At 70.1% G+C, this 53,102-nt stretch carries 49 protein-coding genes and 1 pseudogene; 32 read left to right on the top strand and 18 right to left on the bottom strand.

The features are described from left to right. Positions 1 to 50 precede the first annotated feature (50 nt). The 4 genes and pseudogenes from OOK31_RS39500 to OOK31_RS38620 all read left to right on the top strand — a co-directional run. Positions 51 to 416 (top strand): annotated as a pseudogene (locus OOK31_RS39500) (ParA family protein); the annotation flags it as partial. A gap of 479 nt (positions 417 to 895) precedes the next feature. Continuing rightward, positions 896 to 1,159, top strand: coding sequence for a hypothetical protein (locus OOK31_RS38630; protein ID WP_267092133.1), 264 nt, complete (start codon positions 896 to 898; stop codon positions 1,157 to 1,159). Positions 1,160 to 1,400: 241 nt separating this feature from the next. Continuing rightward, the gene (locus OOK31_RS38625) at positions 1,401 to 2,858 is read left to right on the top strand and encodes a hypothetical protein (RefSeq protein WP_267092132.1); all 1,458 of its coding nucleotides are present in this window, start codon (positions 1,401 to 1,403) and stop codon (positions 2,856 to 2,858) included. An 89-nt stretch (positions 2,859 to 2,947) separates the two neighbouring features. Then, positions 2,948 to 4,048 (top strand): hypothetical protein, encoded by a 1,101-nt coding sequence (locus OOK31_RS38620; protein ID WP_267092131.1) that lies wholly within the window; start codon positions 2,948 to 2,950, stop codon positions 4,046 to 4,048. A gap of 93 nt (positions 4,049 to 4,141) precedes the next feature. On the opposite strand, the gene OOK31_RS38615 is transcribed toward OOK31_RS38620, so the two are convergent. Further along, positions 4,142 to 4,357, bottom strand: a complete 216-nt coding sequence (locus OOK31_RS38615; protein ID WP_267092130.1) for a DUF397 domain-containing protein — start codon at positions 4,355 to 4,357, stop codon at positions 4,142 to 4,144. Further along, positions 4,354 to 5,199, bottom strand: a complete 846-nt coding sequence (locus tag OOK31_RS38610; protein WP_267092129.1) for a helix-turn-helix transcriptional regulator — start codon at positions 5,197 to 5,199, stop codon at positions 4,354 to 4,356. Before OOK31_RS38610 ends, OOK31_RS38615 begins: the two co-directional genes overlap by 4 nt. Before the next feature lie 502 nt (positions 5,200 to 5,701). Between OOK31_RS38610 and OOK31_RS38605 the strand changes: the two genes are divergently transcribed. The 8 genes from OOK31_RS38605 (at position 5,702) to OOK31_RS38570 (ending at position 13,127) form a co-directional block, all read left to right on the top strand. Beyond that, a complete protein-coding gene (locus OOK31_RS38605) occupies positions 5,702 to 6,184 on the top strand; it encodes a hypothetical protein (RefSeq protein ID WP_267092128.1) in 483 nt (160 codons plus the stop codon). Next, positions 6,181 to 6,672 (top strand): hypothetical protein, encoded by a 492-nt coding sequence (locus OOK31_RS38600; RefSeq protein WP_267092127.1) that lies wholly within the window; start codon positions 6,181 to 6,183, stop codon positions 6,670 to 6,672. The genes OOK31_RS38605 and OOK31_RS38600 overlap by 4 nt, the downstream gene beginning before the upstream one ends. Positions 6,673 to 6,743: 71 nt before the next feature. Beyond that, positions 6,744 to 7,961: a TfuA domain-containing protein gene (locus OOK31_RS38595; protein ID WP_267092126.1), complete on the top strand. Its 1,218-nt coding sequence runs from the start codon at positions 6,744 to 6,746 to the stop codon at positions 7,959 to 7,961. Further along, positions 7,961 to 9,103, top strand: a complete 1,143-nt coding sequence (locus OOK31_RS38590) for a YcaO-like family protein (RefSeq protein ID WP_267092125.1) — start codon at positions 7,961 to 7,963, stop codon at positions 9,101 to 9,103. Before OOK31_RS38595 ends, OOK31_RS38590 begins: the two co-directional genes overlap by 1 nt. A 247-nt stretch (positions 9,104 to 9,350) precedes the next feature. Beyond that, on the top strand, positions 9,351 to 10,367 hold the full coding sequence (locus tag OOK31_RS38585; RefSeq protein ID WP_267092124.1) for a hypothetical protein: 1,017 nt from the start codon (positions 9,351 to 9,353) through the stop codon (positions 10,365 to 10,367). Then, on the top strand, positions 10,360 to 10,935 hold the full coding sequence (locus OOK31_RS38580) for an O-methyltransferase (RefSeq protein WP_267092123.1): 576 nt from the start codon (positions 10,360 to 10,362) through the stop codon (positions 10,933 to 10,935). The genes OOK31_RS38585 and OOK31_RS38580 overlap by 8 nt, the downstream gene beginning before the upstream one ends. A gap of 18 nt (positions 10,936 to 10,953) precedes the next feature. Continuing rightward, positions 10,954 to 11,889, top strand: coding sequence for a hydroxymethylbilane synthase (gene hemC, locus OOK31_RS38575; RefSeq protein ID WP_267092122.1), 936 nt, complete (start codon positions 10,954 to 10,956; stop codon positions 11,887 to 11,889). A 722-nt stretch (positions 11,890 to 12,611) separates the two neighbouring features. Continuing rightward, positions 12,612 to 13,127, top strand: a complete 516-nt coding sequence (locus tag OOK31_RS38570) for a DUF6233 domain-containing protein (RefSeq protein ID WP_267092121.1) — start codon at positions 12,612 to 12,614, stop codon at positions 13,125 to 13,127. A 63-nt stretch (positions 13,128 to 13,190) separates the two neighbouring features. Here OOK31_RS38570 and OOK31_RS38565 read toward each other — a convergent pair whose 3' ends face one another. After that, positions 13,191 to 13,373: a hypothetical protein gene (locus tag OOK31_RS38565; RefSeq protein WP_267092120.1), complete on the bottom strand. Its 183-nt coding sequence runs from the start codon at positions 13,371 to 13,373 to the stop codon at positions 13,191 to 13,193. Between the two features lie 1,130 nt (positions 13,374 to 14,503). Here OOK31_RS38565 and OOK31_RS38560 point away from each other — a divergent pair. The 5 genes from OOK31_RS38560 (at position 14,504) to OOK31_RS38540 (ending at position 17,429) form a co-directional block, all read left to right on the top strand. Next, positions 14,504 to 15,004, top strand: a complete 501-nt coding sequence (locus tag OOK31_RS38560; RefSeq protein WP_267092119.1) for a hypothetical protein — start codon at positions 14,504 to 14,506, stop codon at positions 15,002 to 15,004. Positions 15,005 to 15,079: 75 nt separating this feature from the next. Continuing rightward, positions 15,080 to 15,568: a hypothetical protein gene (locus OOK31_RS38555; protein ID WP_267092118.1), complete on the top strand. Its 489-nt coding sequence runs from the start codon at positions 15,080 to 15,082 to the stop codon at positions 15,566 to 15,568. Between the two features lie 74 nt (positions 15,569 to 15,642). Further along, positions 15,643 to 16,194 carry a hypothetical protein gene (locus OOK31_RS38550; RefSeq protein ID WP_267092117.1) on the top strand — a complete coding sequence of 184 codons (552 nt, stop codon included), beginning with the start codon at positions 15,643 to 15,645 and terminating at the stop codon, positions 16,192 to 16,194. Between the two features lie 134 nt (positions 16,195 to 16,328). Then, complete coding sequence (locus OOK31_RS38545) at positions 16,329 to 16,481, top strand: hypothetical protein (protein ID WP_267092116.1); 153 nt, start codon at positions 16,329 to 16,331, stop codon at positions 16,479 to 16,481. Positions 16,482 to 16,892: 411 nt separating this feature from the next. Continuing rightward, the gene (locus tag OOK31_RS38540; protein WP_267092115.1) at positions 16,893 to 17,429 is read left to right on the top strand and encodes a DNA-binding protein; all 537 of its coding nucleotides are present in this window, start codon (positions 16,893 to 16,895) and stop codon (positions 17,427 to 17,429) included. On the opposite strand, the gene OOK31_RS38535 is transcribed toward OOK31_RS38540, so the two are convergent. Next, positions 17,426 to 17,977: a hypothetical protein gene (locus tag OOK31_RS38535; RefSeq protein WP_267092114.1), complete on the bottom strand. Its 552-nt coding sequence runs from the start codon at positions 17,975 to 17,977 to the stop codon at positions 17,426 to 17,428. The two genes, OOK31_RS38540 and OOK31_RS38535, sit on opposite strands and share 4 nt — an antisense overlap. 718 nt (positions 17,978 to 18,695) lie before the next feature. Here OOK31_RS38535 and OOK31_RS38530 point away from each other — a divergent pair. From OOK31_RS38530 to OOK31_RS38505, 6 genes are all read left to right on the top strand, one after another. After that, complete coding sequence (locus OOK31_RS38530) at positions 18,696 to 19,019, top strand: hypothetical protein (RefSeq protein ID WP_267092113.1); 324 nt, start codon at positions 18,696 to 18,698, stop codon at positions 19,017 to 19,019. Positions 19,020 to 19,505: 486 nt separating this feature from the next. After that, complete coding sequence (locus tag OOK31_RS38525; RefSeq protein WP_267092112.1) at positions 19,506 to 20,360, top strand: hypothetical protein; 855 nt, start codon at positions 19,506 to 19,508, stop codon at positions 20,358 to 20,360. Positions 20,361 to 20,629: 269 nt separating this feature from the next. Next, positions 20,630 to 20,893, top strand: a complete 264-nt coding sequence (locus OOK31_RS38520) for a hypothetical protein (protein ID WP_267092111.1) — start codon at positions 20,630 to 20,632, stop codon at positions 20,891 to 20,893. A gap of 360 nt (positions 20,894 to 21,253) precedes the next feature. Further along, positions 21,254 to 23,551 carry a hypothetical protein gene (locus OOK31_RS38515; protein ID WP_267092110.1) on the top strand — a complete coding sequence of 766 codons (2,298 nt, stop codon included), beginning with the start codon at positions 21,254 to 21,256 and terminating at the stop codon, positions 23,549 to 23,551. 367 nt (positions 23,552 to 23,918) lie between these two features. After that, positions 23,919 to 25,469, top strand: a complete 1,551-nt coding sequence (locus tag OOK31_RS38510) for a hypothetical protein (protein WP_267092109.1) — start codon at positions 23,919 to 23,921, stop codon at positions 25,467 to 25,469. Positions 25,470 to 25,667: 198 nt separating this feature from the next. Then, positions 25,668 to 27,113, top strand: a complete 1,446-nt coding sequence (locus tag OOK31_RS38505; RefSeq protein ID WP_267092108.1) for a hypothetical protein — start codon at positions 25,668 to 25,670, stop codon at positions 27,111 to 27,113. Between the two features lie 23 nt (positions 27,114 to 27,136). On the opposite strand, the gene OOK31_RS38500 is transcribed toward OOK31_RS38505, so the two are convergent. The 5 genes from OOK31_RS38500 to OOK31_RS38480 form a co-directional block, all read right to left on the bottom strand. Further along, complete coding sequence (locus tag OOK31_RS38500; protein ID WP_267092107.1) at positions 27,137 to 27,817, bottom strand: 3'-5' exonuclease; 681 nt, start codon at positions 27,815 to 27,817, stop codon at positions 27,137 to 27,139. 838 nt (positions 27,818 to 28,655) lie between these two features. After that, positions 28,656 to 29,201, bottom strand: a complete 546-nt coding sequence (locus tag OOK31_RS38495; protein ID WP_267092106.1) for a hypothetical protein — start codon at positions 29,199 to 29,201, stop codon at positions 28,656 to 28,658. A gap of 63 nt (positions 29,202 to 29,264) precedes the next feature. Next, positions 29,265 to 30,539 (bottom strand): hypothetical protein, encoded by a 1,275-nt coding sequence (locus OOK31_RS38490; RefSeq protein WP_267092105.1) that lies wholly within the window; start codon positions 30,537 to 30,539, stop codon positions 29,265 to 29,267. 58 nt (positions 30,540 to 30,597) lie between these two features. Beyond that, positions 30,598 to 30,816 carry a hypothetical protein gene (locus OOK31_RS38485; protein ID WP_267092104.1) on the bottom strand — a complete coding sequence of 73 codons (219 nt, stop codon included), beginning with the start codon at positions 30,814 to 30,816 and terminating at the stop codon, positions 30,598 to 30,600. Then, positions 30,816 to 31,046: a hypothetical protein gene (locus OOK31_RS38480; protein WP_267092103.1), complete on the bottom strand. Its 231-nt coding sequence runs from the start codon at positions 31,044 to 31,046 to the stop codon at positions 30,816 to 30,818. The genes OOK31_RS38485 and OOK31_RS38480 overlap by 1 nt, the downstream gene beginning before the upstream one ends. Before the next feature lie 298 nt (positions 31,047 to 31,344). On the opposite strand from OOK31_RS38480, the gene OOK31_RS38475 reads away from it, so the two are divergent. The 4 genes from OOK31_RS38475 to OOK31_RS38460 all read left to right on the top strand — a co-directional run bounded on the left by OOK31_RS38475 (position 31,345) and on the right by OOK31_RS38460 (position 35,644). Beyond that, entirely contained in the window at positions 31,345 to 32,463 is a 1,119-nt protein-coding gene (locus OOK31_RS38475) for a hypothetical protein (protein ID WP_267092102.1), read from the top strand. 317 nt (positions 32,464 to 32,780) lie between these two features. Then, positions 32,781 to 33,311, top strand: a complete 531-nt coding sequence (locus OOK31_RS38470) for a hypothetical protein (RefSeq protein ID WP_267092101.1) — start codon at positions 32,781 to 32,783, stop codon at positions 33,309 to 33,311. A gap of 462 nt (positions 33,312 to 33,773) precedes the next feature. Then, on the top strand, positions 33,774 to 34,580 hold the full coding sequence (locus OOK31_RS38465) for a hypothetical protein (protein WP_267092100.1): 807 nt from the start codon (positions 33,774 to 33,776) through the stop codon (positions 34,578 to 34,580). A 272-nt stretch (positions 34,581 to 34,852) separates the two neighbouring features. After that, positions 34,853 to 35,644 (top strand): hypothetical protein, encoded by a 792-nt coding sequence (locus tag OOK31_RS38460; protein ID WP_267092099.1) that lies wholly within the window; start codon positions 34,853 to 34,855, stop codon positions 35,642 to 35,644. A 739-nt stretch (positions 35,645 to 36,383) separates the two neighbouring features. Here the strand turns inward: OOK31_RS38460 and OOK31_RS38455 are convergent. Then, the gene (locus OOK31_RS38455; protein WP_267092098.1) at positions 36,384 to 36,758 is read right to left on the bottom strand and encodes a hypothetical protein; all 375 of its coding nucleotides are present in this window, start codon (positions 36,756 to 36,758) and stop codon (positions 36,384 to 36,386) included. Positions 36,759 to 37,051: 293 nt separating this feature from the next. Here OOK31_RS38455 and mobC point away from each other — a divergent pair, with 293 nt between their 5' ends. The 3 genes from mobC (at position 37,052) to OOK31_RS38440 (ending at position 41,452) form a co-directional block, all read left to right on the top strand. Then, positions 37,052 to 37,453, top strand: coding sequence for a plasmid mobilization relaxosome protein MobC (mobC, locus tag OOK31_RS38450; RefSeq protein WP_267092097.1), 402 nt, complete (start codon positions 37,052 to 37,054; stop codon positions 37,451 to 37,453). Then, positions 37,450 to 39,921, top strand: coding sequence for a hypothetical protein (locus OOK31_RS38445; RefSeq protein WP_267092096.1), 2,472 nt, complete (start codon positions 37,450 to 37,452; stop codon positions 39,919 to 39,921). The genes mobC and OOK31_RS38445 overlap by 4 nt, the downstream gene beginning before the upstream one ends. Before the next feature lie 127 nt (positions 39,922 to 40,048). After that, positions 40,049 to 41,452, top strand: a complete 1,404-nt coding sequence (locus OOK31_RS38440; RefSeq protein WP_267092095.1) for a hypothetical protein — start codon at positions 40,049 to 40,051, stop codon at positions 41,450 to 41,452. Between the two features lie 547 nt (positions 41,453 to 41,999). On the opposite strand, the gene OOK31_RS38435 is transcribed toward OOK31_RS38440, so the two are convergent. The 8 genes from OOK31_RS38435 to OOK31_RS38400 are packed head-to-tail and all read right to left on the bottom strand — an operon-like array spanning position 42,000 to position 50,204. Continuing rightward, entirely contained in the window at positions 42,000 to 42,602 is a 603-nt protein-coding gene (locus tag OOK31_RS38435; RefSeq protein WP_267092094.1) for a DUF4913 domain-containing protein, read from the bottom strand. Continuing rightward, the gene (locus OOK31_RS38430; protein ID WP_267092093.1) at positions 42,599 to 44,350 is read right to left on the bottom strand and encodes a type IV secretory system conjugative DNA transfer family protein; all 1,752 of its coding nucleotides are present in this window, start codon (positions 44,348 to 44,350) and stop codon (positions 42,599 to 42,601) included. Before OOK31_RS38430 ends, OOK31_RS38435 begins: the two co-directional genes overlap by 4 nt. Further along, positions 44,347 to 45,861 carry an ATP-binding protein gene (locus OOK31_RS38425; protein ID WP_267092092.1) on the bottom strand — a complete coding sequence of 505 codons (1,515 nt, stop codon included), beginning with the start codon at positions 45,859 to 45,861 and terminating at the stop codon, positions 44,347 to 44,349. The genes OOK31_RS38430 and OOK31_RS38425 overlap by 4 nt, the downstream gene beginning before the upstream one ends. Positions 45,862 to 45,869: 8 nt before the next feature. Beyond that, the gene (locus OOK31_RS38420) at positions 45,870 to 47,315 is read right to left on the bottom strand and encodes an SCO6880 family protein (protein WP_323188310.1); all 1,446 of its coding nucleotides are present in this window, start codon (positions 47,313 to 47,315) and stop codon (positions 45,870 to 45,872) included. A gap of 2 nt (positions 47,316 to 47,317) precedes the next feature. Then, positions 47,318 to 48,826 (bottom strand): hypothetical protein, encoded by a 1,509-nt coding sequence (locus tag OOK31_RS38415; protein ID WP_267092090.1) that lies wholly within the window; start codon positions 48,824 to 48,826, stop codon positions 47,318 to 47,320. After that, a complete protein-coding gene (locus OOK31_RS38410) occupies positions 48,823 to 49,584 on the bottom strand; it encodes a hypothetical protein (protein WP_267092089.1) in 762 nt (253 codons plus the stop codon). The genes OOK31_RS38415 and OOK31_RS38410 overlap by 4 nt, the downstream gene beginning before the upstream one ends. 10 nt (positions 49,585 to 49,594) lie before the next feature. Further along, a complete protein-coding gene (locus OOK31_RS38405) occupies positions 49,595 to 49,894 on the bottom strand; it encodes a hypothetical protein (protein ID WP_267092088.1) in 300 nt (99 codons plus the stop codon). A 19-nt stretch (positions 49,895 to 49,913) separates the two neighbouring features. Continuing rightward, the gene (locus tag OOK31_RS38400; protein WP_267092087.1) at positions 49,914 to 50,204 is read right to left on the bottom strand and encodes a hypothetical protein; all 291 of its coding nucleotides are present in this window, start codon (positions 50,202 to 50,204) and stop codon (positions 49,914 to 49,916) included. Positions 50,205 to 50,441: 237 nt separating this feature from the next. On the opposite strand from OOK31_RS38400, the gene OOK31_RS38395 reads away from it, so the two are divergent. Next, positions 50,442 to 50,945, top strand: a complete 504-nt coding sequence (locus tag OOK31_RS38395) for a helix-turn-helix transcriptional regulator (RefSeq protein ID WP_323188309.1) — start codon at positions 50,442 to 50,444, stop codon at positions 50,943 to 50,945. Beyond that, on the top strand, positions 50,942 to 52,033 hold the full coding sequence (locus tag OOK31_RS38390) for a bifunctional lytic transglycosylase/C40 family peptidase (RefSeq protein ID WP_267092086.1): 1,092 nt from the start codon (positions 50,942 to 50,944) through the stop codon (positions 52,031 to 52,033). Before OOK31_RS38395 ends, OOK31_RS38390 begins: the two co-directional genes overlap by 4 nt. Positions 52,034 to 53,102: the final 1,069 nt, after the last annotated feature.

The raw sequence follows: 53,102 nt of genomic DNA, 5'->3' as shown, positions 1-53,102 counted from the left end.
AGTCGGAGGAGGTGGCACAGGTGGAACAGTCAATCGAGCCCAAAGAGGAATTGACGGACACGCAGGTGCCTAGGCAGGAACGACAGCAGCACAAGACGGAAGCCCGGATCGTGGCCGTCTGCAACCAGAAGGGTGGAGTGGGGAAGACGACGACCACCATCAACCTGGGGGCGACCCTCGCCCAGCACGGCCGCCGCGTACTGGTGGTTGACTCCGACCCGCAGAAGAGCGCGAGTTCGGCATGGGCCCGCCAAGCCATTGCGCGAGGTGTCGATCTTCCCTTCGATTACACGTACGAGGTGGAGCCCGACAAGCTGAACCGTCTTCGGGGCGCGGGCTACCAGGACGTCCTGATCGACACCCCGGGCTCGCTGGAGAACGAGGAGCTGCAGGGCTGGATCATCGAGAAGTTGGCCGATGAGTTCATCATCCCGCTTGAGGCCGCCTACCTCTCCCAGGATCCCACGCTGGCGTTCATGACCCGGTACATCCTGCCCACGGAACGCCCTGCCCGCCTGTTGCTGAGCCGGACCGACCCCCGCAGCCCCAAGGTGCCCGGCTCGGACGACCTGAAGGACGTGGCGGCGATGAAGGCCTGGGCTGACCGCCAGGGATTCAACTACTTTCGGTCCTATGTCCGGACGTATGACGCACACAAGGACGCGCCCGCACTCGGGCTGACGGTCACCCAGTTCACCCGTGCCAACGCCGGGCCTCGCTTCGCTCTTGCCAAGGGGGATTTTGCGGGTGTCGCGCTGGAGTACATGGTGAGTGCGTCGAGCCGGGCGGGAGCGTAGCAGTGGCCCGGGTAAATCTCGGCGACACCGAAGGTCCTAGCGATCAGGACGTTCCGGAGTCCAGCAGTCGGACCAGCGCACCACCGGAGAAGCCGTCTGTGAAGGCGGAACGGGTTCCCCGGGGGCAGGTCGCAGGCAAGGAGAAGTTGCAGCCCTACATCACCACCGAGGTCGCCGAGGCCGCCCGGAATGCTGTGGTAGCCACAACCCCCTATGAGGGCGGTTACCAGTCCCTCTCAGACCTGATCGAAGACGCCATCAGGGAGAAGCTGACGAGACTGGAACGGAAGTTCAACGAGGGTGAGCCGTTCGCCCAGCGACCCAGGAAGAAGATCCGGACCGGGCGTCCGCCGGCTCGGTAGACAACACCTCTGCCAGAGGGGTGTACCTGGCACCTGTAACACATCTAACACCTACGCCAGGCATCTCGCCGCGCGAGCAAAGAAAGCCCTGAGGACGCCCGACTACCACGAAGCGCGTCCCCAGGGCCCACAGAAATGAGGAACAGGTCCCCATGTACCAGCACCACGTTAAGGCCCGCCGGCGTCAGTCGATGACCACACCGGCCAGCCTGGCCGGAAGCGCGCGGACGGAGTCCGCACGATGACCCTCCGCCCGCTCACCGAGTGGACCAGCGCCCACCCCATCGTGATGATCCTCGGCGCCACGGCCCTGGCCCTGGCAGCCGGAGCCATCGGCATGCGGCTTTGGAAGGCGCGGGATGGAGACCGCCGCAAGCTGAGCGCCGGCACCGTCGCCGCCATCCTGGCGTTCGTCATCTGCACCTCAGTGTCCCTGAACACCGGTTTCCGGTTCACCGGGGACACGGTCAGAGGATTGGGCATGACGAGCATGCCCGAGAGGATCTTGGCTTGTGCCGCCTTTGAAAGCTTGATCGCCATGTGTGTGCTGGGCGCCCGCGAGCGCATGGCCCGCCCCGAGGGCGACCACAGCCCGGGGTGGTACGGGTCAGCGGTGTGGATCTTCGCTGGTCTGTCTGCCGTCCCCGCATGGGCCGAAGGCGGAGGCCTTGGGCCCGGCACGCTCGTACGGATCATCGTCGGTTCTTTCGGCAGCGCGCTGGCCGCTCACTCCGCCCTCGGGCTGGAGCTGCGGCACCGCACCGGCGACGAGTCGCAGACGGCCGGGGCCCAGATCATTCGAGAGCTGCGCGAGCGCCTCATGGCCCGCATGGGACTCGCCCACCGCGCCCTCTCGGCACAGGAGATCGCCCAGGAACGCGCCATGTTCAAGGCCGTCGACCTGGCCGACCGCTACGAGCGTCTCGGCGACAGCAAGACGAAGCGGCGGGGACGGCGGATCGCACGCCGCATGGGCGTGTGGCAAGCCCGAGCCGGCGTTGGCACGGACGATGCAAAGCGCGATCTCTACCGTCAGCTGGTGGCACACCGCCAGTTCGCGACGGCCCTGCACGTTGGAGAAGACGAATCCCCGTGGGCCCAGCCGAGCGCGGCCCGACGGCGCGCGCGTGGCCTGGAGGACCTGGAGGAGCACGCCGGGCACATCGAGAACCTGGCCGACGAGGCCGAGGCGGCACTACTGGCACACATCGGTACACCTGGCACAACCCTGGTGGCACACGGTGGCACAGCGCTGCCCGCGCCGCGTGCCGAGGCCGTGCCCCCGCTCGACATCGACCCGGCCGACGAGGAGGAAGCCGACTGCATCGACAGTGGCGAGGAGCCCCCCAGCGAGCCGGCTACCGCAGCGGCGGCACACGGTGGCACACCGGGCATCATCACGGCACGGGTGCCGCAGGACACCGACGAGGACAAGCCGCAGCAGACAGAGCGGCCCCCCTTGAGGGACCTGAGGAGCTACCCGACGAAGCGGGCCGCCATCGAGGCGCTGTACCTCCACCGCATCACGGAGGACGACAGTAGGCCCACCAACGCGATCGTGGAGGAGTTGCGGGCGGAGCTCCAGGAGGCCGGCATCACGTACGACCGGGGACCGGCCAACCGCTACATCGGCCTGTTGCGGGGCCAGGCAGACGAGAGCGGAGCCGAGGCCGAAGACCGCGAAATGGTCGACGCGTGATCCAGCCGACCACAGGGGGCGTGGCCGACCAGTCGCGCCCCCGGCACGCCGTCGGCACACGTGTGCCGGACCGGACCCCAGGGGGACTCATGAGCAAGAGGACAGATACCGAGCTGGTGGCACAAGGCACCCGCGGACCGGCCACCTCGCGAGCACTCGCCAGCGTGCCCGGCCCGCGCGCGGCCGAGGTGGGCGAGCGGCTGGACGCCGCCAGCGGCCGCGTGCGCCTGGCCATCGAAGCCACCACCGCCATCCACACGGCACGCCAGGAAGCAGGACAGGCCCACCGGGACGCCGCCCAGGCACGGACGGAGGCACAACGAGCCGAGGCGGCGGCCGAGGCGGCACAGAGCGAAGCCGAACACGCCCGCGCGGCCGCCGACGCGGCCCGCGAGCAACTCACGGCACAGCGGCAGCAGCTTGCCGAGGAGACGACGGCACACCAGGCCGAGGTACTGGCACGGGGGCAGGCTGAGGGTGCCCGTGCCGTTGCGGTGCAGCTCGCCGAGCAGGCACAGCACACCGCCGAGGAGGCACACACCACGGCCGGCATCCTGCGCGGGCAGCTTGCCGAGGTGCGCCGAGAGCTCGCCGAGGCACACCAGGCCCAGCAGCGTGCCGAGGCCCGGGTGGAGGCATCGGAGTTGGCACGGGGGCAGGCTGAGGGTGCCCGTGCCGTTGCGGTGCAGCTCGCCGAGCAGGCACAGCACACCGCCGAGGAGGCACACACCACGGCCGGCATCCTGCGCGGGCAGCTTGCCGAGGTGCGCCGAGAGCTCGCCGAGGCACACCAGGCCCAGCAGCGTGCCGAGGCCCGGGTGGAGGCATCGGAGTTGGCACGGGGGCAGGCTGAGGGTGCCCGTGCCGTTGCGGTGCAGCTCGCCGAGCAGGCACAGCACACCGTGGAGGAGGCACACACCACGGCCCGCGAACTGCGGGGGCAGCTCACCGAGGCACACCAAGAGGTGGACGAGGCACGCCAGGCCCAGCAGCGTGCCGAGGCCGGGGCGAAGTCGGCACGGGCGGAGGCGGAGGAGCTGCGCGGTCGGCTCGCCGAGGTCGAGCAGTCGGCACAGACCCGGGTGGAGTCGGCACAGGCCGGGGCGAAGTCGGCACAGGCGGAGCCGGTCCAGATCGGCAGCAGGCCGAGGCGCCAGCCGCTCAAGAAGCAGCGGGGCGGACGGAAGTAGCTGCACCATTGATTGGCGTGCACACGCTAAAACGAGGGAGGGCCGCACCCCATGACAGGGGTGCGGCCCTCCCTCGCGTCAGCGTTCAGTGACTCAGAGCGTCCCGTTCCGAAGCGCGTCGACCACCGCGGCGAAGGCGTCTACCGGCACGGCCACCACGTCGCCGTGGGGTTGCTTGGAGTCTCGAAGGCCTACCCACACGCCCACGGGGGCGACTTCGACGCACTCGTTGTTGGCGGCGCTGTAGCTGCTGGTCCTCCACGGGGCGGCCGCGAGCTCAGCGGCGGTAGGGGGGCTCTGGGGGGTCATCGGATGTGCTCCTGTCGTGCCTGTTGCATCAGGGCGATGCTGTGTGCGGGGTCCGCCGCATCACGGTGGAGGTAGTCAAACATGATCTTGTAATCGGCGATGTCGGAGGGGGCGTCGAGATAGAGCCCCTTCCGGTGGAGTTCGAGGTACACCACTGACATGGAAGCCATGGGGTTGCTCTCGTCATCCCTGCCGAGGACAACGAAATGCCCGCCGCTGCCCGCCGCGTGGGCTCCGATCGAGGCCGGCAGAACCTGGATATCCACGTTGGGCCGCTCGGCCATCGTGCACAGGTGGTCGATTTGCTCGACCATCACATCCGGATCACCCACGGACCGGCGAAAGACCGCCTGATCGAGGACTACCCAGAGGTGAAGGGCCGGAGCGCGGTCCAATACCTCTGCCTGTCGCCTCATGCGAGCGTCCACCCGACTCGCGATCGTGTCGGAGTCGAGGCGCACGTCACTGGCCCGATGGAGCGCCAGGGCGTATCGACGCGTCTGGAGGAGGCCCGGGAAGAGCGAGTTCGCCCATACGTTTTCGTACTGGGCGTACGCCTCAAACGAGACCAAGGGGTCCAGGATTTCAGGCACCGCGGGGTGATCCATCCACCAGCCGGACTCCTGGTCCGTGACGAGCCTCACCAGGCCGGCCCGCTCGCTTGCTGTCGCGCCGCAGGCCTCCGCGATTGCCCGCATTGTCGGCACGCGGAGCCGTGCCCGATCCTGCCAGCCCAGGTATCGGTTGACGGTGCCTACGGACACTCCCGCGAGCTTCGCTACCTCGTTCTGCTTCCGTCCGGACCGCGTGAGGAGGGCTTGGAGGCCGCGGGCGATCAGCATGCGGCTCGCCGCCCCCGTGGTCCCTCGTTCGGTCACGTCGCCCCCTCGTAGGTGCCCGCCGCGAGGCCGCGCGGCGGAGCCGTCAACGGGGAGAGCGTACGCGGGAGTCGACACCTCGTAATCCCCTCATGGGGCCTCACCCGGTCGGGGGGGAGTTCAGTCGTTTGGGTACCGCTCATTGAAATTCAATGGCAGTGTATTCCATGGCTACACGCGGTGCCGAGGCGTGCGCTTTCAGTGATCAACTCGGCCGGGTGTGTGGCCTCCCACGAGCGCGGACGACAGGGATCGAGCCGATGCCAACAGGCGCCGCAGGTACACCGTCATCACGAGCAGACATTCGCAGCATGGTCCTGGACCCACTCAAGGTCACCCACGCGCAGACCTCCCGCTTACGCGGTGAGGCATGCGCCCGCTGCGGCTCCAGGGACGGGCTTCGGCCCGCCGGGTACGCGTACACCGCTTCCGAAGGCGCCGGACGGCTCGGCTGGCCGGTCAAGGTGTGCCCGGCCTGCCCAGCCAACTGGCGGCCGTGATGGTCCCCGAACCCGCGAACATCGCGGCCCACTGGGCCGCCAGCTGCCACGCCCGCCCGCCCGAGGTCTGGAGGGAGTGGGAGGCGGGGCTAGCCGTCGCCCTCCTGCCGGCCGGACGTTCCTGGGACGCGGTGGCCATGTCCTACACGGCCATGCAGGCCGTCGCCCAGGACCAGCAGGACCCCCAACTGTTGGACCACGCCGCGATTCTCGCGGACATGAAGCTCGACCTCTGCTACCTCTTCGTCCCGGTCGGCGCCGCCAGCTCGTGGGACGTGCCCGGCACCACCCCCCTCGGTGAGTCCTGCTGGCTGGTCGCCTCCCAGCCGGGCCGCCGACGGCAGCAGAGCGCCGGGACATGGGTCCAGGAAGCCACCCTGCACGACCCCCTCGTGGACGCCGACCGGCTGAGGGCTGCCCTGCTACGAACCGCGGAGGTACACCCGTGAGCACCGAGACCACCACGACCGCCCCGGAGCTGTCCGGCATCACGGTCCGGCCCCAGCTCTACCCCGTGCCCGCCCAGGGCCTGACCCTCGCGCAGAGATCCACGGCCCGCCGCGAGGCCGAAGGCCGCCACCAGACCTGGGAATACCCCGGGTACGACGAGGCCACCCCGCACCGGGCGGCTTTCACCGCAGGCCTGGCGTACGGGATTTGGGGAGTCCGCCCCGAAGAGGCCGAGGCCCTGGGCCAGCTCACCAGGCACCTCACCACCCACGCCATGCGCGTACTGCCCGCCCCCCGCTACATCGTGACCGCACGGTGGACCGGCGACACCGCCACCGTCAGCGTGCTCGCCCGCCACAGCCGCGCCGACGGCCCGAGCGACCCCGGCGACGACACCGGCGTACGCAAACTCGCCGACTCCTGGGGCACCAGCGATCTCGCAGCCGGGCCCTGCATGTACGCCGCCGCCCGGCTCTCGCTGACCTGAGGCAAGGCAAGGGGGCGCGGGCGTCTCGCCCCGCGCCCCCTTGCCGCCGTCCCCCTTACCCGGAGGCACCCGTGATCCACGTCTACGTAGGCCCCACCCTGCCGCCCAAAGACCCTCCGCTCAGAGGGTGGGCGATCCGCAGCCTCCCGCCCGCCCGGCACGGCGACCTCGAAGACCCGGCGATCCAGAGCGGCCATACCGTCGTTCTCCTCGACGGCGTCGACCACCAGGCCCCCGCCCTGCGGCACAAAGAGATCCTGGCCGCGATCTCGCGCGGGGTCCGCGTCATCGGCGCCGCCGGCATCGGAGCCCTCAGGGCCGCCGAGCTGCACGATCACGGCGTGATCGGCTCGGGCCGGATCTACAAGGCGTACGCGCGCGGTGAGCTGACCGGCGACGACGAAGTGGCCGTATGGCAAGCGCCCGACGGCGACCGGCGGGCCCAGACGTGGCCCCTCGTGAGCCTGCGTCACATTCTGCGGATCGCCGAGCGTGAGCGCGTCCTCAGCACCCGGTCCGCGACCTTGTTGCTGTCCGCGCTCGCCGAAGTCCCCTACCAGCAGCGCACCAAGTCCGCCATTCGCTCCCTGAGTCTGCGAATCGCCGGCGCCGAACTGCTCGCCTGGGTACGGGCGCAGCGCACCCATGACCCGCACTGGGGCGACCTGAAGCGGAGGGACGCCTTCGGCGCCCTGGCCCTCGCCCGGTCGCTTTTCCCCCCGCGCCCTCGCGGCAGCCTTCCCGTTCCGCCATCCACCGACTACACCCGCGCATGGACCAACCGCCTGGCCACCGAAAAGGTCGACGGCCAGACGCTCCCCACCAGCGCACGCCTGGCCTACCAGCAGATTTTCGACCCCCTGTTTCCGCAGGTGTGGAGCCAGTGGCTGGAGCACCTGGCCCGGCAGCCCGATCCGGTCGAGGTCAGTCGGCGCCTGGCCTACGTGCTGGACGACAGCACCGACCCCGCCCCGGCCCCGCATCTCGTGTTCCGGCCCGTGCCCGACCTGCGCGACCCGGACACCATGGCCCGACTCCTGGTCCGCGAGACGGCCGCCGACCGCGACGCGGTGGCCCGCTACGCCTCGGACCAGGTGCGCGAATCCATTCCCGAGGCCACCGACGACGCCGTCGCCCTCAGGGCCCTGGCGAAGTTGTGGCGGACCGACGCGGCCGGCATCGAGACTGCGGCGGCCGCCCGCGGATTCCACAGCGCGCAGGACACCATCGACCACCAGAAGCGCTTTGTGCTCGGCTTCCTGGCGGACGCACCCGAGAGGACCTCGTGATGCTCAGCGACCGCATCCAGCTCGACGGCACCATCCGCTCCCGGGCCCCTGAGCAGACCTGGCAGGCCCTGGCCCCCGAGCTTCAGCCCCGCTACGGCATCAGCCGCGTCGCACGCCTCACCGGACTGGACTCCCTCCGGCTCCCCGTCCACACGGCGATCCGTCCCGCCTCCCAGACACTGACCGTGACCCAGGGCACGGGAGCCACAGATCTCCTGGCCCAGGTGTCCGCCGTCATGGAGGCGATCGAGCTGTGGCACACCGAGCAGCCGCTCTCCACCCACGATTTCGGGTCCTACCGGGAGATCGCCCCGGCTTACCCCTTCTCGGCGCTGCCGCTCAAGGCCGACGCCCCCGGGCTGGAGCGGGTCCGGCTGGAGTGGACGACCGCCACCGGCCTGATCCGGGGCACGGGAACCCTCGTGCCGAGCGACATGATCCGCCGCACCGCCCAGCGCGACACCTGGCAGCCGGACATCCTCCGCACCACCAGTACCGGACTCGCCGCCGGCAACAGCCCGGAGGAAGCCGCGTTGCACGGCATGTTCGAGGTCATCGAGCGGGACGCCCTGCACGCCGACGACCTCAGCGGCGGCAGCCACCGCACCCTCATCGACCCACTCACCGTCGAAGACCCCTACTGCGCAGGCCTGATCGGCCGGCTCGCCATGGCCGGGGCCGCCCTGGAGCTCGTGCACGTCGAGAACGCCTACGCCATCCCCGTGTGCACGGCCTACCTGTGGTCGGAGGACTACCCGGTATGGGCAGCTGGAGGCGGATGCCACACCGACCCCGACATCGCACTGTCCCGGGCCATCACCGAGGCCGCCCAGAGCCGCCTGACCCGCATCGCAGGCACCCGCGACGACCTGCCCGCCGACGACCTGTTCAGCCGCCCCGCACCAAGCCCCCTGCCCGCACACTCCGCCACACTGACGCCCTGGGGCCAGCTGACTGCCGACGCGCCGCCCTGGCACGGCAGATTCGCCGACCACGCCCGCACCGTGGCCCGCCGCATCGAGGCCGTCACCGGCTACGAGCCTCTGTGCGTGGACCTGACCCAGCCCGACGAGCAGATCAGCGCCGTCAAGGTCATCTGCCCCGGCGCCCGCTCCCTGACCAGGAGGGCGATCCCCCGATGACAGGTACTCCCGAGTCGCTGTGAGCGGTGCGACCCCTGCCCCCATGCCCCGGGCCGCCTGAGGCTTCAGGGGGAGTCCGGGTGAGTGGCGGTGATACCCCCTTCCCCGTACGCCGCCGCTCTGCATGCCACGGTTCCGCTCGCGTAGCCCCGGCTCCGCGCCGCCAGGTGGGTGGCCGTCGAAATTCGTCGGCCACCCACCGGGAGGCACGGCCCTCCCGGCCAGGCACCCACGATGAGGAGATCCAGTGACTGAACAGTCACCAGCAGATTCGCGTGTACACGCCATCCCGGGACAGCAGGCCTTACGGCCGGCGGGCCCGGACGGCATCGACCCGTCCAGGGCCCGGGAGTCCGTACGCCGCCTGTACGCAGGTCCGCCGCTGACCCCGGCGGACCTGAGCGCCCCCCTCCTGGTCCTGCCCGACGGCCACCCCGGCGCCGGCACCCTGCCCGGCGCCGTGGCCCTGACCGAAGTCCCGGCCACCGTCACACGGTGGGCAGGCATGGGTATCCGGGGCGTGAAGCTCTTCGCGCACGGCCACGACCGGGACCCGTACGGCACCGGAGCCCTGACCCCCGGCAACCTGATGGTCCGCGCGATCCAGGCCGTCAAGGGCGTCACCGCCAACACGGTGGCCGTGACCACAGAGGTGTGCGGCTGTTCCTGGACCAGCACCGGCGAATGCGTGCTCCGGACCGACACCGGAGCCATCGACGCGGAGGGCACCTACGCGCTCATGCGCGGCATGGCCACCCAGCACGCCGAGGCCGGCGCCGACGCCGTTTCACCCACCGCGATGCTCGCCGGGTCCGTCCGCACCGTCCGCAGCGTCCTGGACCGCAAGGGACACCCCGACGTCGGGGTGAACCCCAACCTCGCGATCCGTACCGGGCTCTACGGCCCGTTCAAGCAGCTCATGGACACCGAACCTGCCCGGGGCGACCGCCGAGGGCTCCAGCTGGAGCCCGGCCGGGCCGAGCGTGACACCCTCGTGCAGGCCCGCGCATGGATGATCGAGGGCGCCGACTCCCTGACCCTCCAGCCCGTCATGACGGCCACAGACGTGCTCGTACGTCTGCGGGACATCACGGACGCGCCGATCGTCGCCTACTCGACCTCCGGGGAGTGGGCCGCACTCCAGACCCTCGGCATCGAGGGCATGGCCGAGTACCTGGCCATGCTCAAGCGGGCGGGCGCCGACACCGTCCTGACCTTCGCAGCCGAGCCGGTCGCCACCTACCTGGGGGGCCACCGTGGATGACACCCCCTGGACCCGTCCGGCAAGGCTGGACGCCATCCTGGCCGACGCCGCCGCGCAGGGCTTCGAGATGTCGTGCGAGGACCGCACCGGGGCCCTCCTGGCCACACTCGCGGCCAGCAAGCCCGGCGGACATATGGCCGAAGTGGGGACTGGAGTGGGAGCCGGAGCGGCCTGGCTGCTGCACGGTATGACCGCCACCGCCCGCCTGACCAGCGTCGAGATGGACCCCGAGCGCCAGATGGTTGCCATCCAGTACCTGGGCGAAGACCCGCGAGTGAAGTTCAGCAGCTCGACCGCAGACACCTGGCTCGACACCTACAGGGGCCCGCTCCTCGATCTCGTCTACGTGGACTGCCGGCCGGGCAAGTTCCGCCGCATGGGCGAGCTCCTGGACCTGATGGCGCCCGGGGGGATCTACATCGTGGACGACCTCATGCCCCAAGCCACCTGGCCCGACGACCATCAGCCGCGCGTGAACACCTTCCTCGAACAACTGCCCGAGGTCCCCAACTTCCTTTCCACGCCGATGAGATGGGCGTCGGGGCTGGTCGTCGGAGTCCGGATCTGAGGGTCTATCGTGGGCGGCATGTCCGCCTCTGACCTGATCCGTATCGTCTCCCGCGACTCCCCGATGGCACTGGCCCAGGTAGAGCGCGTCCGCAGCGAGCTGGCCGCGCTCTACCCGCACATCACCACCGAAGTCATCCCCGTGAAGACCACCGGGGACCGGTGGATGGGCGACCTGGCCGCCGTCGAGGGAAAGGGCGCCTTCACCAAGGAAGTCGACGCCGCCCTACTGGACGGGACCGCAGACCTGGCCGTGCACTGCGTGAAGGACGTCCCCGCGGACCGGCCCCTGCCGGCCGGAACAACCTTCGCGGCCTTCCTCAGGCGCGACGACATCAGGGACGCCCTCGTACACCCCGGTGGGCTCACCCTGGCCGACCTTCCGGCCGGAACTCGCATCGGCACCTCCTCGGTACGGCGTATCGCCCAGCTCGCCGCCTCTCACCCACAGCTCGAATGCGTCCCGATCAGGGGCAACGCGAACCGCCGGCTCGACAAGCTCGCCGCAGGCGAGGCGGACGCCCTGTTGCTGGCCGTCTCAGGGCTGGACCGGATCGGCCGCATGGACGCGATCACCGAAATCCTTCCCGTCGAGACGATGTGCCCGCCCATCGGCGCGGGCATCCTGGCCCTGCAATGCCGCGAGGGCGACACAGGCCTGATCGAGACGGTGAGCGCGCTCGGCGACCCGGCCACCCACCGCGAGGCCACCGCCGAGCGAATGTTCCTTCACGTCCTCCAAGGGCACTGCAACTCGCCGATTGCCGGGTACGCCTCCACCGAAGCGGACGGCGGGCTCAGCATGTACGCGAAGGTGTTCACGCCCGACGGGAAGCGCGTCCTGCGGGCGCACGAGTGGGCGGGCCCACTGGACCCTGCCACCCTCGGCACCTCTGTGGCGGTCGCACTCCTCCGGCAGGGGGCCCGCGACCTTATCGACGGCATCCCGCACTGACCGCCGCCAAGAGCTGTGCCGGGAGGACTCCCGGCACACGGCGCCCACCCCGTACGGTGGTACGACGTGCCATCGGATTCGTCATGCCGTACAGCTAACGCGGGCCGGAGCCCCAGCGAACGGGCAGGGCACCCGAGTCCTGATAGGGCTCGTTGAAATTCCCCACCCCCTGCTCAGGTGTGGGACAGACCTGCTCACCCCGGTTCCCCACCCCTGCCGCGCCGGCCTGCGACGAGTTGCCACGGCGGAGGGGCCGCCCGATAGCCAGCAAGGTCCAGGGGCGGGGCGAGTTGTCCAGGGTGAGCGGAGCTCAGCGCGCAGCGCCGCCGTAGGCGCCCTTGACCACTCGGCACGGCCCGCACACTCCACGAGCGGGCGGCCCCGGCCCTCAGTTGAGTGCGCAACCAAGTGGGGAACGCGAGCGTGCGTGGGGAAAATCGCGGATCCCCATCAGTCCCCCGAACATGCGACCCCGGCGGCGCAGACCGCACAGGCACGGGAATGCCTCATGGCTGAAACGGTTCACTAGGGTGCCCCTGTAGCCCCGGAAGGACACCCATGAGCACACCCCCGCCCCGCCCCGCCCTGGCCAGCTGGACGCCGAGCCAGGCCGGTCCGTGCGTGAAATGCCGCACCCAGACTTGCCGCTACGGGCTAGGAGGGAACCCTCTCTGCGCTGCATGCAGAGAGGCCCTACAGACACAAAACCCTGCCTGACCTGTATGAACGAGCCCGCCAGCCCGCCGCCCGTATGGCTCACCCTGCCAGACGGTCAGACCGTCCGGGCCCGGCTTCATGCCAGACGCTGGACCCCCAGCGGATGGCGCTACCGCGTAGGCCTGCCCGTCTGGTCCGTTACCCCCGAACGAGACGTCGAGCCCGTCGAGTACACCGTGTGGGTCCCCGCCGACGAAGACGACGACTACGTACGCCCCGTGGAAGGCGCGGACTACAGCACCGTCCCCGTGGAAGAGCGGCCGCCGCCCCGCCCGTCCCACCCCTACCTCGCCCCGCCACCGCCGGGCGTAGACATGTCGTGGGCATGGACCGTCGAGCACACCCGGGCCGCCGGCCCCGGCAGCCCCGCCACCGGAACCGTCGTCCACGAATACGGATGCGCACTCGCCCCACCCGGCAGCCCCGAACTCGACCTCGACGAGGCACTGACCGCGCTCGCCCGCCCGCGAGCCCGGGCCTGCCAGCAGTGCGCCGCCGCCGAAGTCCTCACCAGGCTGTAGCACCCCCCCGGTCGGTCGGCGGCCCGCAGCCCTCGTGCGGGGCCGCCAGGCGCCCCGTTAACCCTACGAAACCGGGGCCGTGGCGAGGTAGTCCAACACCATCATCTCGACCGTGGTCACAGCGACAAACGCGGTACCACCAACGCCCAAGGCGGCAAGAGGCCCAGCCCCGAGCAGGTACGCCACAACGACGCACACGACACCCACCAGGGCAGCCACCAGCAGCACAATCACAACGTTCTTCACTCAAGTCCCCTAACCCGATCGGGCGGGGTGGCCAGTCCGATGCCGTGGAGGCGGCAGCCGAGCCCGACCACCCCTGTTGGCAAACGGCAACAGACGTGATCAACACGAGCGCGGCCGACTCGCACCCGAAAGGCGCTGGCTGCCTGCTGTCGTCGCTCCAACACGGACTTGTGCGGTGCCTCAGATCCACAGGAAAACTCTGCCCAAAAATCCCCAGACGTCGGCGGGGAACAAGTGCACGATATCATACGGTCCGTTGCTAACCAGACAAATAGGGTTCGGCGCCCGGGTGTTGACGCCACAGGGGAGCAGTCCGGTCCTGATCCGGGCGGGTCTCGTCGGGCTGCCTGTGGAGAAGCGGCCGGCTGGCGTGAGGGCGGAAGTAGCCATTGGGTACGTCCAGCGCGTGGCCTGCGGAGCCATGGGGTGATCCCGCAGGTCCGCCGTGATCCCGCCTGCCCGACCGGCGCCCGCGGGTTGATTGTGGGGCGGCATCTGTTACATGGCATGCGTGGCCGGCGGCGTTGCCGTCTGCGGCGGTTCGGGGCGTGGAAAAGACGGCAGCGGCGGGAGGGGGGCGCCCGGGTGGGGCGAGGTTGGGCGTCTGCCGGGCATGTACGGGGTGCAGGCGCGTTCCCCCGCCGTCGCGGATGCGGGCGCGTGAGGCGACCGCGCCGCCCGGCCGTGGCTGGCGGGGATCTGGCAGCTGCCGCGCTCAAATGGCGGCCGGTGAGGTCGCTCCGCGTCGGTGCGGGTCTCGCTGTGGTCGCTCTGCGCGTCGTGATCAGCGTCCCCCACGCCCGTGGGCACCCACGGGCCTAAGCGCCGTGGGTGGGACGGCGCAGGCCGCCGGACAGCCGACCATGACGAGCGCCAGGAGCGTGAGCACGGCCAGGCGGGCGCCGACGAGCCGGGGCCAGGCGCCGCCGCCTCAACTTCGCGTGTACACGCGAAAAGAAACTCGGAAAGATCTTTTAGCAGGTCCCTGACCTGCGGTTTTGTGGTCCCGCGACACGCCGGAAACTTGGACGTGAGGCTCTATTGCTGTAATCTAGTGCTTGTCAGGGAGGGCAGGGAACGGCACCCAGCCCCCACCAGACAAGCCACCAACACCACCGAAAGGAACAGACATGATGAACCTTGGGACCGGCACCAACGCGGAGCGGGCCGACAACGGCAGCCAGCTCGCCGCGCTCTTCATCGAGCGGGCCGCCGCAGCCGGAGAGACCCTCGCCCACGGCGACCGGGCCGAGATCGGCCGGGTCATGGCCGAGGCCTACTACGAGAGCGAAGAGGTCCCCCCGGGCTGCGAATGGGAGTCGCTCGCGCCCATGCTCAGTGACCTGTTCCACCACGCGGACGGCCTGATCAGCCCCGTCGGACTCATGCGCGTTGCAGCGTCGGAACTCCGCGCCACGGTCAACGTGGTCCCGTTCCTCTGCGCGATTGGCGAGGAAGGGCAGCCGGGACTCATCGCGGGTGCGGTGACGGCCGTACTCGCGCACGCCGAGACGGGTGAGATCCCGATCGAGCACCTGACTGTCATGGCGTTCGCCGGATGGTCCGACGAGGTGGAGCAGGAGCGGTTCGTTCAGGCAAAGGCCGCCCGCGCCGCCCGCTTCACCAGGTAGACCCCCAGACGCCGGGGGCGGGAACGGCACCCGCCCCCGGCACCACCACCAGCACCCCGAAGAGAAGGAAGATCAATGAAGTTCACATTTCTGGCACCTGCGGACGTACTCGTGACGGTCGAGGCCGCCGACGAGATGGACGCGTGCGAAGCGTTCACCGCGATGCAAGGCGAGTTCGTCACCGTTGCGCACACCATGCCCCACGGGTGCCAGCTCACGGCCGTGGACGTCCACCAGGACGGATGGGAGCTCTACAAGGCCGACGGCCAGACGGTACAGGATCAGCCCGCGTGCCCCGCCGAAGGCTGCAACGGCACCCTCGTAGGCGCCCGCTGCACCTACGGCGCCGGATGCTTCGGCGGCGAAGACGCGATCCACTGCCCCGTCTGCGGCACCAACGAGTGCGAGAACCCCGCCACCCCCGACACTTACGTCTGCACCCGCCCGGACTGCCACGCCACCCACGGCGAGCACCAGGGCGACGAGGACGAGGGCGCCACCTGCGGGGCGTTCACCCTGACCATCCCCGGTCAGGACCCCGGTCAGGACGACGACGAGCTGTAGCGCCCGCTGCAATTCCCGGGGGCGGGAACGGCACCCGCCCCCGGCACCACCAACACCCCACCGAAGGGACCGACATGGAGACCACTGCCCCCACGCCCGACGAGCGCGCCGCACGCGGAGCCGAGATCGTGCGCGAGCACCTGGCCCACGCCCAGCCGCACGACACCCCCACGGCCCGCGCCCGCCGAGGGTGGAGCATCGCGCACCTTCACCGCCCGCACACCGGCAGGTGGACGCCCGTGCCCTGTTCGATGTGGCAGGAGCTCATCACCGCCGCCGTGACGGATGTCCTGCACCTGGCCGACGGATGGCACAGCCCTGAGACCGTGCTCACCCGGGCATTCGCCATCCACTGGTCCCAGGACCTCCCGGCCCAGTGGAGCGACGCCGCGAACGGCGGGCAGGGCCTCACCGCATCCGGCGGCGCCCCGCGTGCTCCCCGGCCGGACACCGACCCGCGCGACAGGGACGCCCTGGCCGGAGCCGTCGCCGACCTGTACGCGGCCGCCGCCGACCGGTACGACGGCACGGCCGAAGAGCTGGCCGACCAGGCCGAGACGGATTTCTGGGACGAGGCCCACGCCGCCCGACTCCACGCCGTACGCACGGCCCGCACCGCCCCCTAGGGCGGCCGCAACCACGGCCCCGGGCATCAGCCCGGGGCCGTATGCCGGAAAGGGGAACGGCACCCCGGACCGCGACCACCAACACCGTCCCGAAGGGAACCGCTATGTGGATTGAGCCCCGCTGTGGAGACTGCATGATCGGCAACTATGCCCAGTTGCGCCCCACGGCCCTGCTGGCCTGCACCAACCCCGACTGTGAACACGTGATCGCCCCATCCGACCTCGTGGACGTGGACGAATGGAAGCTGCGGGACGGGATCGTGGTCATCCGCGACAGCGTGTTCTAGACCGGGCAGCGGCCCGGGGGCCAAGCCCCCGGGCCGTCGCCGCGACATGGGAAAGGCCGGTGGGACACCCGAAGGTGACGGCATCCACCGGCCTAAATTGCTCCCACCAACACCCGCCCGAAGGCGGAATGGAAAGCTGCACCAGTGTAGACCGCCCTGCCGTGTGCCGGCACCCGGGCCGGCGGCGCGGAGCGGCCGAGGCGGCATCGAGCCGCCACGGCCGCGCTGCCGCGTGCCCCAGACGGCGCGTACGCCAGGTCCACCACAGGGCCGGCCCGCCCGCCCCGTAGCCTCGCAGCAGACCGAATCCCGCCCCCGCACCAGCGCCGGGGGCCGACCCCAGGAGCCTCCCCCGTGATCCCCCGTGGCCGCCCCACACTCGATATCCACGACGTTGCCGCGCGCGCCGGTGTGTCAGACAGCACGTGGCGCCGCCGCCACCACAAGGCATTCGCCGCCGCGGTGAAGCCGCTGCCCGGCTCCGCGCGGCCTCTCATCTACGACGCTGCCCAGGTCGACGCCCACCTGGCCGGCGAACCCCTGCCGACGCTTCCGAGCGGCCCGCATCCGGACGACCTGCTGACCGACACCGAGGCCGGTGCCGTCGCCGGCATCGCCGCGTCCACCGTCCGGGCCGACGCCGTGAACGGCCTGATGAACAGGGGCACGGAGCGCCACGGACGCCGCTGGTGGACCCGCGCGGCCGCCGTAGCCCGCGCCGGCCGTGAGACGCAGTACAAGGGCCGCACCGCCGGGGCCAAGGACCTGGTACCGCGGAGTGCCCCGACGGACCGACGCGTCCGCGAAGTCGCAGCAATCGCCGAGGCCGTCGAGGCCGGACAGGCCAGGCCCGTGACCGCCGACGAGCTTGCCGAGCGCTACGGGGTCAGCACCCGGACCGCCGAGCGCCTCATGGCCAAGGCCGACGAGGCCCGCCGCGAGTCCTAGACGGCGGCCGGCACCGGGCGGCCGACATCGGCGAGGAGGTCGGCCGGCACGCCATCGCGCATCCAGTCCAGGGCGACCGGCCCCGGCATCCCGTTGGCGTGCAGGAGCGGCCCGCCGTGGCGGCCCATGAGCGCGGATGCGGCCTCGGGCACCACCGGCAGACCGAGGTAGGAGGCCCCGGGACGCGGCCAGGTCAGGTCACGCACCGTCCCGTCCGCCGTCGAGCACCACGCGTGCTCCACGGGATAGGCCACATCCCAGGCCCACCCCTCCACATAGGCGAGCTCGCCGCTGGAGTTGTCGGTGGCCCACATGATCGACTCGATGAAGCACCGCCCCGGCTCACCGGGAGGCAGCCCGCCGCCCGGCCACGGCGCCGCCGTGAACAGCCGGCCCGCCCCGAGCAGCAGCCCGGCCAGAGAGCCATAGGCCCAGCCCGGCCGCGCGGGACGCAGCTCAGCATCCATCTGAAGCCAGGCGACCAACGCCCGGTCCCCATTCGTCACCGGCGCGAGTGACTCGCCCTGACTGCCCGTCTGTCCGTTCATCCGCTCAGTCTCCCGCAGTCGGCGCCGGGCCGTCCGTGGCCCTGCGGATTCGCGGTGTGCGGGTTGATTGTGGGGCGGCATCTGTTACATGGCATGCGTGGCCGGCGGCGTTGCCGTCTGCGGCGGTTCGGGGCGTGGAAAAGACGGCAGCGGCGGGAGGGGGGCGCCCGGGTGGGGCGAGGTTGGGCGTCTGCCGGGCGTGTACGGGGTGCAGGCGCGTTCCCCCGCCGTCGCGGATGCGGGCGCGTGAGGCGACCGCGCCGCCCGGCCGTGGCTGGCGGGGATCTGGCAGCTGCCGCGCTCAAATGGCGGCCGGTGTGGTCGCTCCGCGTCGGTGCGGGTCTCGCTGTGGTCGCTCTGCGCGTCGTGATCAGCGTCCCCCACGCCCGTGGGCACCCACGGGCCTAAGCGCCGTGGGTGGGACGGCGCAGGCCGCCGGACGGCCGACCCATGACGAGCGCCAGGAGCGTGAGCACGGCCAGGTCGCCGCCGACGAGCCGGGGCCAGGCGCCGCCGCCTCAACTTCGCGTGTACACGCGAAAAGAAACTCGGAAAGATCTTTTAGCAGGTCCCTGACCTGCGGTTTTGTGGTCCCGCGACACGCCGGAAACTTGGACGTGAGGCTCTATTGCTGTAATCTAGTACTTGTCAGGGAGGGCAGGGAACGGCACCCAGCCCCCACCAGACAAGCCACCAACACCCACCGAAAGGAACAGACATGGACGTTCGCGCCAGCATCAGGGCCGCGCGCAAGGAGCTCGCGGAACCGGAGGCTATGCGGGCCGAGGTCGCCTTTGAGCTGGACTGCTTGCTTCCGTGCGCCACCGAGCGCGGTATGGACGTCACCGCCGTGATCGAGCTCATCGGGCCGGACATGGTGGCGGCCGGAGTGCTGTCGTACGCGCTGGCCTTCCGCGCCGCCGATCTCCACCCCGGGCTCGATGTCCCGCAGGAGGCTGGCGAGACCCTTGGTTTCCTCCTTCCGCATCTTGTCAGCAGTGAACAGGCCGAGGCCCTTGGCTGGAAGCGGCCGACCGGCTGAGCCGACGCCGGGGGCGGGCACCGAGCCCGCCCCCGGCGTCGCCACGCGCGAGCCGAAGGCTGAGCATCTCCGGCATCGCAAGGCCTCACGACTCGGCCACGCTTCAACTTCGCATGTACACGCGAAAAGAAACTCGGAAAGATCTTCTGGTAGGTCTCTGACCTGCGGTTTTGTGGTGCTTCGACACGCCGGAAAGTTGGATGTGACGCTCTATTGCTGTAATCTAGTACTTGTCAGGGAGGGCAGGGAACGGCACCCGGCCTACCAGGCAGACCACCAACACCCCCCGAAAGGAACCGAGATGAACAACCCGGAGAACGAGCCCGTCATCCCGAAGATCCCGGCTCAGCGTCCGCCCTCGGAGCCGATCCGACGGATCCCCGAGCAGCGCGACCGCCGCGCGAGCTGACCCGCCAGGGGGCGGCGATCAGTTCGCCGCCCCCGATCCGCACCCACTCGAACTCTCGGCACGATAGGAAAGCATCGATGAACACGACCACCGCGACGATCCCCACGCAGGCCGGACCGGCCGAGGCCCAGCAGGAGCACGGCAGCCGCATCATCACCGCCCTAGAGGGCGCGTGGAGCGCGATCCGAGCTCAGCACCCCGACGTGCCCGCCGTCCTGATGATCACGGGCACGGGGAGGACCGGGGCATCCCTCAAGTGGGGGCACTTCGGCGAGCGCAGGTGGACGACGGGCGGGACCCGCACCCACGAACTGTTCGCGGGCGGGGAGCTCATCAGCCTCGGCGGCCGCCGCACGATGCAGACGCTTCTACACGAGGCCGCGCACGCACTCGCCCACGTCCGGGGCATCAAGGACACCAGCAGCGACTACCGGTACCACAACAAGCGCTTTGTGAAGATCGCGGAGGAGTTGGGGTTGCAGGGCCCCGCGTCGCCCGCGTCGGTCATCGGGTGGTCTGACTGCCAGATCACCGACGCGGCCGCCGCGCGGTACGAGTCCGTCATCCAGACCTTGGACACGGCCAGCCTGCCCTACGTCCATGACCCGTGGGTGACCGCGCTTTTCGGGGGCACCGCGAAGCCGACCGGGGGCGAGGACGAGAACGGCGACGACGGAGACGGCGACGGCGAAGCCCAGGGCGGCCAGGGCGAGGGCGACGACGAGCCGAAGAAGGCGAAGCGCCCGCCGACGCGCTTTCTCGTGGTGTGCGGCTGCACCAAGCCGGGCAAGGACGGCGAGCCCGAAGCCGCCCGCCGCATCCAGATCAGCCGGGCCACGTGGGAGTTCGGCCGTGAGGACGGCGACGAGGACGGGGGCGCCCTGATGTGCGGCCGCTGTGGGGAGCCGTTCCGCAAGGCCGACGAGGGCTAGGCCCCCGGAGGGTCAGGGGGTGCCACCGGGGCGCCCCCTGACCTCACGTCAGGGGGCTTTGCGCCGGCCGCCGGGTGCCGGCCCCGGAGCGGGTCCCGGCGGCATCGAGCCGCCATGACCCGCGCTGCCGCCGAGGCAGCGCCGCCGGAATGTGACGGACAGGTAATAACGGGCATCTGTACCGTCAAACCCGTGAGCCCCGAAGAAAGTTCGCCGCCACACCGTATGTCTTGCTGCAAGACTCCCTTGAGTGTGGCAGGATCTTCACCATGAGTGATCGCCGAGGTGTGGGAGGGCCGCCGAGAGGCACGCGTTTCAGGCCTGCGACCTACGACCCGTCCAAGGGTGAGGCGTACAGGCCGGGTTCGAACTTCGAGCCCAAGAACGCGGTGAAGCTGCTAGCCATGTGCGAAGCAGCCGATATTTCGGTGGCCGGGTTCCTGAATGCTGTGGTTGACCTGATCGAGGTGGACCCGTCAACGGGCCGGCCCGCAGGTTGGCCGCAGGCGATTCAGCTCAAGGAGGCCAGCTGATCTGACCTATGCATAAGAGGCTCTCTCCAGCCGCCGGGCCTTACTAGCCGGGCGAAGCGTTAGAGCCCATCGGGGTCTCAGCCGACAACGGTTGTGGCGACCAATGCTGAGACTCCCGATCCCAGATGAAGCACGAAGATCACTACCGGGTTACTAGGCCGGCGGTGGGCTTTCGTACGTCCTCTAACACCGAGGAGCGTTGCCATCGTAGCAGCGAGCCACGGTGGCGGCACCGGCTTGTCTCGGCCCGGCGTGTCCGTGGCGCTTATGCGACAAGACGATCTCTTTTCCGCTTCCGTGCCCGATTCACCCCCTAAGTCCCTTGAGGGATCGGGGGGCTTTAGCGTGTACACGCGAAATGTGGCGCACGAGACCCTGACGCGGTTCCTGGCCGAACTGTCCCCGCGCCCGCGTGTCCGCGCTGCCGCAGGCGAGCCGGGGGAGTGGCGGAACACGTACCCCGAGGCCGTGGCACTCGCCGAGGTCGACCCGGCCCGGCCGGTGGCGATGTACCTCACGCGCCGCCGCCACGGCACCCACCGCTTCACCCTGGTACCGCTGGACTTCGACGCCAAGCGGGTCCCCGCCGCCCAGGCCGCAGCCGACGCCGAGTTGGCCGCCGCCGCCGCCGCCGCCGAGGGCATCGAGCCCGTACCGGCCCTGTCCGGCCCCACCGGCGGCCGCCACGTGTGGCTCGGATGCGCGGAGGGCATCCCCGTCACCACGGTGCGGCGGATCGCCCGAGCAGCCCGCACCCTGTGCCCGTCCCTGGACACGGCGCCCCTGATGAACGCGATGGCCGGGGCAGTTCGCCCGCCGGGCGCCGCCCACCGGCTCGGCGGACACAGCGAGCTCACGGCCCACACTGTTGAGCAGGCCGTGACGGCCCTCGGCGTTGCCTCGGCGCGGGCCGAGGCGTTCGAGCGTTTCGCGGCGCGGCTGGAGACGATGGCCGCCGCCGTCAGCCCCGCCAGCACCTCCCGGCCGGCCGCCGTCCTCGCCGTCGACGGCGAGGACACCGAAGTACCGCCATCCATCCGCCAGCGCGGCCCGATCGTCCGCCCGGTCGAGCAGGACGCCACCGGATGCCCCAGGCTCGCCGTGCCGTGGCGCCCCCTTGGAGAGCGCGCGGTGAAGGGTCTCCGCCGCATTCTGACGAATCGTCAGAATTTCTCGGATTGGGCCCATGCCTCGGCCCGGTCCATGGCCCTGGCCGGCTGGACGCAGGCCGAGGCCCTGGCCGTGGTGCGCGACGCCGAGTCCTCTCCCGCGCTGGAGTGGCTCCGCAGCGAGCGCCAGGAGGACGGCACCCGGGCCCCGCGCGACGAGGACGAGACGGCCCGGCTGTGGGCCCGGGTGTGGTGGCTCGCCGTTCAGGACGCCGCCCGCATGCCGCGCCGCCCGGAGGACGACGGCCACCACCAGGACCGCACGGACGCCGAGGCCGCCGTGGCCGACCTGTTCGCGCGAATGCAGGTGGCCGGCCCCGCCCGGTGGGGCCGTGAGTCGGGCCCGGCGGACGCTGCCGTACTCATGGCCGTGGCATGGCTGATGGTCAGCGCCAGCACCACCGACGTGTCCGCCAACGTGCGGCGCGTCGGAGTGCTCGCCGGGTACACGTACCAGACGGCTTCCCTGGCTCTGTGGCGCCTGATCAGGGACGGATGGCTCACCGTCACCGCCGAGGCCAACCGCAGGGCCGGACAGGCCCGCCGGGTGACCCTGGCGACGGAGCACAAGTGCCCCGAGCACAAGGGCCACCGGTGCGCGATCGACCGAGTCCCCGAGACCGTTTCCCCAGTTCACCCGGGGTCTGACAGAAGGCGGAACGCCGCCGCCCGGCCCCCCGCTGAACTCCCCACCTACCTGCGGTCCCTGATCGCCCACCAGCAGGCCGGGGTATGGCACACCCTGGGACACCACGCCGCCCGCACCCTGTGGCAGGTTCAGCAGCAGGACCGGCCCACCCTGGCCCAGATCACCGCCGCCACCGGCTACGGCCGCCGCGCCACCCTGCGGCACCTCAGGCAGGCGCAGGCCCTCCAGCTCATCACCACGGCCCGCCCCCGCCGAGGAGCCAACACGTACGCCCCCACGGCCCGCCCGCTGTACGAGGCAGGCCAGGAGACCGGAACGGCGACCCGGACGGCCCACCTGGCAGCACAGGCCCGCGTCGACCAGGCCGCCCACGACTGGTGGGCCAGCGAGGAGGAGTGGAGCCGGCTCACCAGGACGGAGAAGAGGCGCCGCGGATTGAGGCCCGGCCCCGATCAGCAGGTGATCCCAGGCATGGGAGCCGGCGCACGGGCCTACCCCCGGACCAGCACGGGCAGCCCCGACCACGCCCGCGCCCGCGAGATCGAGGCCGAGCGCATCGGCGCCGCCGGGATGCTCGCCCACGCCCAACAGCTCGCCCAGCGCGGCCAGATCATCGACCCCGCCCACCTCAGCCCCACCGGAGCCCAGCAGCCGAAGCAGCGCCGCCGCCGGGCCGTACTGCCTGCCCGCCAGCACTGCCGGCACTGCCAGGCCGCCCCGGGCGAGCGCTGCGTGACCTGGCGAGGCCAGGTCACGGCCGAGTGGCACGCGGTACGCCGTACCGCAGCCGAGCAGGCCGCCGAAGAGGCGACACGCCCGACCGAGCAGAGAAGCGCATGAGGAGGGGAGGAAGGCGGTAGAGTCTGCCCACGGTCGATCGCAGTCGGAGAGTCACCACGGTGACCACCGCAGCGAACGACCACCGACAGGACCCAAGCCCAGCGCGCACAGCACGCGGAGCACGAAGCCGGAAATCCCTCAGGGGCCGGCGACGAGCCAGGGCCGAGGGAATTTAGCTTGCACACGCTAAAACTGTCGTCACGGGCAGGACGCCCCGGTCGGCTCTAGCCGCCGAGGGGCGGAGCCCCCGAGCAGGACCAGCCGGCGAGGGGCCGGCCACCTACCCCGCGAAAACTGGCAGCCGTTCGTTAACCGTCATTTTCTCAATTACTGGTAATGGTAATAGAGTAAATGGTAGAGTGAGCGGGTGCTGACAACCCGTGAGATCGCCTCCTCCCTCACCCGCGACGACGACCCCGCCGACGAGTTCGACACGGCAGCATGGCTGAGTCGGCGCCTGGCCGAGGACACCGCACCCGCACTGCGCTGGACGCTCCCTCATCTGGAGACCGTCGAGCATGCCGCCGCGCACGGTATCCACGCCGACGGCACCGGCACCTACCGGCGCACCCCCACCGGCCGCCGCATCTCCGCCGAGCGCGTCAACGCCCTCACGGCCGGCGGATTCCTGACCGTGGCCGAGGGCATCGTGACCGCCACCGCCGACGGCGTGGAAGCCGCCCGCCGGCTCCGCGCCGTCCCGGACGCCCTCATGACCCCGGAGGCATTCCGGGCCCACAGCCACCGCGTCAACCGCGCCCGCGCGCACGGCAAGCGCGCCGAGCTCCTCCCCTGCCTCCCCGAAGGCGAGGAGGACAAGCGCCGCCAGGCCGCCGCCCGCGAATGGCTCGCCGCCCACATGCGACAGGCCGCCATCGACCGCGAGGAATTCGCAGCCCGCCAAGCCGCATGGGAGGCCGCCGACGAGGCCGAGCGGTCCGCCAAGGCCGCCCAGCGGGAGGCCGATTGGCAGCAGCGGGCACATGAGCGCCGCTACGGGTGCGGATCCTGCCCCGCATCCTGGGAGCTGGACGCCCGATGCGGCACCTGCCGGGCCGCCTACCAGCCCGCCCCACACGTCCCCGAGGCCGAGGCCGACGAGGACGGATGGGCCGAGGAGTACGCCGAACAGGCCGCCCACGACGCCGCCCAGGCGCCGACCCGCCGCCCGTCCGTACGCGCCGAGATCACCCGCCACCGCCAGACCGGCAGCCACAGCCAGGCCCGCATCACCCTCCCCGCCCACCGCGCCCACCGCGCCCGCGACCACCGCGCGATCGTGTTGGAACTAGCCCGACTTCTCGGGGTCCAGACGTCGAGCCCCCGCCGACTCCTGGCCGACGGCACCCACACCGGTGCCGAGCTGTGGCGCCACGTCGATGTCACCGGCCCCGCCCGCGCCGTCGACCGCATGCTGACCGCACTGGGCCCCGTCATGACCAGGCTGGAGCGAATGGCCACCCGGGCCGCCCGCCGCTACGGCGCATGGCGCCGCAGCCTGATGACCGTCCTGTCGGGCGTGCTGGACGAGTTCACCCCGACCGAGGTCAAGAACCTGGGACGCCGGTACCGATCGGACGTCCTGGCACACCTCACCGCGTCCATGGCCCAAGGCCCGCAGCAGCCCGTACGGGACGACGCCCGCCGGCCCCTCTGGGAGCGAGCCGACGCCGTGGCCGCCGAACTCTGGATTCAGGATCCCATCGACCCCTGGACAGCCACCGTCGAGCCGGCCACTCCGCCGACGCCTCACAGCCCGACCCCCGCGAGGGCCCGCCGCACACGCCGACCCCGCACGGGAACCTACCGGCAGCCCGCCACCACCAGGCCCGCCACCCTGCGCACACGAGACGCCGCCCGACCGGCCCCCCGCGCACGTGTGACGTCGGCCGCCGCGCGAACCCACCGCGCGATCTAGCCCCCCAACCCCCCTGCGCGGCCCGAGGCGTTCTGACCACGTGGGCTCGCCGCGAGCGTCTTCCCGCGCACCGAGGCGGAGTGCCCACGTGCGCCGATGCGGGACGATCAGGGGCCGGCCCAACGACCCGCCTCGGCAGGCCGCCGAGGCGCGATCGAGCAGCACGCCCGGCCGAGTCTGGAGAAGAGGGACCCGTACGTGAACGACGACCAGGACGAACCGCAGCCGCAGCAGCCCGTCAACCAGGGTGGCGGCGACGACGGAGAGGAGGAAGCGCCTTACGGCTACTGGCCCGAGCCGTGCGCCAACTGCGGTAAGGCGATTGTTCGGGCGAGGCACGCGAGGGAGAAGGGCCGGCCGCCGGAGTACTGCACCAAGGAGTGCCAGGCCGAGCGTCGACAGGCACGCGCCCGCGAGCGCAACGCGCCGGGTCTGCCCGGTCAGATTCTCCGCATGGAGGAGACTGTGACGCGGCTGGAGCAGGTGGCGGCCGACACCCGGACGGAGATCAAGAAGCTCAACTCTCCCGAGGGTGTGGAAGCCCGGTTGGCGGCCGCGCGGGCCGCCAACATGCGCGACGTGGCCCAGGCCAACCAGACCGCCGCCGAGGCCCGGTCGGAGGCAGCCACCGCCCGTGCCGAGGCACAACAGGCGGCCGCGGATCGCGATGCGGCACAGGCCGTCGCCGAGAGGGACCGGACCGCACGGGAGGCCGCCGACACCGCCCGGGAAAACGCCGAGAACAAGGCGACCGCAGCAGCACACAGGCAGCGGATCGCCGAGGAGAAGGCCGAGACCGCCGAGGCCGCCCAGGAGCTCGCCGAGACCGCACGGGACGCCGCCGTGCAGCGCGCCGAAACCGCCGATCGTATCGCGACCGACGCCGTGGCCCAGAGCGAGCGTGCCACCGGCGAGCGCGACCAGGCACGCCAGGACGCGGCGGCCGCCCAGGCGCTTGCTGAGGAGGCCGGACGAGAGCGGGACCGCGCCGTCAGCCGCGCAGACGAGGCAAGCCAGCTGCGGGCCGAGGCCGAGCGTGAACGCGATGATGCCCGCCGCGAAGCCGGCGACGCCGTGGCCCGCGCGGCTGCTGCCGCAGACGCCCAGGCCCGCGCCGAAGTGCGCGCGACCAAGGCCGAGGAGGAGATGAAGGAGTTGGCGACCGGCTACGCCGCTGCCATGCAGGAGACCAAGGACGCCAGAGGCGAGCGCGACCGGGCTGGCGCGCAGGTGGTGGAGGCGAGCCGTCAGCGCGTCGCCGCCGAGAAACTCGCGGGTGAGGCAGACCGGTGGAGGGAGCAGGCCGAGGCGCGGGCCGTGAAGGCCGAGGAGCGAGCAGACAAGCAGATCGCCGCCGCAGAGAAGCACCGCGACGAGTTGGCCGCCCAGCTCGCGAGCGAGGTCGAGGAGCGGCGCCGCGCGGACCGGGACAGTGTGGCCGCCACCCTCCGGGCCGAGACCGCAGAAGCCGCCGCTCAGCGAGCAGAGGAGGCCCGGAAGGAGCTTGCCGACGAGTTGGAGGCCCTGCGCAAGGAAGCGGCGGAGAAGAAGGCGAGGGGCAGTCGGCCCGCGAGGAAGGACGACACGCCGGACGTGCCGGATTCGATCCCCGGAGAGATCGCCGTGGACGACCTCGCCAACTAGCGTCCGGCGGACGGCTCAGAGCACTACCCGATCCTCAGGGCCCCTGCGGCATCATCGGATGCCGCAGGCGTCGCGGCCATCTCCCGCAGCCGCTCGATCACGGTTCGCACGTCCCCCAGGGCTCGATGCCCACCCCGCAGGGCCTGCCAGCGGTACGAGCCCCAGTAGTCCGACCAGTCACCCACCCAGTCCGAATAGGGGATCATCGCGTCTTCGAAGCGCATGCAGTCCAGCCACGCGTCTGCGGACGCCGCCGCGTCGGAGTGCCCCATTGCCGTGTAGTGCCGGTTCAGTTCGTACCGCAGCCGGCCGACGTCGTACGGCGCGTTCCAGATCAGGATCCGTCGCCCGTCGAGGACCTGCGTCAGCCGTACGGCGATATCCGAGAAGGTCGGTGCCTGGTCCACGTCCGAGTCTGTGATGCCGTGGATGGCCGAGGCCTCAGCCGGGATCGAGACCCCCTGACCGGGGTTCACAAGGGTGTCCAGCAGGACGTTACCGCCGGCCGTGATGACGGCGATCTCCACCACGGCGGAGTCTGCTTCCAGTCCGCACGTCTCTGTGTCCAGGATGACCACCGACGGATCGGCCAGCGCGTCCGCTGCCCACTGCCGCAGTGAGGCCACTTTCGCGGCCCGGTTCTCCCGCGCGCGAGCGGCCCGTTCAGCCTCCTCCCGCGCGTGACGCTCCGCCTGTTCGGCCATCTCCGCCAGGTGGGCCGAGTCGCAGGGAGGGCACCGGTCGGGCCACTCGGAGGGCTGATACCAGACGGCCCCGGTGCGGCGGAGCCAGGCGAGGGCCGTACGGCGCGAGACCACACGCACGCCACAGTCCCGACCGCTGCACGTCGTCGCCTTCGCGAGCCACTCCGCCCGGCGGGTCCGCTCCCTCAGGCGTTGTGCCGTGCGGCAGGCCTGGCACCGGCCGTGCGCCGGGGGGTAGGGCCGCGGACGCACCGTCTCGCAGTCCCGGCAGGTGCGGGCCGCTAGCCGCCGCTCCGCCGCCCGGTCCCGTTCCACGCAGAGCGAGCAGCGCTGACCGCGCACGATGCCCGGTCGGACCGTGCGGCACGTGGGGCAGGTACGACGGGCCGCCATCCGCCGCTTCACCGACGAGGGCAGGGGGCGCATCCGTACGGCCGCATCCGGCTCGTACAGGGCCACGTCCCCCCACTCCCGCGTCCGCACGTATGCCGTCGGACGCTGCCCGGGCGCCGGCTTGAGACGGACGCCCGCCAACTGGGTTTGCGAGCGGAGGCGATTCGGGGCCCGACCCGAGGCGTACAGGGGGATCCCGTCCACGTGCGCCAGCGGGCGGGGGGCGACCGGTTGGGATTCCGGCCGGCCCGCTGGAATCACCACATCCACCTTCGTAATCGAATCCATGCGAACACTCCTTTCCGGGATTGTCGACGACATTACGCTAGCACTCGAAACCCCGCCGCGAACCGGTTTTACTCGAATTCACTCAGGTGGATGAGCGAGCCGAATTGAGGGCCCCTTATAAATCGCGCGCGGCCGATGATTCCTGAAAGGATCTCCTTTAAAAATCAGCGTCTCTCAGAGCCTCTCGGATGATTCGGGGAACCGGGTACAGGCGGGCCGCGAGCCGGTTGCGCGTCTCCACCTGGTCCTCACTCAGGCGCAGGCCGGAGCCGACCAGGCCGAGCCCCTCCAACTCGCTCAACGGTTCCTCCGAGACCCGCCACGCCGCCGTCCGAAGCCTCTCCACCAGCGGAGATGGCAGCGCGTAGTTTCGTTGGACGAGTGTGGCGTCAGTGGCAGGCCCCGGCCACCGACCCGACAGCGCGAGCCGGTCCCGCTCCGGGTCCGACAGCGGCCGCCACGGCCCGGCGAGGTCGGGAGCCGACAGCCGTACGTCCACCGCCGCGGCCACGATCGTGGCGAGCGACGGCCATTCCACAGCCCGCATTCCCGCGACAATGATCCGAGCTTGACGCATTTTCTTTCCCTCTCTCACGAGTGCCGTGACAGTCGCCCGCTCCTCCTCCCGGTAGCGCTTTTTCAGCAGTTCGAATCGCGCGGCGTGACTGGCGTAAATCCATGCGGTGACTGAAGTTTTCTCCATAATCTGTTCCTAAAGGATATCCTTTTAGTGTTTCGCGGTGCCTGTCGGCGCCGCGCGGGCCCGCTAGGCGCGGTTGGCGTCGGCCAGGCGGTAGCGGGTCGGGACGGTCGGATTTGAGGACCAGGCCACGAGGTCATCCAGGTACCGGGCGAGCGCGCGGGACCCTGGGGTGTATCGGTACTGCCGCTCGATCACGTCGCGGGACACGCCCGCCCGTTGGTCGTGGCGGACCGGGCCACGTCGCATCGAGTGCCCGGAGTAGCGCCGCAGCTCACGCCGCAGGGCCCGACGGGCCAGGCGCCGGCGGGTACGGACCGCCGCGCGGCCCTCCTCCGTCAGCACCAGCGCCGAGAGTTCGGCGCGCTCGGCGGCCGCCGACATGATCTCGCGTTCCTCCGGCAGCAGGGGCCGGGTGAGTCCGGCAGCCAGCGCGGAACTCGCGATCACATTGCGGATGGTGCGATCCCCGATCCCGCCGGCCCGGGACGGGTCGGCAGGGGGCCGTCCCGCCGTGGTCAGCTGACCGTTCTTGACGCGCCGCAGCAGCGGCCCGGAGGTCACGCCGTTTCGGTCCAGCACGGCCGACCAGGCCCGCCAGGCCGCCACCGGACACGTGTCGTCCTCCTGGGCCAGGATGCGGATTCGCTCCGCGGTCCGGCCGTGGGGGCTGGTCTTGCTCAGCCGCAGCGTGACCACGAGCGCCGGCAGCTCGCACAGCTCGCCGGTCTCGCGGTCCACCAGGCGCACGGTCTCCACCCTCATGTCCCGGACGCGCAGGGACGCCGGCTCGGAGGCCCGCGCGCCCATGTACCAGGCCAGGGAGAGCACGAGGCGGTTGCGGATGCCCTCCACCGTCTCCGGGTGGTGCACGGCGAGCATTGCCGCCAGGTCCTCGCGGGTGCACTCCTCGGCCTGGAGCACGTCGCCGTGTCCGTCGTCGTCCTGTGCTTCGTCGCGGGACCGGGCCTGGACGATGCGGGCGATGAGGTCCCGCTCCGACGGCGGGACCAGTACCCCGCTGTTGGCCAGGCGTTCGGCGACGGTCGCGGTGTAGACGTCGATCGTTTCGGCGGGGTGCTGCTGGACGGCGAGCCAGTGGGCCCAGTCGGCGAGTGTCCCCGGATCGTCGTGCAGTCGCCCCCGCTCCTGGCACCAACTGACGAACTGAGTCATGCGCGATGCCCTGGCCCGCTCTGTGTTCGGCGGCGTCGCGGACGCGGCCATGTCGAGCGTGGCAGCGTCGATCGTGTACCCGTCCGTGTGCTGCACACGGCCGTTGGCGAGCTGGACGGGGCCGCCGGACCGTGGGCCGGGCAGCACGTCGGTGAGCGGCTCCATCAGCCGGCCGCCGGGGCTTGTACGGTGACGGCCCACGCGGGCACGTGCGGGAGGGCCGTCACCGAGGCGCCCCCGCCCGGATCCGGGCCGCTTCGCGGGCCGCTGACCACCGTACGTAGGGGATGCCGATCCACAGCCCCGCAGCCAGGGCGAGCGATGCCCACAGGGCGACGGCCGCCGAATCCCGTACCGCGCCTTGCGCGTCGAGGCCCACCAAGAGGCCGCCCCAGAACGCTGCCGAGACCGCCGCGACGGCGCCCCCGACCCCGAGTGCCATCACCGGTTGCTCCGCTCGATGTGGTGCACGATCGATTCGGCGAGATCGTCCGATTCCCAGTCGTCGCCGACCTCATCCCGGAACTTCTCGATCAGGTCGGCGAGGTAGGGCACTAGGGCGTCCCGGTCGACCACCACGGCGCCCGACGGCGCCTTGATACCGCCGATGACACCCGTCGTCCGGCCGCCCTCGCCGGCCGGGTCCTCACCTGTTTCCCAACGGCTGTCCATGTCTTCCCCCTGTGGGTCGGGTGCTGTCGGCGCCCGGCCGCGGGCGCCTCTTCATTCTGCGTGATCGGTGTCCGCTTGCCCGGCCGTCGCGCCGTCACATCCTGTGTGCAGGCCTCACACTGCGTGTTTACCGATTAGGGCAGCGTATCGGTAAACAGGGGGCCGGTGTGTTCGCAGAATCCGCGAACTTCCCCAAGCGGTCCACTCCTCGGATCCAATGAATCCAGGCTTGGCGCAACGAAGTTCCGGGAGTGGATACCTTGATATCCACTGTTCGGGGACTTAGGGTCCCGGGGGTATGGATCACTTCAAGCTCACGGCTGCTGTGCAGCAGCACCGGGCGGACATGCACGCCCGGCACCGACGCATCGCCCTGCTGACCCGCCAGCTGCGTGAGGCCGAGGCCGACCGGGACCGCGCCGTGGAGCGCTTCGTGTCGCTCGGGGAAGTGCACGAGGCGGCCCGCCATGAGACCGGCCTGCGGGCCATCGGCCGCGAGCTGGGCGTCACCCACCGCGCCGTCACCGGCATGGTGGAACGGGCCCGCAGCCGCACCCTGCACCCTGCCGCGGACGCCCCCCTGATCCCGGTCCTCACCGCCGAGCAGGCCCGCGCCTACGTCGAGTCTGGTGCCCTCGGAAACCTCGCTCGCGTACAGGTCGCCTTCAACCCTGCCGACATCGTCCTCGAGAGCGGTTTGGACCCGTCGGTATTCCCGGACTTGGGCGACCACGACGTACCCAACATGCTCCTGCACGGCGACGACGGCGCCGTGGTCGGTGTGGAAGAGTGCCTGTCCGGATACGGCGGCACCGGCCCGTCCAACACGGTCCGGCTCTTGAAAGACCTCGGTTTCGCCGAGGACCTCGCCCGCCAGGTTTACCCCCACCGCTACATCGAGCTCGCACCAGACGGGGTCATCCGGGCGAGCGCCGAGAGCCTGCACGGCGTCGGCGGAGGCCTCGCCCTCTCCCCCGGCGGTCGGCACTTCGTCGTCCGCGTACGCGAGGACATGGCCCGCGTCGTCGCCGACTGGACGGCCGAGGTCATGGCCGAGCCCACCAAGTACCCGTGGGCGGCCGGGACCCGGCGTGCGCGTGTCTACCTGACCCGGGACGCCGCCGCCCCCCTCCAGGAGCCCTACCGCGCCTGGCGCGGCAACGCCACATTCTCCGTGATCATCGAACAGGGCCGTCTCCAGCTGTGGGCCGCCGCCTATCTCCCCTTCCAGTTCTCGGACATCCTGTCCACCGAGCAGGTCCAGATCCTGGACGCGGCCGACATGCGGCCCGCCGACGTCGAACCCCGCACGTGGCTGGACCGATTCATTCCCGCTCGTCGCGAGCGGCCCGCCTTCCTGACCATCAGCGAGGACGGCCAGGACCTCACCCACATCCCCGACGGCGACGCGCACTAGCCCCCGCGCCCTCGCCGGCCCCACGACCGGCAGGCCGAAGACCAACCCCGCGAAACCGTGCTCGCCGTTCTGTGGGACGTTCCCGGGCAACCGTCTAGCGAGTGCGGGCTTGACTGCACCTGACCGCCCCAGGTCCGACCCCACTCACGGGGTGGGACCACCGTTACCCACCGACCGCGACACCCCACCTGGCGCGACTACACCCGGCACCACGACAGCTGTCGACGCCACAGACCCCACCGGCTCGAATGGCTCGCCGTTCTGATAGCGGTCACCACCACCGCATCTCAGTTGGCCCCGCAGAAGCAGGAGCACGCATGTCCGCCAACACGTCCGCAGACCACGCGTCCTCGGTAGGCTCCGATGCCATCGGGGTGGTCTGGCTCCGCCCCGAGTACCAGGGCCGTGAAGACGAACTGGTCACCCTGGCCGACGGCGCCGACGAAGTCGGCGTTGGCCGCGCCGCGGTGTCGAACTGGGTCAAGCGGCATTCGAACTTCCCGAAGATCGTGTTGCTGACCGGATCACCGCGGAAGCGCACCAAGTACGTCGTCCGCCAGGAGCTCATCAGCTTCGCTCGCATCCAGCGGAACAAACCGGCCGGGCCCCGAGGTGGCGATAATCGCCCACACCGTCCCCGCACGCAGATCGCCGCGGAGAAGAAGCAACACTTTGAAGAGGTCCTGCGGACCCTGACGCAACGAGAGGAGCGCCAGGCACAGGCCCTGGAACGGACCCGATCCGCCAGACGCATCGCCGAGAAGAAGCTCGCCGCGGCCCGCGCCCGGCTCGATGCCGAGATCGCCGCCGTCGTGAAGCTCAGCACGGCGACCGGCGACCGCAAATAGAGCTGTCCCCAAGCCTTAGCCTGTGCACGCTAAACGGCCGGTGCTGTCCCGCCCAAGGACGTTGGGCCGTGGGTCGCGACGGTGGTGCGGGAGGCGGATTCCGACGCGCTCACCGACCACGACGAAACCGGCACCGACGCGGAGCGACCGCTCCGGCCCCGGCCGGAGCGCGGCAGCGGCCAGCTCCCCGCCAGCCACGGCCGGGCGGTGCGGTCGCCTCACGCTGGGGCGGTGCTGACGGCGGGGGAACGCGCCCTGCCGGTCGTCTCCGGGACGGCCGGCCACGCGGCCCGGACGCGAGCCTCCGGCGACACCCCGACCAACCCCACCCGCAGCGACCCCGGCCCCGTCGGCCCGCCAGCCGACGGGGCCGACGCGCGACACCGGCGGGGCAGGGACCGAACAAATGTCGCTACGTTCCAAGGGTGTTGTGTGCTACATCAGAGATGTAGTGTTCCATGCATGAGCAATGTAGCGATCATCGAAGCGCGTACCGGCGCACACGACGCGATCCCGGACAGCAGCGGCGGCGCCGTCCTCTACTGGCGGTGGGCCTCCCTCCCCTGGGGAGAGCCGGACCGGGGCGGAGCCGTGTGGCACGAAAACGGCGTGGCCATGCGCCTGCACCACCTGGGCCACCATGTCGCTTCGGCGCGGTGGAAGTGCCCGAGCCGATCCGACGCCGAGGACGTCGCCGAGGAGGAGGCCACGGCGCTGACGCCGTGGCTGGAGACGCTGGCACACTTGATGGCCGCCGAGGCCGCCATCAAGTCCGCGCGGAATCTCAGGGGGTGGGAAAACCGCTACCGCGAGGCCTGCGACGAGGCCGACATGTGGGGCGACCACTACACCCAGGCGCACGCGCGCGACCTGGGCGACGAGCTCCTGCACGAGCTCCGACGCATCACCGGGGAGCAGGTCGACACCGAGCCCGCGTCCACGGCCGCGGCCCTCGCCGCCACCCACACCACCCTGTCCGAGCGGCACCTCTCCGCGGCACTCGGGTACGCCCCCGACATGGGCGCACACCCGCAGTTCGACGAGGCATGGGAAGGGCCCTGGGCGCGCGACCACGACCACCGCGGCCAGCCGTCGGATCTCAGCTACTTCACCGCCCACCGACTCCTGCGCGCATGGGCGCTGACTCGCCCCGCAGTCAGCCGGGACACGCTCGTAAGGTGGGCGATCGAAGCCGGTGTGACCAAGGCGCTCGTGAGTCAGCTGACGGGCCTCGCGCGTACCACCATCGACCGTATCGCCACCTCGTAGTGACCCGGACCGCGCGCCTCCTATCCCGATGCGCGGGGTCCGGTGTGCCGGCCGACACCTAGGGGCCCAGGTTCTGCCGGGCGCCCCCACAGAGCCCACCCACGCAGCCTGAGGGAGGTCCGACCCGCCAGCGTTGCAGCCGCCGAAACGGTCGAGACCGGCACGGACCTCCGACATCTGCCGCAGTGTCAGACTGGTAAAAAATTTACCACTCGTGGTAAGATGTTTACCGCAGGGTCGGGGAGTTCCCGCCCTAGGGAAAGGGGAAAGCCATGCCCGAGCTCGATATCCGGTACGTGGGCGCCACCGCCTTGCACGCCCACTACGAGCGAGTCATCGAGGCCCAGTCCTGCTACATCGAACTGGGGCTGGAGGACGGCGTTTTCCTGGCGGATCACAGCTCCGACGTCGGCAACCCGATGACCCCGGATTCCGTGAGGCGTGGCGTCGACCGGCGATGGGCCATCCCGGCCCTGACCGGTGACGCCGCGAACGCGCTGCTGGAAGAACTGGCACCGCTCGCGGAACGGATGCTGGCCGACTGGACACCGGAGCTGGACAGCTCCCACAGCGAGACCCTCGCCGTCCTGGGCGAGGACGGCGAAGCCGCGGAACGCGAGATCAGGGAACTCATCGAATCCCGTTTCCCCGACGACGAGCCGGCCGACGAGAATCCGGCCCTGATCCAGGAGTGGGACGTTGACAGCGCCGTCAACGGCGACGAGGCGACCGAATACGACATCACCGACGAGACCACCGATGCGCGGCTCGTGGAGATCGAGGCCGACATCATCGCCAACCTGGCCCAGTGCACGAGCCTTGAGAACCCCACCATCGTCTGTCACGGCCTGGACACCTACCTGCGGGGGCTCCGCGAGGAGAAGATCAACGAAGCCCGCGAGGAAGTCGAGGAGGAGTTGGAGGAAATCGCCGAAGCTGTCGCACGCAGGCCAGCCACTGTTCTGCGCGCCGCCCGACTGGGCCTGTCGGATCGCCGCATCGGCGAACTCCTTGGAGTAAGCCACGTCACCGTCGGCAACATCCGCAAGTCCCCCAAGAACTGACACTCCGCGGGCGCCCGACCGCTAGACGGATCGTGGTGGCGGACATTCGCGGAGGCACTGGTACCCCTCGCAGCAGCGACACCGCCCCATCCTGGATTCCCCGCCACCGGCTGAGCAATTAAACGGCCCCGCGGAGCCAGTCCGCAGACCCGGCCCGAGTGGGGGTCCCTCCGGTCTGGGCGGCACTCACGGTGGGCCGTGCGGTCGTGCGGGGTGGTGGAGCTTGCGGAACCACCCCGTGCGGTCGTGCGGCATGGTGCGGAGGGTCGCCCAGACCGGAGGGACCCCCACGACCCGCCACCGATCCACCCACGGGCCCGCACCCCCCGACGGCGCCCCCGGCCCCTCTGGGACTGGTGGCCGGGGTGTGGGGCAGAGCCCCGCGCATCCCTGACCAGGGCTCTGTGTAGTTGGCCCGAGCCGGACGCGCATGGATGCTTCGACGAGGCGGCTTTGGCCTGGCCACTGGACAGGCCGAAGGTGGAGGGCTTCGAGGCGCAGTGGTTCCGGTGTGGGTTGGCTGTCGGAGAGCCCGAGTCGCTCGCGCTGTGCGGTGAGCCATTCGGTTTCTCGGGCCGCGTTTGCCGCGCCCAGCTCGCGCAGAGCGTTGGCGTCTTCGGCGTGGACCCACACGAAAGTGTTGAGCTTTCCCGCGACCGTGATTGCTTCCCATGGGAGTGGACGGACAGGGCCCCGGCCGCCATAGGCGGAGCCGGGGCCAGGGCAGCGCAGACGGGTTTTAGACCGACGGAGCAGACGAAGGCGTGGGCTCCGGCTCAGGGCTCCGCGGATTCGGCGGAGACGACGGCGCGACGCTCGGGGATACGGTCTTGGCGGTGCGGGACCTCTTGGGCCGGCCGACCGGTCGCCGGGTGGGCTCAGTGGCTCCCATCTGCCCGAGTTCGCCGGCCGTCCACCCGCCGGCTTCGGCGGTGGCGTAGGCGGCGCCGTAGCGCTTGTCTACGTCATCGAGCTGTGCTTGCAGGTGCTTGCGCTCCGCGATCAGTTGGGCCAGGGGACGCACGACATCGAGGCGGGACGCCAGGAGGCTTTGGGCGGTCTCGATGAACGACTGTTCGTCAGACTCGGTGCGGTTGCTCGCAGGTGTGGTCATGGGCGCCATGGTATCGCCGCGCGTCGGAGGCGAGGCAGATTTCCGCTGCGCCGGTTGGCACAGAGTCCGAGGTCAAGTCCGGGATGCAAGGTGGAGTTGCAAAGTGCAAGGTTCACGTGCAAAAGACAACAGCGCCGCCCTACCCCGGCACCCGCCCCCAGCGGCCTCCTGCGTCGGAGCAAGTTAGTGGATAAGGTGCCCTTATCCAGACAGCAGCGGTCGCCTCTCACTATGCTCGGGCTCTTATGCCGCTGCTTTGGTCCGGGCACGGACCAACGGAGGGAAGGGGTTTGATGGAGCAGAAGCCGCCCGCTCGCCGTCGTCCGAGACGAGCCGACGCCCCGCGTAAAGAGCGCTTGAACGTCCGATTTAACGAGCTTGAATATGCCATGCTCTTGACGGCAGCCACGGCCGCCGGTCAGTCAGTCGCGGCGTACATCGCGACCGTTTCCGTAGCAGTCGCCAAAGACGAGCTGAGCCCGGCGCCAGTCGACTTGAAAGACAAGCTGAGAGCCCTAGGTGACGCTCGCGTTGCAGTCGACCGAATCGGCAACAACGCGAACCAGATCGCCCACGTTCTGAACAGCCAGGGCGAGGAGACGCCGGAGCGCCTGGCGGCCGTTCTGGACCGCGTGGCCAGGGCGCTTGAGACGCTGGATGCTGCCACGCTGGCAGTCATGGAGGGGCGAGTTTGATCCCGAAGAAAGCGAAGGCCGGCGGTCGTACGACAGGACTCCTGTACTACCTGTATGGGCCGGGCCGGGCGAATGAGCACACAGACCCGCACATGGTGGCCGCGTGGGCCGGAGGAGTGGCCGATCCGGCATTGGATTCCGGCGCCACGATCACGACCCTGGGCATGTTGTTGGACGCCCCGGTTTTGATGCTGGATGGTCCGAAGCCGGATCAGCATGTGTACCACGTGCCGGTCCGTCTCGACCCGGGTGACCGGATGCTGACGGATGCCGAATGGGCAGACGTGGCACGCGAAATCATGGACGCCTCGGGGATCGCTCCGAAGGGTGACCCCATGGGCGCCCGATGGGTTGCGATCCGGCACGCTGACGATCACATTCACATCGTGGCGACCCTTGCCCGGCAGGATGGCCGGCCCCCGGATGTCCGTCGAGACATGCCGAAGATGCAGGCCCGAGCGCGCGAGCTGGAGAAGCGCTACGGGCTGCGCCAGCTCACGAGCGGAGACAAGACAGCGAGCCGTTGGCCGACGACGGCAGAACAGGAGAAGGCCAAGCGAAAGGGCCGTGAGGAGACACCGCGCGAGACCCTGCAACAGACCGTCCGAAGGGCGGCCGCCGGGGCCCGGTCCGATGACGAGTTCTTCGCCGGAATCACGTCCGCCGGCCTACGCCTGACCAAGCGCGTGGCGCCGGATGGTGCCGTCACCGGCTACTCCGTTGCCCTGCCCGGAGACCGGACAGCCGGACGCCGCGCCGTGTGGTTTTCCGGTACAAGGCTGGCACCAGATCTGTCGCTGCCGCGAGTTCGGGAGCGCTGGAGTGCAGGTGCCATATTCAGCACATCGCCGAGGGCCGTCGCGGTGCCCAACCGGGCTGTGGCCTGGCAGATCGCGGCCGGGCACGTGCACCAGGCCGCCGCCGTCCTCGGGCAGTCAGGCAACGAAGCTGGGGCCGGTGAAATGGTGGCCCTGGCGGACTTTCTGGCCACCTACGCGGCACAGGCACCGGAGGCAGTCCGAGACGAGTTGAGGACAGCAGCCCGCGTATTTGAACGTGCAGGACGTGCGCCGACGAGCCGCCGCATGGACAGCCAGGCCAGCGTGCATCTGCGCAACGCGACGAATCTACTTGTCGCGGGCGCATCGGCCATCGCGAGCGGAGGAGAGGCCGCCGCAGCCATCACGATTCTTGTTGCCGTGGCCTTGGCCATCACGGCAGCGATGCGCTGGCACCAGGCCAGCCAATTCGCCGCCCAGGAGCGGGCCGCTGCCCAGGCCGGCACCTGCCTGCGAGCCGCCACCGAGGTGGCGTACGGTGCTGCCGTCGGAAGCCGACGGACGGGACGAGGCAGCCGGGCAACCTGGCAGCGGACAGCGATGGAGCCGGACGGTCCTGCCCTTGTCGAGGCGTACGCGCCAGTCGTTCGCGCTGCACTTCCCCACCTGGCGGAAACCCTTCTCGGTGAGGCCGCCTGGCCGGCCCTGGCCGCGACCCTACGCCAGGCTGAGAACGCGGGATACGACCCCGGCGAGGTGCTCGCCCGTGTCGCGGCGATCCGCGGATTCGATGACGCCGACAGCACCGCTGAGGTACTCGTCTGGCGACTTCAGCGGCAGATGGACAGTGATACCCGCAGGGCGTCGACTGAGGGTGTTCCGACGTTCCAGCCGCAGCCGCAAGCTACCTCGGTTGCAACTCAGGCCGGAGGCATGCCGGTCCGATGGACGATCAGCCATTCGGAGTTCGTGAACGAAGCGGACCGGACGATCGTGGACGCGGAAGGGACCGGTTATCTCCCTGAGGGAGTCACAGCGGAAGCCTACGCGGCGGAGAAGCTGCGGGAGTACGTGGCCACTCGGCGGAATGGCGATTCGAGCCGCTACGCGGTGAGCTTGCGCGAAGGCGAAACGCAGACGCGGAACCGCCTGGCCTATCTTCCCGAGGGAAGCGTGACCGCAATGCCGGCACGGCCCGTCGATGCCTCCACCGGCAGCGAGGGCGCCGCGGAATTCGGACCGATGACCACACCGCCGCCGGTGGGACAAGGGCCGGTAGCCATCGAGGACACACCGCTAGGTGTGGATGCCTACGCAAGCACGTTCGGGGTAGCCGTCCGTCAAGCGGTTCCCGAGTATGCGTCGTCCGTGCTTGCGGACCCCGCAGCCCCGGACCTTGCTGCCTACCTCATCAAGGCAGCCGGGGAGGGATACGAGCCAGCGCAGATTCTCGCCGAGGTGGTCGCGTCCCGAGACCTGGCCGACGCGGACAGTGTGGCTCAAGTGCTCACCTGGCGGCTGCAAGGGAGGTTGCAGAAGTCTGGCGTCCCGGTAGCACTTCCCCGCATCACCAGACGGACGGCACCGGTCCGTCAGCAGGGTGTGGTACCGGGCGAGCGGACTGCCGCCGAGCGGGCCACCCAGGAGGCCGCCCAGCGTCGTAACGCGGGGCGAGGACCACGGCGGTAGATGGCGTAGTTCAGGCCGTCACACGGGTGAGAAAACTGCCCGCGTGACGGCCGTTCGACAGCTAGCGTCAGGTACAGGAGACCCGTGGAGATGAGGACATGATGACAGCTCAGGAAGAGGGGAACGAGTGAGCGATATCAATCCGATGGAACAGGCCGCAGGGCAGGCGGCTCAGACCGCCGCCATCACCCTGAAAATCCTCGTGATGATCGCGCAGGCCGTACGCGAGCACCACCAGCGTGAGGCTGCGCAGCGTGCTGTTGCACCTGCACCCCCGCCTACCCCCGCGCGGCAGCTGGCGGACCCGGATCACGAGCGGTACGCCCACCTTGTGCGCGGGACTGTCCTGCCCCCAGCGGTAGCAGAGGCGGTGGTGAGCTCGCCGCAGTGGTCGCAGCTTGCCGACGAGCTGAAGAGGCTGGAGGCGGCCGGCGTGAACGTGGCCCAGTTCCTCGGAGACGCGGCACCTGTGATCGCTCGCATGGATGCCGACCTGCGGGCCGGGGCGACAGCGCCGGGTGTCACGGCGACGGCAGCCGCGACCCAGCCCCGGAATCCGTGGGCTCCGTCGCCTGGCCAGGAGTCCCGGAGGAGCGACGAGGCCCGTGCAGGGATGGGGCAGCGGATCAGGGAGGGAGGAAGGGATCTGCTGGACAGGGCCCGGGGACGGCAGAAACCCGTACTCGGTGACCGCGCCGACGAGCTCGCCCGGCTCGGAATCGGACCGCAGGAAAATGCCCGACTGGTCATCCTGGCACGCGAGTCCCTGGCCAGCGAGGACACGTTGGGAAGGCTGGTCACCTCTAGGGAGTGGCCAGCCATCGCGAGCCAGATGAAGGAACTGCACGCCGCCGGACACAACCCGCGCGAGGCCTTGGCCGGGATCCCGGTCCGTATGCGGCAGGCAGCTGACGCCGGTATCAGGCTCACCCCCGCAGACGCGGCCCGCGGATTGCTCGGCGACCTGGCCAAGACCCCCCCGGCCGCGACGGCTGCGACGGCGGCCCCGGCGACGGCGGCCCCGGCGACGGCGACGGCGGCCCCGGCCCCGGTGGCCCCGGTGGCCCCGGTGGCCCCGGCGACGGCGGCCCCGGCGACCGACAAGGTTCGTTACGACTGGTCCATCACCACGCAGGGTGAGACCAATGCGGAGACTGTGAGGGCTGGCACGGTGCTGGTGCCGCGCGGCCTGGCCGACTCCGAGGTGAAGGATCTCGCGGTGAAGGAGCTCACGGGTGCTACCAGGCACCTGGGGAGCGGCAATCCGGGCTTGCACGGGTACTCCTTTTCCGCCCAGGAACAGGGGAAGGACCTTCCCGGATACACGGGGAACAGGGTCACCATGAGTGGCGCCGATGTGCGACGAGCACGTGACGCGGGGCCCACTCTGAGCGTGCCGGATGCCCGAGCCTCGGCAGCAGCGGCACAGTCCACCACCGCTGTGCCCGGAGTGAGGCCGCTCCCGGGTCCGGCGGCTGCGCCCGTCGCCCCTGTGGCCAGGCCGGTGCAGACCCGTACCCACGGACGATAGGACTGAGGTAGCGATGAATTCGAGCTTCCGTACCCCTGGCAGGCCGGCAGGCGACGAGTCGACGAGTAGGGGAGAGACTGCCACCAGCAGCACGGGCGATAGCGATGGCGAGGACGCGGAGGCCCGTCGGTACGCGGCCGCGCTCGCTCGCAGCAGCACCGACCGGCAGTCTCGTTCGGATGCGGCACTGGGCGAGGCCGACGAGGCACGAGGCCGGGCGGGAGAGGCCGCAGGACGCGGAGATATTGCGACGGCCGGGGCGGACTGGAGCGACGCGGCAGGCCTTGACGGACTTTCCGCACACGAGACCACGGGCGCGGACATTGATGCCCGCGCCGCAGCGGCAGCGGCGAAGTCCCCGAGCGTTCCGGCGAAGGGCAGCCGTAGCACGGCCGCGGGGAGGCCGGCGGCCCAGCGTCGTGGGCCGGAGCGGGCACCGACACCGCCGCCAGGATCGTCCCGCCGCAACATCGCGTAACGCGTGCACAAGCTAAAGGGCCGGAGGGAGAAAGCCCTCTCCGGCCCTTTAGCTTGTGCACGCGAACCCTCAGGCCGTCACGGCCCCTGCCCCGGCAACGGGCACCCGGGTCGGCAGCGGGGCGACCGGGGGCACCGGAAGTACGTCGTGCTGGAGCCGGTCCGGGCTGGTCATGCAGGCGGCGAACGGGCCATCCGGAGCGCGGAGTTGCGCCATTGCCGGGTCCAGGTGGTCACGGTGCCAGACGGACGGGCCGGTGCGGCCACACGTCTCGGGGTCGGTGAGCTCTTGCCAGCTCAGCCACAGAGCGTGAAGGCGTGCGACGGCCGGCGGATGCTCCCACCAGCAGGCGCACCAGGTGGCCGACGAGGAGACCTCACCGAGGTACGTAGGGACAAGCAGGTTTGTCACCCAGCCGTCCAGCGCCGCAAGTTCGGCCGCGTACTTCTCACCGGTCAGCCAGAGGATGAACGGCGGGGTTTTCGTCTTCTCCTTCTTCCCGTCGCCGTCCTTCCCCTGGCCGTCCTGGCCGCCGCCGGATGCCACCGCCGACGCCACCGCATCCACCTTGTTCGTGGTGGTCTCCAGCTGCGACGCGAACGCGGCGAGGTTGGCCTTGATGTCTTCCAGGTCCTCGGCCAGGCCGTCCAGGGTGGGCGTGTCGTCGGTCATGCTGAGAGCACCTTTCGGCTTGCGCGGTTGGCGATTTCCGCGATTTCGACTTTCGAGTCTGCGGTGAGTTCGGCGGCGTCGGGCTCCAGGTACCAGGGCCGCAGGCGGATCATGCCGACGCGTACACCGGTCACGAGCAGCAGGGCCCGGCCCTTGGGCAGAGCGCGGATGTCGGCTGCTTCCATGACCCTCTCGCGCCGGCGGGAGGTGCTGACGCTGCGGCCCGTCGAGCCGTGGGACACCGAGCTTTCGGAGACCTTGTGCTCACCGATGAGCCGCGAGACTTTTTCTGCGAATTCCGCGTCATCGAGGCCGGCGCCGAGGAGCTTGACCGTGGCCGCTCCCCACATTGCGTCCATGCCCGCCTCACCCCACACGCGGACGCCCTGGCGGTAGCTTTGGAGGATGGTGGTGACGGGGATGCCCCGCGAGCCCAGGTGCGAGTACAGATCCGGAAGGTCTTCGATTCGGCACACGTTTGCCGCCTCGTCGAGGACGGCGATCAAGGGGGCGTCGAGCCGGCCCCCGGCCCGCTCTGCGGCAGCCATCGCGGCCCGGAGTACAGCGTCAGCCGCCGCCGCGATGACGCCGGCCGCGCTACCACCGCCGTCCTTGGAGAGCAGGTACAGGGAGTCCCGGGACTTCACGAAGTCATCCGGGCGGAACTCCTTCGCGCCGGGGTCGGGGGTGACCCAGGCGAGGGTTTCGGGGTCAAGGAGGCAGGCCACGGTCTGACGGGCCGTCTCGTAGATGCCGTCGCGGGTGTCGGCGGCGCCGGCCACGGTCGACGCGAGTTGCTGGGCAAGGGCTTCCTTCCCGGCCGCCTTGAGCGCGGTCACGGGGGCCCGGTCGCTCGGCGTCGACAGCCAGACGAGCACGTCGGATACCGAGGCGTCGGAAACGGCCGCCGCGTGGAAAAGCGCGGTCAGCAAGTTCTTGGCCGCCGACATCCAGAAGTCACCGCGGCTCCGCTCATCCGTGGTGGCCGCGATGAAGTGACTGGCCAGCCGCCCGGCACCCTCGATCGTCCGCGCGGACGCCAGCATGTCCCACCACAGGGCCCGGGACGAGTGCGTGATGCCCTGCGGGTCGATCAGCCAGACCCGGCCGCGCTTGCGACGGCGCGCGTGCGTCGTGGCCCATACATCCGGCTTGTTGCTCGTGAGCATCACGGCGCCGGGGGCGCGCAGGACCGCCGGCACGGCCACCGAGGTGGATTTGCCCGATCGGGGCGCCATGATCGCCAGCATCACGTCTTCCCAGCTCGCCCGGAGCTCGGGGCCGCGCGACGCGTCCAGGTTGCCGAGCAGTAGGCCCGCGTCGTCCGGGTCGATCTTCTCCACTCCCTTGAGGGAGGGACGCAGCTGACGCGCCCGCGCCGCCGTGGCCTTGGGGCCGAGGGGCGCGAGCTCCCGTACCCCGGCCAGCCCGGCACGGTGGGAATAGAAGCGCTGCCAGACGAAGAAGCCGCCGACGCCGAGGCCGGCGAGGACGAGGACCAGGAGCACGACGATCCCGACGCCGGCCGCTGTGGTGTGCCCCGGCCACAGCCGGGCGGGGCCGCCGGAGACCAGGGCTACCGCGGATTTGAAGGTGTAGGCGGGCGGGGCCCAGCCGCCCCCGGTGAGGAGGACGCCGAGGGTGCCGCCGATGTAGGCGCCGCTGAAGAGGACGGCGCCGCCCACGACGACGCCGAGGACGGCGAGGGGAGCCCCCGCGCCAGCCCCGCCGGTGCTGGAGTCGTTCACGCTGCCGCTCCCTTGCGGATCGTCTGGGGGTCGGTCTCGTACAGCCGCCGCTCCGCTGCGGTCAGTTCCAGCCGGACCGGGGTGCCGGGGCGGGTGCCCAGCCGGAGCATGTACTTGCCCCGGCCAGGGTGCTTCTGGCGGGTGCCGTCCAGGCCGGTGCCGGACGAGGACGACCACGAGGCGATCATGGCGATTTCCGCGTCAGTGAGCGGCCGTTGAGCCGAGACGCGTTCGAGCTCGCCGACGCTCAGCGCGCCCAGAATCATGGAGTCGCATCGGTCGATCATGCCCATGGCCTTGGCCCGGTCCTCGGGGGTGGGCAACGACTCGGGGTCACGGAGACTGTGCGTGATCATGAGGGTTACCTCCCTCCGAGCCCTGTTCAGCCGGGTCATGGAGTCGAAGGCGTTGACGATGCCGGGCCCTGCCCGCAGGGCCCTCCACATCTCATCGAGCGGCAGGACGAGCGGGGCGTCCATCAGCCCGACCGCGCGGGCCGAGTCGATCGAGCTGTACGCGTACGCCCACGTCGCCAGCAGGCCAGCGGAGACAACCTGATCACCAGCCGTCAGCAGGGTGGACAGGTCGACGGACAGCGCGGGCGCGTCGAGGTCGAGCGGTCGGGTGGTCGGCCCGTCGAAGAGGCCGGCCAGGGGGCCGTCGCACAAGTTTTCCAGGGCGTGTGTGACCTGTCGGACCAAGGACCGGTAGTCGTCTTCCGTGTCCACCATCAGCTGTGCCCGCAACTCCGCGGGTCCCTCCCGCAGCACCTTGACCACATCGGGGATGACCGGGTCTTCCTCGCCGATCAGAGCGGCCGCCACGAGCCGGATCGCCTTTTCCACCACGTTGCGTTCGGTGGAGGTCGGCCGCCGGTCCATCTCCGTGGTCAGCAGCGCGTGAAGCAGCTCGGACCGGCGGCCGTTCATCTCCGCGAGCAGGGCGTCCCGCCGGCCCGGGTCGAGGGTCGGCAGGACGCGCCGAAGGGGTCCTGAGTCGAGCGGGTTGAGGCGGTCCAGGCCGCGCCCGATGCGGACGACCTGGCCGCCGAGCTCGCGGACCAGCTCCGCGTACTCTCCCTTGACGTCGCCGGGGACGACGAGCTTGTGCCCATAGGAGCTGTAGACGAGGCAGATGCGTTTCGCGATGGCGGATTTCCCGACGCCGGGTTGGGCCATGATCCAGACGCCGGGGTTGGTGAGCAAGGATCCGATCCACCCGGACGGGTCGAAACACACCAACTCGTGCGTGAGCTGGTCATATCCGATCGGGACACCCTCGGGCGGCAGGCCGCCGCCGAGGACGAACGGGTACATGCCCGCCGTTTGCTTGGTCGAGCTGAGGTAGACGGCGCCGGGGTCCAGGAGGGCGGCCCGGCCACGGCCGGCCCCCTTCCAGCCCCAGCGGGAGGCGATCACGCGCGGGTTGAGGCCCCCGCCGCCGGTAGGCTCGCTCCCGGTCGTCCCGGCGGTTAGGGTCCGCCGGGACGACTTCTTGTCGATATTGCTCATGGCGCTCCTCAGAGCAGGGGGTTGATGCCGACCGGCAGGCCCACGACCAGGGCCGCGCTCTGGCCGCCGAAGGCGGGGCGGAAGCGAAGGCCGCCGCTGGAGCGGGCAGCCTTTTCGATCTCCCGCCGTGCGGCGGGAAGGTCAGCGAGGCTGTCCACGGTGGTGGTCACGTAGATGGACCACTGGACCATCCCCGCGCCCATGGCTTCTTCTTCGGCCGTACGCTCGGCGTGCATGGCGTCAACCCGCTCACGCCGGGTTGCCGTGCGCTTGGTGCGCTCGCGGTACTGGCGGCGCGCGTCGCCCGCGTTGATCTCCCGCTCCACCACGGCCTGCGCCTCATCGGTAGGCAGCACCCGGTAGACGAGGGTGACGCGCCGGGTGAACTGCCCGGGGGCCAGGAGTTTCAACAGGGTGTCGTACGCGACCAGCTTGCGGGGCGCCTCACGGAGTACCCACGAGGTGCTGTAGTAGTCATCGTGCTGGTAGTGCGTCCACTCGTCCTCAGCGGCGGCCGGGCCCACCTCATGCCACACGAGCTTTTCGATTTCCGCGGCCGGGGCGTCCATGTCGCTCGGTACGAAGGCCCCCCGGACGAGTCGCTTGATGTCCACATCAGTGGCGCGACGCAGGATCTCGACGCCCGCCCCGGACAGGTCCACCGAGTCCAGCGCGCCAAGGGCGACCGCCGCGGATTCGGCCGGTCCCGCTGGCTTCTCAGGCGCGGCGGCCGGGTCAATGACGAGGGAGAGCCAGGCCGCCATCTGCGCGCTGGCCCGGGGTGCGCCTTCCACCAGTTCGCGGATCGCCTGGCGGGCGAGGGGCGGCGCCGACGGGTCGAGGCGGCCCCGGACGTGATCGGAGAGCGCGGCGCCGCTGGACGGTGTGATTTGGAGTGTGACGGCCGCCATCTGCACGCCGTCCTCGTCTGCGAGCCGTGCGAGGGTCTCGCCCCAGGCGTTCACCTGTGAACGGACCGTAGTTCCAGCGGCCAGGAGACTGCCGGCCGGGTTCAGCAACAGGGCCGCTGTCATGGTGCCGGTCCTCTGGTTCCAGACCAGGCCGGTGGAGCCCCGGCCGTCTGAGGCTTCGGCCCGGATCAGCCGGGTGGGGGCGACCATGCCCGGCAGGTCGAGCGCTTCCGGCGAGGGCAGGAATACCGACCGGTAGGAGGTTTCCCCGCGCAGGTTGGCCAGGGCCCAGCGGGCCCGGCCGATCGCATAGGACATCAGCGGCATGCCGTGTCGCTGCCACACGGTCAGGCCGATGACCGTGAGGGCGATCGGCACGGTGACCGTGAGGGTGCTCAGCGGGCCGCCCAGGATGATGACCATGATCGGCGTGAGCATCGCGCCGACGACGACCACCGTTTGACCCGTATTCAGAGTGGCGATGCCCATGGATTTCGAGCGGCGCCACCCGCCGTAGAGCGGCTGCTGTGTTTCTGCCGTCATCACTATTCCGTTCCGCCAGCGGCCCCGCTGGCTTTGTTGATCGCGGCTTGACCCGCCTCGGCTGCGACCATGGCGATTGCCACCGCAGGGGCAGCCTTCGACGCGGGGGCGCCGGCATTCGTTGCGTTGCCGGTTGCAGTTTGGGCAGCCTGAGCCTCAGGACCGCCGCCCTGCTGGGGGATGGAGGACTGTTTGATGGCGTTGGACCCCGTGGGGTCACCGCCGTTCCCGCCGCCACCGCCACCGCCACCGCCGCCGTTCCCGCCGCCGCCACCTGCTGGGCCGTTGCGCTCCATGTCAGCCGCGTGCTTCGTGGCCGAGGTGGGGCCGGATTCGCCCCCCTTGCTCAGGTGCGACCCCAGGGCACTGCCGAGCATGCCCAGTGCCCCCCCGAGGCCGCCGCCCGCGCTCACCGCGCTGCCCATTGTGGCGCCGATGGGCGCGAAGAGAGCGAAAAGCGATTTGAGGGCAAACACTGAAAGGGTGAGTGTGACACAGCCCCGGATAAAGTCGATGGTGCCGTTTCCGTTGGCGATCTCAGTGAATCCCACGGCAATGATCAGGGCCGCGATCGGTTTGTACACGATGATTACCATGATGGCGGTAAAAGTCCGGGGAAGCCACTGGCGCGTACTTTCGCCACCGAGCTGCCCAGCACCCGCGATCGGCAAAATGAGCGCCTGAATAGGGATTGCCGCCTGGCGGAGGAACAGCATTACGATCTGAATACCACCGATAATGAGGGCGCTCACGGAAATGGCAAACAGGCCGAGCGAGTTTTCGAGGGGCGGCAGCAGCATTACGGCCATCCGGTCGGGCACGTTCTCGCCCCCGAACCCGACAAAGAGGATCTGCTTAGTGAGCTGGTCAGAGGCGATCAGCAGGGCATCGATGATTGCGATTCCGGCCGCAGACACCAGCAGGTTGACCATGAAACCCTGAAGCAGGTGCGCGAGAGGTGTTCCCTTGCGCTGGATGACTGTTTTGATCCCTTGGAGCATTACGAGCAATGTTGCGATACCCGCGCCGACGCCCATCATCAGTCCATGCAGACTCAGCTTTTTCGTCGGATCATCCGAGGCTGTATCTCCGAGAACCCCCGAATCCTTCACCTGCACCGAGGGTGTCATGAGCCAATAACTGAATCCAATCCGCACGAATCCGTCCACGAATTCCGCCATGGTCTTGGCGGCGTCACCGATCACGGAGTCTGACACCTTTTGGGCCGCCGCACTCATCACCTGGCCCGGAACCTGGTCGATGGCCTTTTTGCCCTTAAGAGCGATCTTGGCGCAGTCAACCGCCGAGCTGCCGCCCGGCAGGCTAGGGACGTTGGGGAGCAGCCAGTTCGCACACTTTCCGATACCCCACCAGTCGACGGTAGGCGCCTGCGGGGCGGTGGCCGGAACTGCCGCCGGGCGTGCGAGGGCCGCCGGCGCCGCGAGGCCGGACAGGAGGACGAGTGCGGCCACGGTCGCCGCCAGACGTGCGAGCAGGAGGCGGGGTGTCACAGCCGGTCCCCTTCCTGGATCGCCTTCCATTTGTCCGCGTTGAACGAGGCGGTGCCGATGTCCACGGGGTCGGGGAGCGGCTGGCCGGAGTTGGTCGGCGTGCCCTTCCAGTCGCCGCCCTCCCAGACGGCCCGGCCGGGGCTGACCACCAACGTGGTGACCTGCTCGGCACCTTGCTTGGCCGCGTGGGTGACGCGCAGGAGCACCAGGACATCGACCGTGTTGCCGGAAACGGCCGTGTACTTCACGCCGATCGGCCAGGCCACGAGGGTGGCTCCCGCAGGCAGCGGGCCGGTGTCGGGGCTGATGTGCGCGTACTGCCGATTGCCCTTGGCGCCGTCCTCGGCGACAGCGGCCATCTGGTCGCGGTACTGCGCGGACGAGTACGCGAGGATGCCAGCCCTGACCTGTACCGGGTCCAGGCTCCAGGCGTTACGGACGGAGGCCACGGCCATGGCGGCCGCGCCCTCGGGCGTGTGCGGGAACTGCACCGGCAAGTTGCCTGCCTTGGCGGTGCCGTCCGGCAGCTTCACGGTTTCAGCGGGGGCGACGTACCCGCCCCCGTCCGGCCGTGCGGTCGGTGTGGCGGACGGCCCCGCGGATTCGGAGGCCTTGGAGTCCGGGGCCGCCGTGGTCGATCCGCCGCCGGTGAAGGCGACCACGACGAGGGCGGCGACGAGCAGCACGACGGTGCCGCTCAGGATGTAGAGCGCCCGCCGCATCCGCCGCTGTGCCTGCTGTTGCAGATTGAGTGTCACGGCGGCCGCCTCAGGTCACGATCGAGGGGACGACGCCGGCGGCGAGGGTCACGACGGACAGACCGCCGAGGACCCACAGCAGGCCGTTGGCGCCCTCGGCGGCCAGGTGGGAGCGGTTGCGGCGGCCGACCATCATCATGATTCCGCACGCGATGATGCCCAAGATGCCGCCTCCGATGGCAAAATATTTCGCCCATCCGACCCACTGCGGCATGATCGTGTCCATGCCGGGGGGGCTGGTCGGCGCCTGGTCCCAGCTCTTGGGGTCAGCCATCGGCAGGGCCGTCACCACGTCGTTCAGCGTGCTCATCAGGTGCATGTGCGCTCTCTTAGTCAGTGAGTCCGAGGCTCCGCCGCAGGGCACGGGCGGCTTTCTGGACGGGGCGGTGGGCGAGGCCGTCAGCGGGGGTGTCCACGTCCCGCAGCCTCACCAGGTAGGGCACTTCGGTGATTCCGAGGACACGAGGCCCGAGGGTCTTCATGCGGTAGCGGGCCGCCCGGGGCAGCCGTAGCGGGGCATCACCCACCACCACGAGGTACGGCCTGGGCACATCCGGGTGCCATGAGCCGATGAGCTGGACGGCAGCGGCGAGTCCGCCCGAGGTGGACCGGCAGACCACCAGAGGTGTGTAATGCGGTGGCAGCTGCGAACCCCTCCGAAGTTCGAAGGTTCCGCCGTCACCGTCGGGGTCCAGCCATCGAGCGATCGTCGACGTCCCCGCTCCGCCATGGGCGCCCACGACGCCGAAGTAGCGTGAAGCGCTGGTCCGTTCGGCCATTTCTGCGCTCTCCATGTGCATCTTTCACCCCCGTACTGAGATGATCCGAGCGTGACGCTAGCATAACCTACTGTCAACATGTACTTATATAAATTGAGGGCCCTCGTGAGTCCATCCAGCGGTATGGCGTCATTTCAAGCCAGCGTTTTGCTGACGCAACGAAAGTTGGCCGGATTGAGCTGTGAACAGCTCGCCCTGCTGGCGGGGATCTCACCGGAGACCGTCCGCAGGGCGGAGAAGGGCAGGAGCAAGCCGTCCGCGAGGGTCACCAAGGCCCTGGCGAGGGTCTTGTGCCTGCCGGTGGAGGAGCTCGCGCCGCCGTCACCGGCCCCGCTGACGCTCAAGCAGGTGCGGCAGCAGACCGGGGCCACACAGAAGGAAGTCGCCGAACGCGCGCGCGTGTCCACGCAGATGGTGAGCCGGGTCGAGAACGGCGTGTACGGGGTGAAGGACGCGGGGCGTTGGGCGAAGGCCTACGGCGTGAGCCGGGCGACGTGGACGAAGGCCTGGTCGGCAGGGCGTGAGGCTCGCCAGCAGCTCATCAGTCCGCAGCCGAGGAAGGGCGACAGGGGGACAGAGTGAAAGCACTGGCCAAAGCGGCCGTGGTGGTAGGCGGAGTGGGCGTGCCCGTAGCGCTGCTGGGCCTCATCCTCGTGGGTGCATCGGCTGACGCCTCGGGGCGTACCGGGCTGGTCGGCGGTCTGAACCTGGGCGCGATGCCGGCCGCGGGGCGGCAGTGGGCGCCGTGGTACATCAAGTCGGCAGCCCAGTGCCCCGGGAAGCTGACGCCCGCTCTACTGGCCGCCCAGGGCTACACGGAGAGCCATTTCACCCCGGCGATCGAGGGGCCCGAGACCGGCTACGGCACAGCGAAAGGCATTGCACAGTTCATAGACAGCACCTGGCAGACCTGGGGCCGCGACGAGGACGGCGACGGGACCGCACTCGGGGCCAAGGACCCCGAGGACGCGATCATGGCTCAGGGCCGATACATGTGCAGCCTGGTCAACCAGGCCGAGCGATCGGGGTATTCAGGAGACCCCGTCAGTCTCGCGCTCGCCGGGTACAACGCCGGGTGGGGATGGGTGGAGCGCTACAAGGGCGTACCCCCGCCCGAGTTCGCGGCCGGCCAGACGTACGGGTACGTCAAGGAGATCAACGAGCTCGCGAAGAAGTGGGCGACCGCACTAGGCGGTCCCGGCATTGCGGGCCTCGGCTCCGGCAGCGGCCCCGACGCCGTACGGCACGCGTACACCCAGCTCGGCATCCCCTACGCATGGGGAGGCGGCACCCCCGGAGGGCCAGGCCTCGGGTTCTGTGACGGCACGAACGGCTACCTCAACGGGTCGTGTTCCGCGTCAGTGACCAACGGTTTCGACTGTTCGAGCCTTGCCCAGTACGCGTGGTGGCCGAGTCTGAAGCTGCCCCGTACCGCAGCCGATCAGTACGCGGCGACCGCGAGCCGGCCTGTGGCCAGGGGGGACCTCAAGCCCGGCGACCTTGTGTTTTGGTCCAAGTCCGGGCCCAGCAGCATCTACCACGTTGGCCTGTACTTCGGCGACGGGCAGATTCTGCATGCTCCTCGGACGGGGAAGTCTGTTTCGATTGTGCCCATGGATGAGGCCATGCCGAAGGGCGACTATGTGGGGGCGACCCGCCCAGGCGCCTGATGTAGGTTCCGATTCATTTTGTCGGTGTCCGGCGCATCTGTCGTCACCGTGTCGGCGAGGAGCGGAAAACCGCAGGTCGCCGGTCCAGACAATCTGTCGGTCGCCCCTCAACCGTCCGTCCCAGTCGAAGAATCCGACAGATCAACCGGACGGATCCACCGACAAGTCACTCGGACAGCGCCCCGAAACCACTGGTCAGCGTAGCGCCGGACGACAGATCAGATCGGAACCTACACCTGACTGGCAAGTTCGCGTGTGCACGCGAAGTCGGAGAACCAAAGAAGTGCCCCGCCAGCCCGAAGGGCGGCGGGGCACTCCTGTTAGGGGATGGGCAGGCTAGGAGCTCGCCAGCCACGCGTACTGTTCCCGGCGGTCGAGGTACACCGCACGGTCCGGCCCGTTCAGCGCCGCCACCAGAGCCACCAGGTCGTCCGCAGCCTCAGGCTCCGTCACCGGCTGTACGGTCGCCGTCGGCATCGACTGGACCGGCGGCGCCGTACGGACCGGCGCCGCCTCGGCCGGCCGCAGTGGCCAACCGTCCTCGGGCACCTGCGCGGGCAGAAGCGCCCACCCGGCCACGCCCCCACCACGAGTTACACCACGCGAGTCACGCACTACAGTCACGGCAGATCCTCCATACAGGATCGAGGCCAACGTGGCACAGCCACGATGGGCCGACTGATGAGGGGTCAGGGTGCAACCTGGCCCCTCTCTTGCACCCACTCTAACACCTCTGTTTCATGAAACAGAGGTGTTAGAGTGGGTGTGTCTTAAGGGGGTGTCGGACTTGCAAGCCACGCCACCGCTGCAACATCTGCGCGATACGGTGTTGCTGCCACCGTCGGCACAACTGCCAACGGTGGGGTAGCTGGCAGCTGTGATTCATGTATCAGATATGCCACTTACCCCGGGTGTGGCAGCTGTGCAGCACCTGGCGCAGGTCGGAGCAACGGCACACAGGTCGTGCCGGCCACCTGCGTCAGATGCAACACAGGTGTTGGAGGGGACTTCACTGTCGGGGTTCAGTGCGGTGCGCCGGGCATGCGAGGGGTGCCAGAGCGCCACCTGT

The organism is Streptomyces sp. NBC_00249 (assembly GCF_026342355.1).
In the GTDB taxonomy this organism is placed as follows: Bacteria; Actinomycetota; Actinomycetes; order Streptomycetales; family Streptomycetaceae; genus Streptomyces.
This window is presented reverse-complemented; position numbering and strand designations above follow the sequence as displayed.

Excerpts from the sequence above, each read along its gene's own strand:
- OOK31_RS38455 (WP_267092098.1), bottom strand. The coding sequence starts at position 36,758 with ATGACCACACCTGCGAGCAACCGCACCGAGTCTGACGAACAGTCGTTC.
- OOK31_RS38475 (WP_267092102.1), top strand. The coding sequence starts at position 31,345 with ATGGATCACTTCAAGCTCACGGCTGCTGTGCAGCAGCACCGGGCGGAC.
- OOK31_RS38590 (WP_267092125.1), top strand. The coding sequence starts at position 7,961 with ATGCTCAGCGACCGCATCCAGCTCGACGGCACCATCCGCTCCCGGGCC.
- OOK31_RS38490 (WP_267092105.1), bottom strand. The coding sequence starts at position 30,539 with ATGGAGCCGCTCACCGACGTGCTGCCCGGCCCACGGTCCGGCGGCCCC.
- OOK31_RS38395 (WP_323188309.1), top strand. The coding sequence starts at position 50,442 with ATGTACTTATATAAATTGAGGGCCCTCGTGAGTCCATCCAGCGGTATG.
- OOK31_RS38485 (WP_267092104.1), bottom strand. The coding sequence starts at position 30,816 with ATGGCACTCGGGGTCGGGGGCGCCGTCGCGGCGGTCTCGGCAGCGTTC.
- OOK31_RS38570 (WP_267092121.1), top strand. The coding sequence starts at position 12,612 with ATGAACGAGCCCGCCAGCCCGCCGCCCGTATGGCTCACCCTGCCAGAC.
- OOK31_RS38495 (WP_267092106.1), bottom strand. The coding sequence starts at position 29,201 with ATGGAGAAAACTTCAGTCACCGCATGGATTTACGCCAGTCACGCCGCG.
- hemC (WP_267092122.1), top strand. The coding sequence starts at position 10,954 with ATGTCCGCCTCTGACCTGATCCGTATCGTCTCCCGCGACTCCCCGATG.
- OOK31_RS38465 (WP_267092100.1), top strand. The coding sequence starts at position 33,774 with ATGAGCAATGTAGCGATCATCGAAGCGCGTACCGGCGCACACGACGCG.
- OOK31_RS38625 (WP_267092132.1), top strand. The coding sequence starts at position 1,401 with ATGACCCTCCGCCCGCTCACCGAGTGGACCAGCGCCCACCCCATCGTG.
- mobC (WP_267092097.1), top strand. The coding sequence starts at position 37,052 with ATGGAGCAGAAGCCGCCCGCTCGCCGTCGTCCGAGACGAGCCGACGCC.
- OOK31_RS38555 (WP_267092118.1), top strand. The coding sequence starts at position 15,080 with ATGAAGTTCACATTTCTGGCACCTGCGGACGTACTCGTGACGGTCGAG.
- OOK31_RS38610 (WP_267092129.1), bottom strand. The coding sequence starts at position 5,199 with ATGCTGATCGCCCGCGGCCTCCAAGCCCTCCTCACGCGGTCCGGACGG.
- OOK31_RS38405 (WP_267092088.1), bottom strand. The coding sequence starts at position 49,894 with ATGAGCACGCTGAACGACGTGGTGACGGCCCTGCCGATGGCTGACCCC.
- OOK31_RS38420 (WP_323188310.1), bottom strand. The coding sequence starts at position 47,315 with ATGACGGCAGAAACACAGCAGCCGCTCTACGGCGGGTGGCGCCGCTCG.
- OOK31_RS38550 (WP_267092117.1), top strand. The coding sequence starts at position 15,643 with ATGGAGACCACTGCCCCCACGCCCGACGAGCGCGCCGCACGCGGAGCC.
- OOK31_RS38425 (WP_267092092.1), bottom strand. The coding sequence starts at position 45,861 with ATGAGCAATATCGACAAGAAGTCGTCCCGGCGGACCCTAACCGCCGGG.
- OOK31_RS38460 (WP_267092099.1), top strand. The coding sequence starts at position 34,853 with ATGCCCGAGCTCGATATCCGGTACGTGGGCGCCACCGCCTTGCACGCC.
- OOK31_RS38500 (WP_267092107.1), bottom strand. The coding sequence starts at position 27,817 with ATGGCCGAACAGGCGGAGCGTCACGCGCGGGAGGAGGCTGAACGGGCC.
- OOK31_RS38535 (WP_267092114.1), bottom strand. The coding sequence starts at position 17,977 with ATGAACGGACAGACGGGCAGTCAGGGCGAGTCACTCGCGCCGGTGACG.
- OOK31_RS38615 (WP_267092130.1), bottom strand. The coding sequence starts at position 4,357 with ATGACCCCCCAGAGCCCCCCTACCGCCGCTGAGCTCGCGGCCGCCCCG.
- OOK31_RS38545 (WP_267092116.1), top strand. The coding sequence starts at position 16,329 with ATGATCGGCAACTATGCCCAGTTGCGCCCCACGGCCCTGCTGGCCTGC.
- OOK31_RS38520 (WP_267092111.1), top strand. The coding sequence starts at position 20,630 with ATGAGTGATCGCCGAGGTGTGGGAGGGCCGCCGAGAGGCACGCGTTTC.
- OOK31_RS38435 (WP_267092094.1), bottom strand. The coding sequence starts at position 42,602 with ATGACCGACGACACGCCCACCCTGGACGGCCTGGCCGAGGACCTGGAA.
- OOK31_RS38480 (WP_267092103.1), bottom strand. The coding sequence starts at position 31,046 with ATGGACAGCCGTTGGGAAACAGGTGAGGACCCGGCCGGCGAGGGCGGC.
- OOK31_RS38470 (WP_267092101.1), top strand. The coding sequence starts at position 32,781 with ATGTCCGCCAACACGTCCGCAGACCACGCGTCCTCGGTAGGCTCCGAT.
- OOK31_RS38530 (WP_267092113.1), top strand. The coding sequence starts at position 18,696 with ATGGACGTTCGCGCCAGCATCAGGGCCGCGCGCAAGGAGCTCGCGGAA.
- OOK31_RS38620 (WP_267092131.1), top strand. The coding sequence starts at position 2,948 with ATGAGCAAGAGGACAGATACCGAGCTGGTGGCACAAGGCACCCGCGGA.
- OOK31_RS38560 (WP_267092119.1), top strand. The coding sequence starts at position 14,504 with ATGATGAACCTTGGGACCGGCACCAACGCGGAGCGGGCCGACAACGGC.
- OOK31_RS38525 (WP_267092112.1), top strand. The coding sequence starts at position 19,506 with ATGAACACGACCACCGCGACGATCCCCACGCAGGCCGGACCGGCCGAG.